Origin of the sequence: Oceanispirochaeta sp., assembly GCF_027859075.1 — a bacterium.
Taxonomy (GTDB): Bacteria; Spirochaetota; Spirochaetia; order DSM-2461; family DSM-2461; genus Oceanispirochaeta.
The window spans coordinates 1-57,671 of record NZ_JAQIBL010000191.1 but is presented as its reverse complement, the minus strand read 5'-3'; the positions used below and the strand labels follow the sequence as shown (position 1 = coordinate 57,671).

The window sequence follows — 57,671 nt, the reverse complement described above, 5'->3', positions numbered from 1 at the left end:
CAACATCCGTTTCGAAAGTGAAAAACATTCTCCAGAATGCCCTTGTTTGGCAATTGTTATCCTTTTAATAATTGAGTATTTTAGGAGGCATGCGAATCCTGTTTATTGGAGAGATTGTCAGTAAGGCCGGTGTCTTTACTGTCAAAAAACTACTTCCGAAACTAAAAGAAGAAAAGAACCTCGATTTTGTCGTTGCCAACGGGAACGGTGTGACCGGTGGTTTTGGAATGGGAATGAATCATTCTCTGTATCTGAAGAAACTGGGACTTGATGCCATTACTTCGGGAGAATGTGTCTTCTATAAAAAGGATATGGTGGGATTTATCCCAAAAGCATCCTTTTTGATCCGCCCTGCAAACTATCCACCCGGTAGTCCCGGAAGAGGATGGGGTATCTATAATGTGGGAGATCAGAAAATCGCCATCATTAGTCTTCTGGGTCAATCCGGATATCAGAGAGTACACCTGTCAAATCCATTTTCATATGTCACTGATCTGATCAGCCGAGTGAAAGAAACCACCCCCCATATCATTGTAAACTTCCATGCTACCACAACGGCAGAGAAGCAGACCCTTGCTTATATTGTAGACGGCCATGCCAGTGCCATGATTGGAACGGGAACGAAAGCCATAACTGCGGATGCTGGCCTAATGAAAAAGGGAACTGCCATGATTACAGATGCCGGCCGCTGTGGAAGCCTTCATTCTGTGGGAGGTCTGGAGAAGAATCTGGAGATTCAAAAATTCCTGACTCAGATACCAGAAAGGTCCCAGGATGCCTGGGATCAGCTGGAAATGCAGGGCGTTCTCCTTGATCTGGATGATCAGGGAAAAGCCCGGAGCATCGAAACCTTAAGAATACCCTGTACGGAGAAACCTGATGATACAACCAACAATCGTTGAAGAAAAATTGACGGATGATACAATCCTTGTCCGTTATCCCAATCCCAAGGCGGATAAATCAAAAGCATCCCGCTCCTTCTGGAAGGTCAAGGAACGCTGTTTTCCTGCCGAAAATCCAGAAGCATTTTCATTGTCCAAGGGTGATATGGTGGAAATCCTGATAGATCCCAAGTCTTCCATCATCGCGGCCTTTATGATCTTCATGGTTCCTCTTTTAGGATTTCTGGCTTTTTATGGAATCGCTTCTTTTTTGACAGCTGTGGAAGTTCTTCTGTTTTTCTCTGGAGTCCTGGGTCTGGCCGCTGGAGTGGGCCTGAATGTTCTGCTGCGCAAATTCAAAGGACCGGGAGAACTACCCGTCATAAAGAGGAAGATGTCATTAGAGGATATGAAGGAATTCATGGATTGTCATGACGCCTGTAAAGCCTGTAAAGGCTGCGGTTGAGCTTTTTAGCCTGCCGCCAGCCTGCTGATGGTCTGGGCCATGTCATCCAGGGATACGATTTTCCGGATGTAGTCATGTTCTACGGCGACCCTGGGCATTCCATAGACAATGCATGAGGAAGAATCCTGGGCAATCGTCATCCCGCCCTCTTTGAAGACCTTTCCGATTTCCCGTGCTCCATCCTTACCCATCCCTGTCATGATCACAGCAATGGATTTATTTCCATAAGCGCAGGCAACCGAATCAAAAAGGACCCCCGCAGAGGGCTTGTGTCCATTGACCAGCTCAGTATCGTGGAGGTGAATAATTGAGGCCAGGGACTTCTTTTCGATAGAGACATGAGCATCACCTGGAGCAATCAGTATCCTACCTGCCTTGACCAGGTCACCCTCAGCAGCTTCTTTGACTTCCAGTGGACAAATCCTGTTCAGACTGGCGGCAAACTCCTTGGTGAACCCGGCGGGCATATGCTGAACCACTACAATCGGTACAGAAAGTTCTGGATCTATTTCTGAAAAGACCTTCCTGAGGGCATTTGGTCCTCCAGTTGAGATGCCAATGACAATGACTTCCGGCTTTTCCGGCTCTTTCGAAGGTGTTATTTTTTCCCAGGCATCCTGTTTGATACTGATTCTACCAGGCAAACGAGATGATTCCTGCCGATTGGTTTCCATATCCATAGACAGAGACTGAACCTGCTTGTCCACAAGAGGAGGAACGCTGTTCCCCTGCTTTCTTCTATAATTGCTACCGAAGGCTTTAAGAACTGTTACGAGTTGATTTCCGATTTTTTCAAGCTCATCCGGAGTCGAACCGCTGGGTTTTGTTATAAAATCAGAGGCTCCCAGAGCCAGGGCTTCCATGGTGATTCGGGCGCCTTTTTTGGCGATGGATGACAGGATGATTACAGGGATGTTATGACCTAGGCTATGCATCTCCTTAAGAAACTCAATGCCGTTCATTTCGGGCATTTCCAGGTCCAGAACAATCACATCCGGGGTCAGCCGGGGAATCTTGTTCAATCCAAAACGACCATTCATGGCCGTACCAACGACCTGAAGATCGCTGTCTTTTTCGATCAGTTTGGATATTATATTTCTCATCAATGCCGAATCGTCTACAACCAGCACTGATATTTTGTTCTCTGACACAGAAGCCTCTCTTACTTAATCCTTAATTTTACCGTAGATACACGCCCAGTCTGTTTTAATAAATTTAAATTGAGTATCCATGCCGAAAAGTGACTCGGAATGACCAATAAACAAATAGGAGTGGGGGGCCATTGAATTCCAGAAGTTGTCAATAACATTTTTTTGTGCAGGTTCATCAAAGTAGATTAATACGTTCCTGCAGAAAACAATGTCCAGGTTCTTCAAACTGCTTCCGAATTTCAGGTTGTGATAATCAAATTTGATTAGTCCCCCAATTTCCGGCTTAACCCTATAGCTATTATCCTCTTCTGTGAAGTATTTATTCAGATATTTATCCGGGATTCCAGTAATCCGATTCTTTAAATAAACCCCTTCTTTTGCCTTCATCAATGATTTAAGACTGAGGTCAGAAGCTACAACTTCGATCTTGAAATCCGGAGGGAGGTGTTCTTTGAGGACCATTGCATTTGTATAGGGTTCTTCTCCAGTAGAACATCCGGCACTCCATATTGAGATTTTCTTTTCACCACTTTTTCTTTTGCGTTCTACCAGGTCAGGAATCACATAATTTATGAATGTATCATAATGGGCCTGATTCCTGAAAAAGCGAGTCAGATTGGTCGTGACTGAATCCAGAAAATCTTTCAACTCACTGTCACTTCCTGTCAAGGAATTATAGTACTCACTGATGCTCTCCAGTTTCAGAAGTTTCAGGCGTTCCTTCAATCGGCTTTCAAGAATGGTTCTGTTTGAATCAGAGAAATGGATTCCACTTTCATTATATATGAGATCTCTAATTCTCATGAAATCAGAGTCCTTCAGGAAGTCTGACATTTATTATCCGTCCTTTGGCTTAATATTGAGTCTAATTCCCAGTATTCAGTGCTGTCAATATATTATAAACTTTTGAACTTAATTCCAATCCCTTTGTTGATTGACAGGAGGGGCATATAAACCGATAATTTCCTGAAAGTGAAAAAGATACTCTTCTCGGTTTTAATTATTTTTCTTAATTTCTCATGTTCTCTGGATTATGATTCATCTTTCAGTGACAGCCTGGATGAGTCTATCCCAACATCCAGGCTCTATGGTGTGAAACGAGTTCAGGTTCAGGGCGGACAGCCAAAGGTCACTTTTCAAGCCGAAGAGGCAATTGTCTGGGAAAAAAGGGAAGAAACGGAGCTGATAAAGTTTGTCTTTAATGAGTTTGGAAGTGGCCGGGACGTGATCACGACGGGAGAAGCCGAATATCTGCTGATTTCTGATAACAATGATGCAAAGATCCAGGGCCATATCCAGGGATACTCCCTGAGGAATGAAGCCTCTGTCAAAGCCGAGAATCTGAGCTGGCTGGATGAAAAAAGAGAGCTCTCCAGTATGGAAGAATCCCGGGTCACGATCATGATGGATAACGGATCCCTTCTGGAAGGGGCTGGTTTTGTGGCAGACTTATATACAAATACAACAATTTTTTCATCTGGAATCGGTGGATCTCTTGAATCAGGAAGTAAGGATGAATAAAAAAAGGTTTCTATTTTTAATAATGCTTCTGTTCTCCCTTTTACCGATCACAGCAGAGCAGTACAGTTTTACCAGTGATTTTTTAAAATCGGTCATGGCCGAGGGGAAAGAAAACACCCTCCTTGAAGGGAATGTGTTGATACAGTCGGAGAAGAAGAAGATCAAGGCTGATCGTGTTGAGATTCTAGGTAAGGATTTTCAGTTTTTCATCTGTGAAGGAAACGTTGAAGTGGAGGACCTTGAAAAAAACTTTACTCTGACATCGGATGTGTTTCATTATGATAATGACAATAGAATCATCAGAATAACCGGTCCTTCCATGATGGAAGACAGAGAAAATAAGATGATTATTAAATGCAGCTATTTTGAAAATAGGGAAAAGGACGATCTGATTATTCTACAGGTCGGAGTGCGTATTCTCAAAGAAGATCTGGCTTGCAGGAGTGAATTTGCCGTGTATTACAGAGACCGGAATGTTCTTGAACTAACCGGTTTACCCGTCGTCTATAGAAAGGACGATGTTTTCAGAGCCTCCCGTATCACTGTAGATCTGGATACGGATGAAATCAGGATGGAAGGGGTAGTTCAGGGGTCACTGCTTTCCAAGAGCCAGGATGATAATGATGCAGAGAACAATCCGGCCGAAGTCGTCGAAGACTCCCAGGCTGACACGGAATTGGAAACACCTGAGGAGAGCCCATGAGTAAGGCAATGATTTCTGATACAAAGTCTCTTCAAGTCGAAAATGTTAAAAAATTGTATGGAAAAAAAGTCGCCGTTAAAACCATGAGTTTTACTATGCATCAGGGGGAAATCGTTGGCCTTTTAGGTCCCAACGGAGCCGGCAAAACCACTTGTTTTTATATCATTGCAGGATTTATCAGAGCCACAGCGGGACGCATTCTTCTGGATAATACTGACATCACCAACGAGCCGATGTACAAGCGTTCCCGCCTGGGCATTTCATACCTGCCTCAGGAGCCCTCAGTTTTTCGGAAGCTGACGGTGGAAGACAATATCTGGGCCATTCTCGAAACGCGGGATGATTTGAGTAAAGTAGAAAAGAAAGAAAAGATGGAGCACCTCATTGAGGACCTGGGAGTACAGAAGGTTCGGAGACAGAAAGCTTTTACTCTCTCGGGAGGGGAAAGAAGGCGGACGGAAATTGCCCGCTCTCTGGCGACGGATCCCCGTTTTCTGCTTCTGGATGAACCTTTTGCCGGAATTGATCCCATTGCTGTCTACGAGATTAAAAAAATCATAGAGCACCTTTCTGAACGAGGAATCGGCATTCTGATAACCGACCATAATGTACGGGATACCTTCACCATCACTCATCGCTCCTATATCACGAACCTGGGTGAGATCATTGTCAGTGGAAGCAAAGAAGAGCTTTTAGAAAGTGAGCTGGCACGAACCATATACCTGGGAAAAGATTTTTCAATGTAACTCTCAATGAACATATCCGGTTATTGATCTTGCTAAAACCGGGTTTAATGATACAATTCCTCTTGGTGATCAGTTAAAAAAACGGAGGCCCTTTTGCAGGTTCAAAGAACCGTCATATCACAGGAACAGCGACTTAAAATGAGTCCACAGATGTATCAGTCTATACAGCTGATGGCTCTTCCTATTCAGGATCTCAGGCAGAAAATTGCCGAAGAGGTGGAGAAAAATCCCGCCCTGGAAGAAGTCGATTCTTTAAAACCCGCCACCCTGGATGAAATGCCCTCTAAAAAAAGTGATGATTATGATCCTTTTGAGAATTCATCGGATCCGGGGTACCAGAGAGTCCCTAATACGGGAGAGGATACGAAACGTAAATTCCTTGAGGGAACTATATTCCGGAGTGAGTCGTTGCAGGATCATCTCTTGTGGCAGCTGCACATGACAGTTCTCTCGGAAGAAGAGAACCGTATTGGTGAGCTTCTTATCAGCAACCTCGATGGAAATGGCTTTCATATGGATTCCCCCGACACACTTGTGCGGGAAGGAGAGCGGTCCCTCCTTGAAAAGATGATTCACCTCATTCAGGACTTTGATCCTTTGGGGGTTTGTGCCGCCGATCATAGAGAGTCCCTACTGATTCAGGCTCACCTTAGGGAGGATATGCCCGAAGAAGTGGACACGGTTCTGACCGATTTAATGGAATTGCTGGAGAAAGAGAAATATAATGAAATTATAAGGCAGCTGAAAATCAGCAGAGAAAGATGGGATGAGATAATGGATTTCCTCAAGTCCCTGGACCCTTATCCCGGCAGCATCTACTCTCAAAGTTCTTATAACTATGTCATCCCGGATTTGATTGTCCGGAAGAAGGAAGGTGAGTTTGTAATCGTTCTTAACGACGAGGAAATTCCGGTTCTGCGTATCAATTCCTTCTTCGAAGACATTCAGGAGGGGGGGGGCGTCGAAGATAAGAGGGTCAAACAGTTTGTGAACGGAAGGGTCAGAGATGCCCGATGGTTTATTGGAAGTATAAATCAAAGGAATATGACTTTGCTTAAGACTGCAACAGCCATTCTTGAGTTTCAAAGGGACTTTTTCAGGAGAGGCCCTAAATATTTAAATCCCCTGACCCTAAAGGATGTTGCTGGTGAAATAGGTGTGCATGAAGCCACTGTTTCCAGGATTACGACCAATAAGTATGTTCAAACCGAATGGGGTATATACGAACTGAAACATTTTTTTACCAATTCTATTTCCGGGGCCGGATCTGGAGGTTCCCGATTCTCCAAGGAAGGAGTTAAAGAGGTTGTCCGTGAGATCATTGCAGAATCCACGGATGAAAAAAAGCTGTCTGATCAGAAGATTTCAGAGATTCTGAGTAAGAAAGGAATTAATATTGCAAGGAGGACGGTTGCCAAGTACAGAAAAGAACTTGCACTGGGCTCATCCTTCAAGCGGTAATAATTTATATTTTTTTTTGGTGCCGCAGTTCACTGTCGACACCATTTGATAGGAGGCTTCTATGACTGTAGAGCTAAAAGGTGTTCATTATGATGTTTCTGACAGCACCCGGGAATACGTGGAAAAAAAGCTGAAGCGGCTTAAACATGTGGAGGATCTGATCGTTGATTTCCACATTACATTATCCCGAGAACCCAAAGGCCTTTATATTGCTTCATCAGACGCCCATTTTCGGTGGGGTCAGAACAGCCATGTCAAGGTTGAAGATCGGGACTTGTTTAAAGCTATCGATATTATGTTTGATAAAATGGAGCATAAAACAACAAAAGAGAAAGAAAAAATCCAGGAACATATGGCCGAAAAACCTGAAATTTAAGGTTATGGCTTTTTGAATACGGGACCCTCTCAAACCAAGAGAGGGTCTTTTTGTTTGCCCAGCGAAGCCTTTTTTATCTTTCTGCTGGCATTCAAATGTTCCCAATTCGGAGTGAAATCCTGTCGCATTTAAAAAAGAGTAGAATTTTCACAAAAAAACAGATAAAATCAATGGTCCGGAGTCATTCCTGGAAAGTTGAGGAACCAGATGGAAAAAATTACAGTTCTGGATCTGATGGATCTGGATCTGCGCGACTATAATGCTCTGAAGCTGAAATGTCTTGCCGGACGGAAGGGTCTGGCCAAGACGATTGATCATATGGAATTAAACCGGCCGGGACTGGCCCTCACAGGGTTTTTTAAGACCTTTGCACCCCAGCGGGTACAGGTTTTCGGCTCGGCTGAACATGAGTATTTGAAGGAAATGGAAGAGACCGGTGATTTTTCATCGGTAGAAAAGCTTTTTTCCTTTCCTATTCCTTTTTGTGTTTTCTGCAGGGAAAAAACTCCGGCTGACTGGTTTTTGGTGCTGGCAGAAAAAGCGGGTGTTCCCGTTCTTCAGACACCTCTGCCCTCTAATGAGTTTTCTGTTAAAATTATCCGGACTCTGGGAGATATTCTGGCACCCCAGGAAAAACAGCATGGTGTTCTGGTTGAAGTGTTTGGAATGGGAGTTCTGATCAAAGGAGAAAGCGGTGTCGGGAAGAGTGAAACGGCGCTGGAACTATTAGAACGGGGCCACCGGTTGATTTCTGATGATTCTGTTTTGATGAAATGTTTCAATGGAAGCATCCTTATGGGGTTTAGTGATGACCGGATACTGGGGCATCATATGGAGATTCGGGGATTGGGAATCATCAATGTTTCCCAGATTTTCGGAGTAAGAGGAATAAGAGATAAGAAACAGGTTCAGATGGTGATCAATCTTGAAGAATGGGATTCTTCAAAAAATTATGATCGACTTGGTACGGTGGAAGTTACATCTGATATACTGGGAGTGAAGATATCCACTTTTAATATTCCCGTCAAACCAGGCAGGAACATTCCGGTGATTATTGAAGCGGCAGCCTTAAATGAGCGCTTGAAACATAAAGGGCATTATGCTGCTAAAGAATTTAATAAAAATCTGATACAGATGCTGGAAAGTGACAATGCCAGAAAGATGTATCAGGATAACTATTTGACTAAGCAGGATTAAAGAATGGTTCAGAAAGATACACTTGTAAAAAATAGAGCAGGGCTGCATGCCAGACCTGCGGCCCTGATTGTGCAGACAGCCTCTCAATTTGAATCCACGATCTTTATCGAGATGGGGTCTGAAAAAATAAATGCCAAGTCCATTATGGGAATCCTGACAATGGGTGCCGGATATGATACCAAGGTCGTACTTACCGCCGAAGGTCCGGATGAGCAAGGAGCACTTGATGCGTTGTTTGCCCTTTTTGAAAGCAGGTTTGAAGAGGAATGATCCAGGATACGGCATCAGAATCCTTCTAGTTCTGATCATATCAGCTTCTCCCTTATTCGGACTGAATACTCCTATAGCTTCATACAGCACAGGAGAAGATGGTTCTCTGGTTTTGTACTTTCATCCAGATCCTATCCCTGAGGCATTAATCCGGAGCAATATAAACAATGGGCATCAGTCGGAAATATTTGCCAGCTTCCGAATTCAGATGAGCGGCAGCCCTTACTCCATCGGAGGAGAGCATCTGGAAATACATATCAGAAAAACCGGTTTTAGAGACAAGATTACAGGGGACTATATATTGCTCCTCAATGGACGGGAATCCGCTGTGTACCGGGATTGGGACCTTTTTTTTAAGGCATTTTCCGGCATCCTGATTTACCCTTCGGGTATCCATATTCCCAAAGATTCAGATCCAATACTTAAAGTCCGGGAAAAAATAATATATAAAAAACTGGTCCCTCCCTTCAGCATCTTGTACCTCCTGCCCGGTAAATTCATCAGACAGGGTTCATGGGAGCCCGTATTCCAGGGGGATTTTTATTGAAATTCCAATCCATTAGAGAATTCCTCCAAAATAGCGTGATTACGGTCATCCTTCTCTACCTTCTGGTTATTGTCCTGATTCTCGTTTTTTCTTCCAACATTCTGGGAAGTATGGATCAGAACACCATCGGTGAGGATGGAATCTCCCTGGTGTTGTTGATGGCCATTCCTTTGATTCTGATCATTTCATTGGGGTACAGTTTCATTTATGTCTGGCGTAAAGTCCGATCGAAGCATTCCTCATACCGTTTCAGGCTGCGTCTTGTGCTGCTGATTTTTCTGATCATCTTCCTCATCTCCCTTCCTCAAACTGTTTTATCTCTGCGATTTGTAGACATGGTTTTTAACCAATGGTTCGGTCCGGAAGTGGGAATGGCCCTTGATAGCGGACTGGAAATCGCTTTGGAGTATTATTTTGATTTGAACCGTGAGTTGGAGGACATTGGGAACAGCCCCTATTTATCTCTTTCTGCCTCCCGGGTTTCCCAATCCCCGGAACGGGTTTGGAAGGAACTGAAGTCTCAGTTTCCGATGATTGAGGGAATCCAGATTCTTTCTCCTGAGGATTTATATGTGTTTGGTGATCCCCGATTGACCTATTCCCGGGAAGAGCTGGAACTGATCAAGCCCGGGCTTATACCCAAAAGGACGGTTCCCGACTTCAGCATTCTCGGGTATATGAAAGAATTAAAGAGCAGCGGAACTCCCTATAAGGTTGTTCTGTATAGAACCATCCCCCGGGAATTTGACGATCATGCCCGAAATCTCACACAGGGTATTGAAAAGTTCAAACAGTTTGAAGAGTATGATAGACTTTTCAGCGTCGGATTGATTCTCTTCTATGCTATTTTTCTGGTACCCATGCTTTTTCTGGGATTTGTAGTCGCCCTGGTCATAAGCCAGCGTATGATAAAACCCTTTCTGGGGCTGGAAGAAGCAACCAGACGAGTTGCCCAGGGGGACTATTCCTATCGACTCCTCAGCAGGGAGAATGATGATTTTTCTTTTCTCACCGATTCTTTCAATACCATGGTCAAAGAGCTGGAAGTCTCCCGCATGGAGACCCTGCAGACCGAAAAAGTATCAGCCTGGCAGGATATTGCCCAGAGGCTGGCTCATGAGATACGAAATCCTCTGACTCCTATCCGTTTGTATGCCCAGAGAGTTCTGACCCGCCTGGGTGATGATGAGATTCCTGAACAGGTTATTCGGAAAGGAATGAATAGAATCCTTGTGGAAGTGGATAATCTCAACAGTCTTCTCACAGAATTCAGGGAGTTTGCCCGGCAGAAATCGCCGGCCATGGAAGAGTTGAATTTAAAAAAATTCCTTCATTCCATCATTGAGGTCCTGGAGGAGTCCTCTCCGGGAGTCACCTTTCTGACAGAAGATCTCAGGGATGATCTTTACATACACGCTGATCCGGGTCAATTCCGGCAGGTTTTTCAGAATCTGTTCTCTAATGCACTGCAGGCTATGGGGGGTGAGGGTATCATAATCTTGAGAGCCGATCTTGTGAAGAAAGGTTATTCTGTTTACTCTAGGGTACAGGTATCTGATTCCGGACCCGGAATCCCTGAAGACTTGCTTGATCAGGTATTCAATCCCTATTTTACAACAAGAGATAAAGGAACAGGATTAGGCCTTTCAATTGTAGAAAGAATTATTCATGACCATAAAGGACGTATCTGGGTTGAGTCGTCCCCGGGAGAAGGGACAACCTTTTACCTGGACCTGCCTTATGAGGAGATGTATGGAAAGGATACTGATTATAGATGATGAACCTTCTGTCAGAGATGTTCTTAAGGATATTCTGAGCGACGAGGGTTATGAAGTCCTTGAGGCTCCAGATGGGATCGAAGGCCTTCGTATGATGAAGACTGAGCCGGTAGATCTTGTGTTTCTGGATATCTGGCTGCCCAGGATGGGCGGGATAGAAGTGCTTAAAATCCTCCGGGAAGAGTATCCTGTCGTCTCAGTTCTTATCATCTCGGGGCATGCCAATGTAGATCTGGCGGTTAAAGCCATAAAGATGGGAGCTTTTGATTTCCTGGAAAAACCTCTGGATCTGACCAGGGTGATTACCCTGAGTCGAAATGCTATTGAACTGGAAAAGCTTAAGAAGGAGAACCGTTCTCTGAAAACAGCGGGTGTCCTGGATGATCAGATGATCGGTGAAAGCGAAGGAATCAGGCAGATTCGTGAAATCATCAAACAGAGTGCCGATTCTGATGCCCGGGTCATGATCCTGGGAGATAATGGAACGGGGAAAGAGCTGGTAGCCCGGGCTCTTCATAATAGCAGCTCCCGCAGGTATGAACCATTTATTGAGGTCAATTGTGCCGCCATACCGGAAAACCTGATTGAGAGTGAACTCTTTGGACATGAAAAAGGGTCCTTTACAGGTGCCGCAAGACTCAAGAAGGGAAAGTTTGAGATGGCTGACGGAGGAACTCTTTTTCTGGATGAAGTCGCTGATATGTCTCTTGGCGCCCAAGCCAAGGTGCTTCGGGCTATTCAGGAGATGAAATTTGACCGGATTGGCGGTACGGAACAGGTTTCGGTAGATGTGCGAGTCATTTCTGCCACCAATAAAGATATTATGAGAGAAATTGAGGAGAATCACTTCCGGGAAGACCTTTATTTCAGGCTCAATGTTGTGCCTATTCATGTACCCTCTTTAAGTGAAAGGATTGAGGATCTGCCTCTGCTGGTAAATCATTTTATGAAGTTGTATACACCCTCCGGACAGGAACCCCGCAGCATCTCTGTTGAAGGCCTGGAAGGAATGGCCCGATTTCCCTGGTCGGGAAACATCCGGGAATTGAAAAATTTCATGGAAAGAATTAATATTATGTCCGATGGGAATGTGATTTCTCTTGAATTGGTGATGCAATTTCTGGGAGAACAGAAGATTGCCAGAAAATCACCCCTCCTTGAAAAATTCGGCACCAAGAAGTTGAATGAAGCCAGGGATGAATTTGAGCAGATTCTTTTACAGGACAGATTGGAAACAAACGGGTATAATATATCCAAAACTGCTCAGGATCTGGGAATCTATCCCAGTAATCTTCATAGCAAGATTAAAAAATATGGTCTGGAAATAATAAAATGAAAACTTTGACAAAACGACAGGGTGAGATTCTGGACTTTATACGGGGTTATATTCAGGATAATCAGTATCCTCCCTCTATCCGGGAAGTTGGAAGAAATTTCAGCATTTCCGTCAAAGGAGCTTATGATCATGTGAAAGCCCTGGAGAAAAAAGAAGTCATAGCCATCAGCCATAATAAGTCTAGAGCTATTACTCTGACTCCCGATATAGAAGAGAGTGAAGAAAGCAGGAAAATACCGATTCTCGGCAGTGTCGCCGCAGGTTTGCCCCTATTTGCAGAAGAAAATCATGACGGATCTGTCACCCTTCCTATAGACGTTTTAAAGCAGGGCAATCTGTTTGCCCTGAGAGTTCAGGGCGAAAGCATGACCGGTGCGGGAATCCTGGATGGAGATCTGGCGGTCTTTGTGCAGCAGCCCCTGGCGGATAATGGTGAAATCGTTGTAGCCATGGTCGATGACTCAGTCACTCTCAAACGCTTTTACAAAGAGAAAAACCGGGTCCGCCTCCAGGCTGAGAATCCGGCATACCCCTCGATTTTTACTCAGGATGTCAGAATCCTGGGAAAATTAATTACAATAATTAGGCAATATGGCTGAAAAACAACTTCATATGCTATTGGGTCCCGAAAAGGGGCAAAAAGATCAGTATCTGGATAATCTCAAAAAGGTCTTGAAAAAGAAGGGCGGTGAAGAGCCTGAGTCTCATCGTTTTTATCCATTTGATACAGATATAAGTCAGATCATTTCGATCCTCAGAAACGGATCTCTCTTTTCGTCTCACAAATTGGCGGTGATTTTAAGTTGTGAGGAGATTAAGAAGGCTGGTGACATCAAGATGCTGGGGCAGTTCTGCAAGAATATGCCCGAAGATGTAACCCTGGTATTTCTGAGCGACTCTGTCAGTGTTGATAAAAGGCTGGCCGCCCTGGTTCCCGGGTCGGAAAAGAAAATTTTCTGGGAAATGTTCGATAATCAGAAAATAGACTGGGTTCAGAAGTATTTTTCCGATCAGGGAATGAAGATAGAGGCTAGAGCCATCCATGTTCTCCTGGAGATGGTCGATAATAATACTGTCGATCTCAAGGAAGCCTGTCAAAAGTTGTCTTTTTACTTCAATATCGGCGATGTCATTCAGGATGAAGATATTGATAACTTCGTATATCACAGCAAGGAAGAGAATGTCTTCACCCTTTTTGAAAAGATACTACTCAAGGATCTCTCGGGAACCTTGGAGGTCTTTTCAAAAATAACACTTTCCGGTGATGCCGACCTTGTATACCTTCTTTCAGGGCTGATGAGGCAGATTCGCCGGGTCCTCAAGGTTAAGACTGCCCTTGCCGAAGGAGAAGCATTGCAGACTGCTTTTCAAATGTATGAAATCAGGGGTAAAAAGAATCAGAAAATCACCGGAGACGGTCTAAGAAAATTTGGATTAAAAGAATTGGAACAGGTTCAACGGGAGGGTGAGATTTTAGACCGGCGGATGAGAGAGTTGAAAAAGAGCATGCAGATTATTTCTTTCCAACTATTTCTGATCCGCTCTTTTAGAGGAATAAAATAAGCTTACGAAATGAAATTCCCACATTCCTTTAATCTAGAGATTAAAATATGAAGCGAATAATCAAACCTATAATCTTACTGGCCTATTATCTCATGGTGGGCTCTCTCGCCGCCCTCAGTGTGTTCTCCCGGGACTCTCTGGCTGCATTGATATCCAAGCTGGTATTGATTGTTCTCATTTCCTATCCTCTGAGTCGTTATTACTTCAGGAATTGGAACAAGGATCGTGAACGGCTTATCGAAAAAATTTATTTTGACAGAAGGACAGGTCTTCCCAACAGGGAAAAGCTTCGTCTCGAAGCGGTTCAGAACGATCTTGTCCTGTTCCTAATCAACATTGACTCCTTCAAGGAAGTCAATGATTTTTATGGCAACAGAGTTGGTGACGCAGTTATCCTTTCTTTGGCCAAACGACTGAAAAGCCTGGCTCGGTCATCCCATTCCCGTTTGTTTGAAGGCGTCGACCTCTACAAACTGGAAATTGATGAGTTTGCTTTTCTGTTCAACTATTCCCAGGACGAGGAGCGAATCCGCAGAACCGCCGATGTGATCATTGAAATGGTGAATGATTACCCTTTTCAGGTGAATGAAACTGAGATTACTATCACAATCTCTCTGGGAATTGCTTCAGTTCTGAGTAAAGATCTGATGGAAGACATGAACAACCGGACTCCTGGAATACTGGCACAGGCGGATATGGCCCTTAAAAAGGCCAAAGAGAGGAGAGTTTCCTTTCTGGTGTATCATCACTCAATGAACATTCCCCGGGAGTATGAAGAAAATATCCGCTGGACTCATGAGGTCAAGAAATCTATCCGTGATGATCGTGTTGTTCCCTACTTTCAGCCCATAATTAATAACCGGACAGGCCAGATTGAAAAATATGAGTGCCTTATGCGCATCATTGATATCGATGAGACAATAATCTACCCGGACAAATTTCTCAAAATATCCGTGAGGTCCCGCCAGTATCCTTCACTGTCCCGGATTATGCTGCGGAAGATCATACGGGAGATGAAAAACTCTGTATTGGAATATAGTTTTAATATTTCCGTCGAGGATATACAGAATAGGGATACCGTCTTGTTCATCAAGAGGATTCTGGATAATCACTGGAAGGAAGCACCCCGGCTCTGTTTTGAAATCCTGGAAAGTGAAAATATTGAGGGGGTTCCCGAAGTTCTCGAGTTTGTCCGCATGGTTAAAGATTACGGATGTTCCATCGCTTTAGATGATTTTGGTACGGGTTATTCAAATTTTAATTATATCATGGAGCTGGATGTGGATTATTTAAAGATTGATGCATCCATTATCCGGAACCTGGACCATGACTAGAATGCCTTGATTATAGCCGAGACCATTGTGGGTTTTGCCAAACGCACGGGAACCAGAACTATTGCAGAATATGTTCATTCCCTGGAAATTTACGATGTGGTCCGCTCTCTGGGAATTGACTATTCCCAGGGCTACTATCTGGGAGAACCGGGAGCGGGATCTATCGGCCGTGTTGTTCTGGGTTCAGTTGCTCTGACTGCCGACTGATTTTTTTTACCCAGGCCAATGAAGTAATACTCAAAAGACTCTTTCCGGACGGCCTTGGGTTTTAGTTTTTTTACCAGATCAAATTCGTTTTTCATCTTATCAAAAATCTCGGTTTCATCACCACCTTGAAATACCTTGACCGTAAAGTTCCCCCCCGGCTTCAGCCAGATCAGGGCAAAGTCCAGGATCTGCTCAACCAGGTTGTAGGAACGTCTTGTGTCCATCAGTCTGTTGCCTGTGGTTGAAGGGGCCGCATCGCTTATAATTACGTCAAAAGGTCCCAGCTCAGACAGACTACCCCGGACGTCCTGAGAAAATACATCTCCCAGGATGAAATGTAGTTCCCCATTTATCTTGAATTGTCCCAGAGGCTTAAGGTCTGCCGCTATGACAGCACCTTTTCCTTTGAGCAGGCGTAGACAGTATTGGGTCCAGCTTCCCGGAGATGCCCCCACATCGAGGATCCTGTCACCTGGTTTTATCAGACGGTTTTTGGTCTGAATTTCCTCCAGTTTGTACACCGAACGGGCCATATAGCCTTCTTTTTTGGCTTTTTGAGAATAGAAATCCGGGCGGCTCCTGTTGGACATGGCGGGTACTCCTTCTATAATGGTTACAACGAGGTGTGAACATGAACCAGTATAGTCAGAGATTGGAAAAAATTGAAGAGGAACTCTACCGGCTGATGCCTGAAAATGCATCCTCAGAATGGCTGCCCTCCATGACGGATTCTCTCTCCAGCCCTGTTCCTACCAGCATGATCGATCGTTTTCATGCTCCCGGACTTGAGTTGCTCAGGCGGGGCGGGAAGCGCTGGCGCCCTCTGGTGATGGTACTATGCTGTGAAGCAGCCGGTGGAAACGCGGAAGATGCCTATGCTCTGAGCCCTTTGGTCGAGATGGCTCATAACGGCAGTCTGATTGTTGATGACATTGAGGACAAATCGGTCGAACGCCGGGGCCAGCCTGCTGTACACCTCTTGTACGGCGATGATATGTCCATCAATACGGGGACTCTGATGATGTTCAATGCCACATCCCTTGTCCGGAAAACTGGAGGAGATGATACTCTGAAGTTTACGGTTCTGGATAGCTACTGCGAAAGCCTCAGAAGGCTGCATTTTGGACAGGGTCTTGATATACAATGGCACAATGACCATGAAATTGTACCGGATGTTCCCGTATATCTCCAAATGTGCCGTTTTAAGACCGGGGCTTTGGCCCGGTTTGCCGCGTTTGCCGGTTCTTTCATAGGGGGAGCCGAAAAAACACTCTGTGATCGAGCCGCCGAGAGTTGGGAAAAAGCTGGAGTGGGATTTCAGATTCTGGATGATGTTAAAAACCTGAGCACCGGGAATCCGGGGAAGGACCGGGGAGACGATATTGTAGAGGGAAAAAAGAGCCTTCCGGTTATTCTATTTCATCAGAGCCACAGGAATCAATACCGAGAGTTCGCCCCTCTGATGGAAGCCGCCGGAAAGAAAGGTATCCAAGAGGGATCTGATGAGGTGAATCAGGCTATTCGCATCCTGGAAAATGCCGGGGCGATCAAGAGAGCCGAAGATATCGCTCTTTCTATGCTCCGGGAATCTGCGGCAGAATTGAGAGAAATATTTCCGGAATCTTCAGCCCGGGAACTCCAGTGCGGGATAATCGAATCCTTTCGTTAAGAAAATGCTTTGATGTTCATTTTTTTCAGGGTATGATAAAAAACAATGGCAACAACAGGAAAATCCCTTTGGCAGAAGCTTTCAGCAGTCTCTTCGGAAAACCCTGAAGATAAGGCTTATGGCAAGAAACTGTTTAGAGAGTTCACTCAGCATGGATATATACAGATCTCTCCGGCTCAAAGGATCACAATTTCTGCAGCTGCGGTCATTGATTTTTACAGGCGTCTGTCCCTTATCAGATCATCATCCAGCCCCGTAGGACGCCGGAGGGATGATCGCTGGCTTCGAAATGGAGATTTCCAGATTCTGGATGTGAGGGACTATGGTTCTTTTTTCAGGCTTCTTATGGAGCTGCCCCGTTTGCGCACAGACAGTATTGTTTTTAATCCAGTCACCGAATGTGACAAATCCAGGCCCCTTCACCCCAAAAGCCATTCTCATATTGATAATCGGTATTCCGATCCCTTTCTGGACAGCTGCGGATTGAGTCTGGAGGATCAGTTTCGCCTCCTTCTCAGTGCCGCCCATCTCTGTGGAAAAAAGACGGGGTATTTTCTGTCCCCTCTGATTGATCCTGCTTCTGCCGTGATCTACCGGAAACCGGAGTTTTTCACATGGACATCCCTCTCGGGAAGGGAAGAAAAGAAAGAAGTTTTGATTCAGGGGATACAGAGGCTCGTACAGGCAGAATTTGAAAGAAGTGGCTGCTATGACTATTCCCGTTTGAAGACCCTGGCGGCAAAGAATGATTTAGCCGTAGTGGAGGAACCGGGCGGCTCTGTCTGTTTTGATTTTACGGAAGAGGGTGGTCTTGTCTATTTTTCCGGGATTTTTCCGGGTCTCCAGTCCCGGTTTCCTCTGGATTTTGTATATCTGGCTCTTCCCTCTGCCTTATCGGATGAGAAAATCCAGACTCTCTACAAGGTCCTGCGTGTGAAAGGCGCTTGTAAACGCTACACAGGATGGGTTCTCGAGTTGTCTGAGCAGCGGAACCCTCCGTCAGATCCGGTAGAGCCGGTGGTCCTGGTGAATCAGGGTAAGGATCGTTTTGAAATGGATGAAGAGTCCATTCATTCCTGGTTTCACGGACTTGGAAATCTACATGAGAAGAATAAAGGGCGTATATATCCGGTCACTCAGGGAGTCTTCCTTTCGAGAGATCATGGTTCTTCAAAGGATCTGCTCCGCAGCCTCTTCTTATCCCGGTTCAGTACGGTCTCCCTCTTCCGCCGTCCGCTGATACTGCAGGGAGATATGGCGGAAATTCAGAACCGTATGGAAGATATCTACCAACGGTATGAGGTTGTTCTGGATAAAGGGCATCTCCTACGGGTCGTGGCAGATGAGTCCTTTGCATGGTGGATCATCCGGGAGAAAGGACGGCTTTTAATTCCACTGATGGCTCTGGATAATCCTGAAGGGAAAAACCCGGGAACCATCAAAATAGATTACAGCCTCATTACCGGGAAAAACAGAATCCTCTCGGTTGTGGACTCTGATTTTTCCTCGGCTCAGGGAAGCCTTTTTCTTTCGGCGGATCATTCTCTGACAATCACCGATCTCAAGCCTGGCAGTTTCAGGCTGTTTTCTCTGCAGTGATGGATCATAATAATTTGATCTTTTCTTCAGGGAGCATTACTTTATAAGAATGCAAAATAAAGCCCGGGGAATCAGAAAACCCTTCCCCCATACATTTAGAAATTTTTCACTGATCCTGATAGGGATTAATGTGAGTGTCTTTTTTCTGACCGTCATGTTCCCCAATCTGAAGATGTACCTCGCACTGAATCCCGTTCTCTTTGTGAGAGATCATTTTTACTGGACCCCCCTGACCTATATGTTTACCCACAGCGGGATGAATCATATCCTTTTCAACATGCTGGGTCTCTTCTTTTTCGGACCCCAGGTGGAAGAGCGGATGGGATCCTGGGAATTTCTGACCTACTATCTGGGAACAGGACTGCTCTCAGGGCTGGCCTCCCTCGTCATCTACATTTTTACAGGAAGTACAAATGTCTTTCTGATGGGGGCGTCGGGGGCTATCTTTGCACTGCTTCTGGCATTTGCGGTGTTCTTTCCTCACTCCAAAATCTATCTCTTTGGAATCATTCCCATGCGGACCACCCTTATGGTCTCCCTTTATGCAGGTATCGAAGTGTTCTCCCTTTTTTTTGCAAGAGGCAATGTGGCTCATATGACACACCTGGCGGGACTCCTTTTCGGTTATCTGTATATTATGATTCGTCTGGGATTGGATCCAGTGAAGGTGTTCCGAGACTCCCGGAATAATCCCTGGCATTAGGATAGGAATTTGAAGGGACTGACTGCCGGTTTTATCCTGAGCTTTATCACTCTCTTTTCTTTGTCAGCGTCGGATCCCTACCTCTCCCTGACGCTGGATATCAATTATTCAGCTTTGGGATTCGCCACCATGATGAAGCCCTACGCAGAGGACAAGCTGGTGATCCCTCAGGGATATGATGAGATTCGAGAGGAGGCCATCCAACTCCTGCTGGAAGATGCCCGGTGGATTTTTTCCGGAATGATCTATGGATTTACATTCCGCTACGTTCCCGGGAACAGTGAAGAGACTTTTGATGAGGTTTTTGAACTGACCCCGGTAAGTCAAATTCATAAAGGCGATCCTGCTATGAAGGTCCAGCAGGTGCTGGATGATACCCAGTTCCTGATGGTTTTATTTCATTACTGGCCCGATGATTATCAGAACCGCAGGATCCGGATCAGCCAGGGCGGCGGGTTTCAGTCCTCTGCGGCGGTAGGCGGGGTTCCTATGATGTTGGAGGATGCCCGGACACTCTCCCTGAAGGAAGCGGTGAAACAGGCCCTCAGGTCGGATCTGAGGGCTGTGATTTTTAACAGGCCCCTGGAAGTCACGGGTTCAGTTTATCTTTCCGGTCCTCCTGTCATCAGTATCCGGGCCGGTGAATATACAAGCCGAGTCAAGATCCTTTACCGCCGGGAAGATCTGAAAACCTTCCCGGCAAACTATTGATCTTTATACCCGTGGCGGGATGGGACGAACCATGACGACCCCCGGAATACTTTTCAGGCTGGTGAGAAGTTTTTCACTTGGTGCCTTGTCAATGTCAATGATGTTGTAGGCAATCTCATCCTTGTGTTTATTCATCATCTCTTGAATATTGATCTTATTCTCTGCCAGAAGAGTGGAGATCTGTCCCACCATGTTGGGGATATTCTTATTGGCGATAAGCAGTCGGTGCCCCCCCTCATACTCCATGGTGCAGTTGGGATAGTTGACGGCGTTTGTTATATTTCCTGTCTCAAGGAAAATCCTCAATTGGTTGGCTGCCATGATGGCGCAGTTTTCTTCTGCTTCGGGTGACGAGGCTCCCAGATGGGGGATGGTGATGATCTGTGGATTGCCCAGGAGTTCACCATCAGGGAAGTCGGTGATATAGTAGCTGATTTTTCCATTTTCGATTGCCTTTTTGAGGCTTTCATTATTCACAAGGCCTCCCCGAGCAAAATTCAGAAGCCGGGATCCCTCTTTCATCTGAGAGAATTGCTGCTCATCAATGATGCTTCTGGTTTTATCGTTCAAGGGGATATGGAGGGTGATATAATCAGAGTTGGCAATCAGATGCTCCAGAGAACTGGACTTCTTGACCTCGGGTGACAGTCCCCAGGCAGCATTGATGGAGATAAAAGGATCAAATCCTGTGACCTCCATTCCCAGGGCCAGGGCCGCGTTGGCTACAAGAACTCCAATGGCTCCCAAACCGACGATTCCCAGTTTTTTGCCCTGGACTTCAGGTCCGGAAAAGCGAGATTTTTCTTTTTCTACCAGTCGGGATACATCGTCCTCGGGATTCAAACTTTGAACCCAGTTGATTCCGGCATTGATATTTCTGGATGAGAGGAAAAGACCAGTGAGGACGAGTTCTTTCACACTGTTGGCATTGGCTCCGGGAGTGTTGAAGACAACAATGCCCTTATCCGTACAATAGCTGACGGGTATGTTGTTGACACCCGCTCCGGCCCGGGCGATGGCTTTGACAGTGTGGGGAACCTCATCTTCTCCCACCTTGTAACTCCGTACGAGAATGGCATCGGGACGGGTCAACTCTGTGGCGGTTTCAAAGATTTCACGGGGCAGTTTCTCCAGGCCCTTGGCAGAAATCTTGTTCATAGTCTGAATTGCATACATCTTAACTTCCTTTCTTCCGGTAGTTCCGGTTTTTTACTTTTTTGACTCGTTAATACGGGAGATCATGCTCAAAAATCCCAGACTTAAGTCGGCTTGATAGTAATAAACATCCTTTGGTACAGTCAGGGGACAGCTTGTCAGATTGATAATTCCTCTGGCTCCCCCGGCAAGCATCCGCTGCAGGTTTTTGTCCGGCTGTGCCGTCTCGCTTGCAAGGATTCCTATCCGGATTTTCTCCTTCTGAAAGACCTCTTTTATTTCATAGCTGGGATAAAGGGATATCCTTGTTTCAGTTCTTTCCAGGCGGTTCTGGCTTCCATCAAAGGCGGCTGTTATCTGGAGTCCCTGAAAACTACCGGATTCTCTGATCAGGATAGAACCCCAGCTATCCAGCCCGGCAAGGCCTGCCTTCAGGACATTTAAATGAAGTTTTTCTTTCAGTCCTGACAACAGGGTGTTCGTTTTGTATCCCCGGCCTTCGGCCGGACAGCCCAGGAAGCTGAGGTCCTTTCGGATCAACTCTGCCGTTGTCCCAGTGAAATTGGCCAGCTCTCCCGAGGTCAGTGTTGTCTGTGACCATTCACTCTCCATTCTGGACAGAGTGATATAGAGCCTGATCATTCGAAAATGAGCCGCCTCAGAAAGCTTTTCTTTTAACATCCTGCTTTGATGATAGAAGAGCAGTTAAAAACCGGCAACCCCCATGTGTGAAATATATCACAGACCAAATAAAAATTTTTATCCTCATAATATTGGTCTTTTTATTCAATTTTATGACACTGGGGAGCGATAATATTGTTATAGGGCCAAATAAACGAATGAATACAATTGTAACGATCTGCAGCGACTCCATTATCAACCAGGGAATAGAGAGGGTGATTCAGAATGAGTTCCCTGGTGATTACAATCTCCGTTTCACCGATAATATTACGGATGCACTGGATATCCTGAATCTGGAACTTCCCGAACTGACCATTCTTCACCTTTCGGATAAGAATCTGGATCTGACTTTTCTCAAAGAAAAGATCATGGAAGACTCCTGGCTGCACAGTTCCGGAATCATTGGTATCTATGATCTTGGCCGACATCAGGAAGATACGCTCCTGGATCAGTTCAGGAGCCTGAATTTATTAACCCTCCTGGACTATTCCAGAATCCGTTCCCATTTTGCTAAGATCCTATCCATCGTGTATGCCAACAGGCAATTGATATATCAAAATGAATTGGCAGACAATGTGCTGGGTCGATTTTCTGGGGCCTTCAATATTTCCAATACGGATTATTCTGTTGTTTCTGTGTATACGGGGTTGCTTTCGATCAATATGGTCCGGTCCGGCCGCGTTTCAGATGAGGATCGGTTTAAACTTCAGATGGCACTGACAGAATTGGTTCTTAACGGAATCGAGCACGGCAATTGCGGCATCAGCCGGGATGAAAGAGACAAGCGCCTTGGTGAGGGGGGCAGTCTTTTTGAGCTCATTCAGGAAAAAACACTGGATCAGGATATCCGTCGGCGACGAGTCCTTCTGGAGTGGATACTGTCGGAATCGGAGTCGCGTTTTGTAATTCATGATGATGGAGAGGGCTTTGATGTGGCAGCATATAAGAACTCTCTCCAGAATGCCTCTTCTGATAACCTCAGAGGGCGGGGAATCCTCCTTTCCCGTGTTGTTTCAGACAGGATACTGTTTAACAAGAAGGGAAATCAGGTAACAATGATTATGTCTCACAGGCATCTCCATGAACGATTGACTCCGGCGGGGTTTTCGACGGAGGAGATGCTCATTGTTAAACCGGGAGATATTGTGGTTCGGGCAGGAGATCCGGGAGACTCTATCTTTTATATCTCAAGCGGTACATACAAAGTTGTTCATCATGGAAACATTGTCGGACGGATTACTCCGGAAGATGTCTTTTTAGGAGAAATGGCTTTTTTACTGAACAGAGACCGCAGTGCTTCGGTCATCGCAGAGACAATGGGAAAGTTAATTCGCATTCCCAGTAAATCATTTATTAAGATATTGAAACTCTATCCCCAATACGGTCTTTTTCTGAGTCGGCTTCTCGCGTCCCGGCTGAAGAGGACCAATGAATTTATCGTGACATCTCTGGGTGAGAAAGAAGATGAAGAACCGAAAGTTCTGACCATATAGGTTCCGAATCGTGTTAAAAAAACTGCCCCTTTTTCACAGAGGCAGTTTTTTAAATTTCTTTTTTGGGCATGACCACCTGAAGATGCAGATCCTGAAGCTGGTCAATGTCTACAAGAGCAGGGCTGTCGTCCATGGGAGACATCCCTGCGCTGTTTTTCGGGAAGGGAATGACTTCCTTGATGGAACTTTTGCCGGCCATAATCATCACCAGTCGATCCACACCTGCTGCAATTCCTCCGTGGGGAGGAGCACCATAACGAAAAGATTCCAGGAGGAAGCCGAAGCGTTCTTCCGCAATCTCTTTCGGGAATCCTACAATGTTGAAGATCCGTTGCTGCAGTTCGGGATCATGGACCCTGATAGAACCGCTGGCCAGTTCGTAACCGTTGAGGACCAGGTCGTAGAGGTCTCCCTTCACTGCGCCGGGGTCAGACTCCATTGTCTCAAGGTACTGGTGCTGGGGCATGGAAAACATATGGTGTGCCGGTTCCCATGCTTTTTCTTCTTCATTGTAATCAAAGAGAGGAAAGTCTATGATCCAGGCGAATTTAAACTGACTCTCATCGATGAGTTTCAGGTCTTTTCCAAGGCGTGAACGGACGGCTCCCAATGAGGTACATGCCGTTTTCCAATTGGCTCCCATGAGGAGGATCAGATCGCCCTCCTTTGCATTCAGTCCGGTTTTTATGTCATTTGCCTGAACTGTAAAAAATTTGGATATCCCCCCGTCCAGTCCGTCTGGTGTCACCTTCATCCAGGCCAGACCCTTGGCTCCATAGGTCTTTGCAGTCTCCTCCAGGGCGCTTATTTTTTTTCTGGAGAAATCTGCTGCGGCACCCGGGACGACCATGGCTTTAACGGTTCCTCCCGATTTAAGGACCCCCTTAAAGACTTCGAATTCACTGGCAGGAACAAAGGGGGCAAAGTCATGGAAAGCCAGTGGGAATCTGAGATCCGGCTTATCCGATCCGTACAGGTTCATGGCGTCATCATAGGTCAGTCGTTCAAAGCTCGCAGGGAGGTCTACCCCCAGTGATTCCTTGAATACATGTCCCATCATCCCCTCAGTCACTGCAAATATATCATCTTTGGAAACAAAGCTCATCTCTATGTCTATCTGTGTAAATTCAAGCTGTCTGTCCCCTCTCGCATCTTCATCACGGTAGCAGCGGGCCACCTGAAAGTACTTGTCGAAACCTGAGACCATAAGCAGCTGTTTGTAGAGCTGAGGAGACTGAGGAAGTGCAAAAAACTTTCCAGCATGTAATCGGGAGGGCACAAGGAAATCTCTGGCTCCTTCGGGTGTGGACTTGATGAGAGTGGGAGTTTCAATTTCCAGAAAATCATCTTTCTGCAGGAACTCTCTGATGGCCCAGGTCACCTTGTTCCGCAGGATGATTCTGTTCTGCATACCCTTGGACCTGAGGTCAAGGTATCGATATTTCAGACGGGCTGTTTCATTAGAGTCTGTCTCCTCCTCGATCATGAAGGGGAGGGTGTGGCAGGTATTCAAAATTTCTATTTTTTTGACAGAGATTTCAATTTCACCGGTTAACATGTCCGGGTTGACCATCGAGGCGGGTCTTTTTCTGACCTGACCTTCCATGGCAATGCAGTATTCAAATTTGAGACTCCCTGCCAGAGTTGCCAGTTCTACGGGAGCATCTTCATCCACAACGATCTGAGTTTCACCATAGCGGTCTCTCATATTGATAAAGTGGATGCCGCCGTGATCACGGTTTCTGTGAACCCATCCGTTGAGGAGAACGGTTTTTCCGTCATCAGATGCTCTGAGACTGCCGCATGTAGCGGTTCTTTTCATATTTTCCATGTTCAAGAATGTAGCATTTCAAACCAGTGGAAATCAATGAGGCAGTATGGAAAAAGCCCTGAAAACCTTTAAGAATCAGGGGGCATGTCAGATCTGGAAATCCCAGGTGGGGAAATGATTCCTTTTTTCTGGTAAGACCGGAGCTTTTTTCTTGAAGTACACTCTGTTTTTGATCCCCATTCTATCGGGAAGGTAGGAACGTTTTGTCTTCCTCAGCCCCTCCATTCCCATATCCTGTTCCAGGTTGATCTCTTTGAAACCCCTGCAGAAATGTTCTGCATAACGGTTGAACATGAATTGATAGATTCCCTTGTATTTTATATCACCCTTGGCGAAGTGAATGGTAAAAACATCGGGACTGACGGCTTCGCCGATCATAAAACCTGAGGGCTCGCAGTCGGCATAAAATACAGCGCCTTTCAGGTTGAACTGAGTTCGCTTTTCAAGGGCTTCACGGCACTGATAGTAATCGGAATCCCCCATCTCCTGAGTCGATGCTTCCTGCCATCCGTCCAGAAGAGCCAGAGGTCCGCTTGTGTTGTCATCCGAAAGTTCTTCCACATGGGGAAGATAGAGGGTTTCATACTGCTTGAGGAGGTTCCTTTTCTTGTGAAGTTTTCTTCCAGGATAGTGCTGCATCTTCTCGACTGTATAGAGGTAGTCCGAATCCTGCTCTCTGTAGTCATTATAAAAATCCTGCTTTTCAAGAGTCCCGAGCCATTCGTCCGGGACGGGGAAGATCATGTCATAATCCTCTTCTCTCCCTATCCGGATCAGTTCCCTGGCGTACTCTTCAGACTCAGACAGATCCTGCAAGGGCATCAGATAGCGCTGTTTGTCATAGCTTATTCCAGAAAGGAAGTAAAAATTTCCTTCCTGTAAAACTTCATATTGGTGTGTGTTTCTGAAAAAATAAAGATTGGCAAAGCAATATTCCGACAGAGGAGTCTGTATCTTTTGAAGAAAAGGTACTAATAATGTTCTGTGACTGTAATCTAATTTTTCCCGCTGCATTCTTCCTCCGGAAATAACTTTGACGTTCTAGACTCTGAATATAATCAACCCATAGCCTCGGGACAAGTGAAAAACCAGCAATCCCTAGGAAATTAGTAGCATATAAAGGCGATTTCTATTTTCAATTTGTTTAAAATTAATTATATTTATGAAACAGGAGTATGAAATGGAACGAATCTACCTCGACAGCAATGCGACAACAGTCGTAGATCCTCTGGTTAAACAGGCCATGGAGCCCTTTTTCTGTCAGATGTATGGAAATCCCAACTCACTTCACCGTTTCGGAACAGAAACCCATCCTTATATGAGTATAGCCCTGGATCGCATGTATACTGCCATCGGGGCAGACGATGAAGATGATATTATTATAAATGGATGTGCCACAGAGGGGAACAATACAGTTCTCAAGGGTGTTTTTATGGATTCTCTGGTCAAAGGAGAACCCTGTCATATCATTACCAGCCAGATTGAACATCCCAGTGTTCTGAAAACCTGCCAGTATCTGGAAGAGGCTCATGGCGTGGAGGTCACATACCTCCCCGTCGATAAAGCGGGTCTGGTGACTTTGGAGACCCTGAAGGCTCATCTGATTCCCGGGAAAACCACTCTGGTTTCCATCATGTGGGCGAACAATGAGACCGGTCTGATCAATCCGATAAAAGAACTGGCAGAGTATACAAAAGAGCAGGGTGTTCTTTTTCATACAGATGCCGTCCAGGCCCTGGGGAAAATTCCGGTCAGTCTGAAAGAGGTTCCTGCAGACTATTTGACATTCAGCGCTCATAAGTTCCATGGACCCATCGGTGCAGGAGGCTTATATATCAGGAACTCTGTCTCCATCACTCCCCTTCTTCATGGTGGTGAACAGATGGGACATAAAAGGGCGGGTACAGTGAATGTTCCCTTCATGGTAGGTATGGGGCTGGCCATGGAACTTGCCACTGAGCATCTGGATTTTCTGAACAAGGAAGTGGGGAGACTGCGAGACAAGCTGGAAGATGCCATTCTGAATCTGCCGGACACCATGGTTATCGGTGACCGGAAGAACAGGACTCACAATACAATTTTGGCCAGCTTCAGAGGGATCGAGGGTGAAGCCTTCCTCTGGGACCTGAACAAAAATGGTATTGCCGCCTCGACGGGAAGTGCCTGTTCATCGGAAGACCTTGAAGCGGATGCAACGTTTCAAGCCATGGATCTGGATAATAACCTGTCCCATACCGGGGTTAGGTTCAGCCTGTCCCGATTCACTACAGAAGAAGAAATTGATAAGAGTATTGATGTAATAAATAAGACGGTACAGAGGCTCCGTGCCATTTCCAGTACCTATATGGGAGAACAATAATTATGGCAAAGAATGATCTGCTCGGAGGCTCTCTCTGGGATAATTATTCAAATAAAGTTGCGGATAGAATGGATCATCCGACCTACCTCGGCCTCATCACTGAGGCAGAAGCCGAAGCCTTGAATGCGCGCCTCGTCATCGCTGACTGGGGTGCCGAGTCCTGTGGTGATGCAGTCCGTCTGTATTGGGCCGTGGATAAGGTGAGCGATAGAATAGTCAAAGCCTCATTTAAGAGCTTCGGCTGTGGTACGGCTATTGCATCAAGCGATATGATGGTTGAGCTCTGCATCGGTAAAACTGTGGATGAGGTCCTGGAAATTACCAACCTTGATGTGGAAAAGTCACTTCGGGATGACCCGGATACTCCCGCCGTTCCCCCTCAGAAAATGCACTGCTCAGTTATGGCCTACGATGTGATCAAGCAGGCTGCTGCCATCTATAAGGGGGTTGAAAAAGGAATCCTTGATGATGATGAAATGGTCTGTGAATGTGCCCGTGTTACCTTGAAAACCATTCAGGAAGTCATTCGAATCAACGATTTGACCACGGTGGAAGAGATTACCGACTATACCAAAGCAGGGGCGTTCTGTAAGTCCTGTATCAGACCTGGGGGACACGAACAGAAAAAGTATTATCTGGTGGATATACTGAAAGAAACCAGGGCCCAGATGGATCGGGAAGTAGAACAGAAAAAGGAACTCCCTTTCTCCTCCAGGTCTTCTTTCCAGAAAATGCGGATGATAGAAAATCACTTTGATGCAGAAATCAGGCCTCTTTTACACAAAGATGGCGGAGATGTCGTGATCCTGGACATAAAAGATCAGGGGGAATCGACCCTTGTTTCTATTAGCTATAAGGGGGCCTGTATGGGTTGCGGGAGCGCCTTGACGGGAACCCTTAGCTTCATTGAACAGGGCTTAAAAGATCATGTTGATGAATCTATCCGTGTCTCTGTTGAATAACGAAGGAATCCCTCCGGTTATTCTGGTTTTTTATATTTAATCTCTTGAATTTTGTTGTGATTGACCCGGGTGACCTTCAATTCGCCCTCGGTCAGTCTCACGGTGGCACCCAGTCTGGGGATCACTCCCAGTTTTTCCGTCATATAACCGCTGATGGTCAGTGTCTTGATGTCGTGTTCAAGATCCAGGCCCAGGTAGTCATGAAGGTCGTAGAATGAGGTGTCACCCTGAATGATCCACTCATTGTTTTCACAACTCAAAATTTTGTCATTTTCCATTTCTTCGTATTCATCATAGAGTTCACCGAATATTTCTTCGATGATGTCTTCCTTGGTTACGATTCCGGTGAGACCGCCGTATTCATCAAGAACGATGGCCATATTCATCTTTTCATTTTTAAACTGATGAAACAGGTCATGAACCATACGGGTCTCGGGTACAAAAAAGGGCTCATTCATCAACTCTTTCAATTTAATCCTGGTTCCGCCCGAACTCAATGCCTTCATGATATCCTTGGTCAGTATGACTCCGATTATGTGTTCCGGGTTGTCTTGATAGACGGGAACTCTGGAAAAATCTTTCTCTATAATCGTCTGCAGAACATCTTCCAGGTAGACTTCTTTATCCAGGCAGAAGACCTCGGATCTTCGGGTTGTGATCCCTTTGACCGGCGTATCATTGATACGGAATACATTCTTGACCATTTGTTTTTCATAGCTCTCAACAATGCCCATATTCTCCCCTAAGGTGACCATCTGCAGGAGATTGTCCAGGGTAAAAGTTTTTTTGACCTGTCCTGCAAACATTCCGGTGATCAATGAGCTGATTCCCGAGATCACCCATATTACCGGACGGAATATATAAGACATGACATGAATAGGATAGGCCATATGGATACAGATTGATTCATTTTTTGCCAAAGCAATCTGTTTGGGAGTTACTTCTCCGAAGATCAAAATAAAGAGGGTAAGCACTCCTGTCATATATCCGACAAAATTATTCCCGAGGATCTTTATGGTCAAAGAAGTGGAAAGAGCGGTTGCTCCGATGTTGGCCAGGTTGTTGCCAATGAGGAGGGTAGTTAGAAGTACGTCCGGCCTTTGTGTTAATTTTGCGACTCGACGGCTTCTATGGCTGTAGCTTTTTTTAAGTGTCTGGATTTGAAACATCGATAGTGATGTGAAGGCTGTTTCCGTTGAGGAAAAAAGGGCTGATACAGTAAAAAGGAAGATTAAAAATATTATTTCGGAAATCATAAGGGTTTAAATCCGGACTCAGAATAAATCTGGAAGTATTTTTGCTGATAGGTACATAAAAAAGGGTCTGGGTCATCCATGAGGAAATTATTCATTAAATCAGAGGATTATGCAAGAACTCAAAAAAAAATGGAAGTGTATCATTCTCATTTCTAAGGACTAAAAATGGGGAAGATCCTCCACCTGATGAATCTCAGGTGAAGCTTAGGGAAAACAATTGCCCTTAACTGTTGTCCTTTACTGAAGGTAGATTCCCTTCCCCGCAGGAATGAAGTGATTCACACCTAATAATAGACCATAAAGGTGGGATTTTCTTGAAAAACTTAAAAAATTGTACCCTGGGGGCTAAAAAAGGTTAAAGAGATGAATCTGTTTATTGCCGACTGATATTAAAATTATTATTTTAAAGGAAGAGAACCCAATTCTATATATATCCGGATTCTCCTGATTATTAGTGGCAAGGAGACATATGCGTGTCAAAAAGAAAATTTAAAACAGAAGTGAATCAACTTCTAGACCTTCTGATTCACTCCCTTTATTCTCACAGTGAAATCTTCCTCAGGGAATTGATTTCGAACTCTTCCGATGCTCTGGACAGACTGAAATATTTGACCCTGACAGATGGGTCATTGAAAAATTTGGAATGGGACCCTCGGATTGATATTGTCATTGATAAAGATGACAAGAAGACTCTGACCATCAAAGATAATGGTATTGGAATGAGTGATGAGGATCTGGCGGATTCTCTGGGAACTATCGCCCGGTCAGGAACCAAAAACTTCCTCAGTAACTTATCCGGTGACGCCCGAAAAGATTCCAATTTAATCGGTCAGTTCGGTGTTGGATTCTACTCCATTTTCATGGTGGCCGACAAAGTGGATGTCATCACGAGAAAAGCTGGAGAAGAAGCTGGCTGGAAATGGAGCAGTGACGGACGGGAAGGGTATTCCCTGGATCCTGCGGAACGGGAGGAAGGACAGGGTACCTCTGTCATCCTTCATCTTAACGACACCGGAAAAGAATATGCCAACCGCTATGATCTGGAACAGATTATTAAAAAATACTCCAATCATATTGCCTTTCCCATTTTTCTCCACTATGAATCCAGCAAGTATGAGGGTGAGGGAGATGACAGGAAAGAGATCAAAGAGGATAAGGTCGAACAGATCAATTCCGCTTCGGCTCTATGGAAACGATCTGCCAAAGAAATTAAGGATGATGAGTATAATGAGTTTTATAAGTCCATTTCCAATGATATGGAAGATCCTCTTCATCGAATCCACACCCGGGCAGAAGGAACACTGGAGTATAACACACTGTTTTTTATCCCCAAAAAAGCTCCCTTCGACATGTATCAGGCCGATTATAAACCTGGTGTGAAACTCTATGTCCGTCGTGTGTTCATCACCGATGATGACAAAGAACTTCTTCCCACCTATCTGCGTTTTATCCGGGGGATCATCGATTCCGAGGATCTGCCCCTGAATGTTAGCCGGGAAATCCTGCAGAAAAACAAGATCCTCTCCAGCATCAAGAATGCCTCTGTCAAAAAGATTCTGGGAGAGCTGAAAAAGCTTTCAGAGAAAGAAGAGGAATACAACGGGTTTATCGAGCAGTACAACCGCCCTCTGAAAGAGGGTGTGTATTCGGATTATGCAAATAAAGAAGACCTCATGGAGCTTATCCGGTTCAAGTCTACCTCCGTTGAAGGTTGGACCAGCCTCGCCTCTTATACCGACCGTATGACAGATGATCAGAAATCCATTTACTTCATCACCGGAGACAATGAATCCACCCTGAGAACTTCACCCCTCCTGGAAGCCTACAGAAAGAAGGGCATTGAAGTCTTGATCATGAACGATGACATTGATGAAATTGTGGCTCCCATGATGGGGACATACAAAGAAAAAGAAATGAAGGCTGTCAACAAGAGCGGCAGTACAGATGATTTGAAAACTGATGAGGACAAGGAAAAAGAAAAAACCATCAAGCCTCTTCTGGAGAAGATCAAGGAGATTCTGGGAGACGAAGTCAAAGATGTTATTTCCTCCAGCCGCCTCCATGAATCCCCCAGCTGTATCGTGGCTGATGAGAATGATCCTACCGCCCAGATGCAGCAGATGCTCAAAGCCATGGGTCAGACCGAGATGCCCGAGATCAAGCCTATTCTGGAAGTGAATCCTGATCATGCCATTGTGAAGCAGCTTCAGGGGTCATCGGACAAGGCTCTTCTGGAAGATGTGAGCTTCCTGCTTTTGGGACAGGCTATTCTGGCGGAAGGGGCTCCTCTGAAAGATCCCCATACCTTTGCTCAGAGACTGAACCGGGTCATGGAAAAAGCCCTTTAATTTTCCTTTCCGGTTTTTATAAAAGCTGTTTCCGCTGGAAGCAGCTTTTTTTTTTGACTAATTTTGTTTCATGGGAAATACTTGTATCATACACGGGCCTATAGGAGACTCCTTTGAAAATTCTGGTTGGACACAGCAATATGGACCTGGACTGTTTAGGGTCTCTGGTTTTAGGCAGGTATTTGTATCCCGATGCGGTTTGTGTGAAAAGCAGGCTGATTCATCCCGTTGCCAAATCTCTTTATAACCTTTATAAAGGGCATCTTGATTTTCTCCCATCGAAAGACCTGAGGGAGATGACTGTTGATGAAATGATTGTTTTTGATACCCGCAGCAGCGGCAGGCTCAAGGAATATCTTGAGTATATGCCGGAATTCCGGGGGAAGATGGTGGTCTATGATCATCATAGCAACGACAGTTGCGATCTTGTCAATGCAACCCTGGTTTCGGCTGCATATGGTTCGAATACCACGATTCTCTCTCTTATCCTGATGGAGAAAGGGGTGACTCTGAACCCCATCGATGCAACCATTGCCCTGACAGGGATTTTTGCCGATACAGGAAACTTCACTCATGAAAATGTCAGTCTTGAGGATTTTCAGGCGTCCTCCTGGTTGATGAAACAGGGGGCCAGTATGAAACTGGTCAGTCAGTTCCTCAAACCCATGAAGCAGGATTACCAGATCTCACTCTTCCATCAGGTATTGAATCGCCTCGTCTATAAAAAAATACATGGTCATACAATCATTCTCAGCTATTTTGAGATGAAAGAGCAGGTGAGCGGTCTGGCTTCCGTTGTTGAAAAAGTATTTGAAGTAGAAAATGCGGATGCCCTTTTTATCATGTTCGGCTTGGAAAAAGCCAACAAAACACTGATTATTGCCCGCAGCCAGAAAGAAACGATTGATGTGAGCAGCATCCTGGCTCCCTGGGGCGGGGGAGGGCATACAAGAGCCGCGTCGGCCCAACTCAAAGGGAAATTCGGAGAGGAAGTCTATGAGTCCTTTCTGACGGCGTTGACTCATTCTCTTGTGCCGGCTGTTACGGCCCTTGATTTGATGACCGATCTTGTCGACACCATCCGGGATTCCTGGTCTGTACTGGATGCATCCCTGTTTTTAGAAAAAATAGGTCACACAGGAGCCCCTGTTTTAAATGACAGTGACGAACTGGTCGGTTTTATGACTCTCAGAGACATCAGTAAGGCTCGCAAGTCACAGCAGATGAAAGGTCCTGTGAGAAGTTATATGACCCGCAAGGTTCACAGCTGCAGCAGTGATGCCAGTGTCAAGGATCTAGAATCATTTTTCCTAAAATGGAATATCGGCCATGTTCCTGTGGCTGACGATAGAAAACTGATGGGAATCGTAACACGGACAGATTATTTGAATTATCTGGAAACAAGATAGATCAGTTAACCCGACCCGGGTCATCACATTTCCAACTCTTCAAGTATCCGGCAGGCTGTGTTTATATCTTCCAAGGATGCAGACAGGCTGGTCACCAGACGGATCTCTTCTTCCGCCGTGTTGATAACCCTGACTCCTTTTTCGGCTAATAGGGACTCTATTTTTTTTGCATCCTTACCCGGAGTTTTCACAAAGACGATGTTGGTTTCGACCCGTCTGATATCCACTTCTGCCCAGGAGCATTTTTCAAGACTCTCTGCCAGCATGCGGGCATGAAAATGGTCTTCTTTCAGACGCTCCCGGTTATGTTCCAGGGCATAAAGTCCTGCCGCCGCCAGAACCCCGGCTTGTCTCATTCCTCCCCCCAGAATTTTTCTCCAGCGTCTGGATTCATGAATGATCTCTTTGGGTCCTACAATCATAGACCCCACAGGGGCTCCCAATCCCTTGGACAGGCAGAGGTTCGCTGTGGTGCAATAACTGAAAATATCAGAAAGGGAGAGACCAGTTGCCGCTGAAGCATTGAAACAGCGGGCACCGTCCATATGGATGGGAAGGTTTTTGTACCGGGCAAGGGTGGATATTTCCTCCAGCTGTTCTTTCTGCCAGCAGGTTCCTCCTTCGAAGTTATGGGTGTTTTCAATGGCGATCAGGCTGGTGTGAGCTATGTCGTAATCAGTCTCCTTGATCCTGCTTTTTACCGCGGCAGATCTCAGAATTCCCCGTTCTCCCGGTGCGGCAATGGGAAGAGTTCCCGCCACGGCGGCGACCCCCCCGATCTCATGCTGAAGGATATGGGCATTTTCATGGAGGATGACTTCCTTGCCCCGTCCTCCCAGAATGATCAGAGGGATAAGATTTCCCATGGTTCCCGAACTGACAAAAAGAGCCGCTTCTGCCTGGCATAGTTCCGCCATACGGGCTTCCAGGGCGTTGACGCTGGGATCTTCTCCGTATACATCATCCCCCAGCTCGGCATCGTACATCGCCTGACGCATGGCCCGGTTGGGTTGTGTAAAAGTATCGCTTCTTAATTCAATCATTTCGCTTCCTCTTTCAGTTGTTTCAGTTGTTCAAAAAATCCGGGATAGGTGATATTCACAGATTCTGCCGTATCAATGACAGTGTCTCCCAGGGCTCCAAGGGAGGCCAGAGCCAGGGCCATAACCACACGGTGGTCTCCGTGTCCATGAAGGCTGGCTCCTTTCAGTGCCGATCCTCTGATGATGATGCCATCGGGTGTTTCTTCGATGTCCGCACCCATTTTCTTCAGTTCAGCTGTCATCACAGCAATCCTGTCTGTTTCTTTCATTCTGGCCTGGGGAACATTGACGATCCTGGTTTCTCCCTCTGCATAGCATGCCGTCACCGCCATGGCAGGAAGTGCATCAGGAGTGTCATTTAAATCCAGAACAGCGGCACTCAGGTTTCCAGGTGAAATCCGAATCCCCTCCTCCCGATGTTCAATGACACAGCCCATGGTTTCCAGATAGGAAAGAACAGCCTTGTCTCCCTGGCTGTCATTCATGTCCAGGCCTTCCAGGGTCAGGGGGGAGCCGCTGATGGCGGCGGCACAGAAAAAGAAGGTGGCCGAAGAAAAGTCGGCCGCAATGGGGGCATCAAAAGGGGAGTAGGACTGACCCCCCCGGATACGGAATTCCTTCATGCCCTCCTGGTTCCAGAGGATTCCCCGTTCTTTCATCCATTTCAGTGTCATTTCTGCATAGGGCTGTTCCATCAGAAGGGGTACCCTGATGACAGCCTCATCCTCGTTAGACGGCAAAAGGGGTGCTGCCAGAAGCAGGGCCGAGAGGTACTGGCTGGTGGGGCAGCTGATGGATGTTTCTCCGCCGGTCAGTGGACCCTGAACCGAGTAGGGGGCACAACCCCGGGGTGAAGAGGTCACAGTGGCTCCCAGGTCTTTCAGAGCATTCAGGAGGTTCTCTGCCGAACGGCTTCTGATCTGCTCGTCCCCGTCAAAAGAGACTTTTGAACCCAGGGTGGCGGCAATCGCTGTCAGAAGATAGAGGGATGTCCCCGAATTTCCCACATTGATTTGTACTTCTCCCCTCTGATTCCGCGGGATGGGGCTGAGGATCTCCCAGCCGTCATCCCTGTCCTCGATGCGGGCGCCCAGGGTTCGGCAGGCTTCCAGACAGGAAAGGCTGTCTTCTGAATACAGAGGAGACCTGATGCGGCTGGAACCCTCTGCCAGTGAGGCGATAAGGAGGGCTCTTATGCTGTGGGATTTGGATGCAGGAACCCGGATTGTCCCCTTGAGAGGGACAGGGTTCTCAGTCGATTTTGATTTGCCTGTTAATGTGACTGTGCTCATGGTTTAAGAGAATATCAGATCAGGACGGAATCTGTCCAAGGGTCCTGGGGCTGCTGAGGGTTTTGGTAGAGCAAAGAGGCGTAAAAAATCAGGGTTTCCATAGAAAACGGCTGAGAAGAACCTTCCCTGTGTTTGAAAAATCGACTCCTTCTGACTCCAGCATTGCTCTCTGGAGTTCTCCGGCATCACCGGACAGCGCGATACCTCCCGTTGCGTTAACGACTCTATGCCAGGGCAGATTCTGTTTTCTGCTGGAGCTGTGAAGGAGGCGGGAAACCTGCCTGGCCCCCCGGGGAGCCCCGGCCATAGCCGCGATCCGTCCGTAAGTGGAGATCTTTCCCTGGGGTATCTGGGTGATCAGGGAAATAACTCGGAGAGAAAAATCAGTCATCCTTGCTGTTCCTGCATGCCGGGCATCCCAGAACATGGATGTGCATTTTTCGTCCGGGCCGTTCAAAAACCCGGGCTATGGCAAAATGACCCTCTTTAAACAGGGTCTTGCAGGAGGGGCAGCGGCGCTCCCTGTGGGGTTCTCTGTACCCGGCTGGATGCTTGGAATAGCACCAGGGACAACCGTATATATTCATGAGCTTGTCTTCTCCCCTGTTGTAGATGACAGAGTGGACCCTCTCTCCTCTGTTAAGACCCTGTTCGCAGAGGGGACAGGGATGCCTGTCATCTGTTTCATCATAAAAACTATAGGAGTCAGACTGGGGACTCTCCTCTGTATTTTTAGACCGCAGGCTCGAAATGATGAGGGCCAGCAAGATTGTGAAGAGAAGAATAATAATCAGAATTTCAGGAAACACCTGGGAACCGCCTTGTCAATCTGGTCACAAGCCATGCTTTCATATATCCTACATCTTATGGCAATACTGTATATGGTGGCAACTCCTGTGGGTAATCTGCAGGATATGACCTTCCGGGGTGTGGAAATTTTAAAAGGAGTCGATATTATCGCCTGTGAAGACACCAGGCAGAGTGCTAAACTCCTCAATCATTACGGCATTCAAAAACATCTGATCAGCTGTCGGGCCCGGAATGAAAAACAGAGTGCGCCGGGTATTGTCAAACTTCTGGATGAGGGCAAAAATATTGCCTATGTTTCTGATGCGGGAACTCCTGTTCTCAGTGATCCAGGCAGACTGCTGGTCAGACAGTGCCGGGATGCCGGGCACGACATTATACCTATTCCGGGAGCTTCCGCCTTTTCAACCCTGGTCTCGGTCTGCGGGTTTCATGGAAAATCATTCCATTTTGAGGGTTTTCTTTCTCCAAAATCGGGGAAACGGAAGAAAAGGCTTCAAGAGCTGCTGGAGAGAGAGGAGTCATTTATGATTTATGAGTCTCCCTATCGGGTTATTAAGGTCCTTTCGGAAATCGGTGAGATGAAACCAGAGCGGGAAATTCTGCTGGGCCGTGAAATGACAAAAAAATTTGAAGAATATATAGAGGGAACTGCCGATAAGTTGATTATTCACCTAGAAACAGGAAATCATTCAAAAGGTGAGTTTGCTTTACTTGTTTCGGCAGAGAAAAAAGGTTAATATTATGGTAGGCGTGTCGATATTTATTAATGGAGAGCAAAGGAGCTGACATGACAATAGATAGAATAGGTCCGGTTGATCCACTATCCCGTCCTAACAAGACAGAGAAAGCGGTCCGGTCTGAAATAAAAGAAAAATCTGATTCCATCGATGTCTCCATCGAAGCCAAGAAGAGTGCCGAGCTCCTCCAGGCTATGGAAAGCGTGAAAGCTGCTCCCGATGTCAGAGAAGATCGTATTGCCGAGGTTAAGGCCCGCCTGCAGGATCCGAATTATATAAACGACACGGTGGTTAACTCCGTAGCAGACAAGCTGATGGATCTATTTGGAATTTAAAAGATTTTCAGTGTATATTACAGGCAGTGCTTCGGCTCTGCCTTTTTTTTTGATTCGCAAATGAAATGAGGGCAGCGACCGCTTGCGGGCATTGCCGAATAAGTGCCGCGAAAGCATGGTTTCATACCCTGAGGCTTGCCCTGGGGTATAATACCATTCATTTTCTTTTTCAGGCCCTTAGGCCCTTAGCAAAAACTCACTGAGGCTGTGCACAGCCTCAGGAACAAATTGGAGTTAAAATGGCTGAAATTTTCTTAAAGGTGCCCTCCCGTATTCTCCAGGGGGTCAATGAAACCAACCGTCTGGGTATTGAAATCAGTAAATTGGGGAAACGAGTCCTCCTTATTTCCGAGACAATTCTGAAAGAACCCACAAGAAAGCTCCAGAAACTTTTGGAAAGCCACGGAATCGGAACCATTGTTTATGATGAAGAACCCTTGAAGGGAACCAGTTTTACCATAGAAAGCTGCCAGAATCTTGCCCGGGGAAGCCATGTCGAATCGATTCTGGGTTTTGGAGGCGGCCGCACTCTGTCTATTGCCCGGGCAGTAGCCTCTTCTGTTCCTGAGGTTTTGCACCCCGACATCCTGATGGAACGGGGCAGTGGTGGCGGAATTTCACTACCCTGTGTAGAGCTGATCAGTGATTTCTGGTCTCCCCTGCTTCTCCAGCCCCGGTTTAGCATGACCGACAGCCGCACCGGTGTCTCCAGAATCATAGAATATCATCCTAATTCCCTGTGTTTACAGGTTTGTGATCCCGTACAGTCACTTGCTTTACCCGAACGGTACAGGACGCCGCTTTTTTTTGAACTTCTGTTGAATACTCTTGTTTGTGCGGTTATTCCTTCCCGTTCCTTCTTATCCGAGGTCCACAGTCTCTCTGCTTTCCGCCGGATCTGGCACCGAAGGAAGTCTCTGATAGGCTTCTGGGATCTTAACTGTGCTACAGATCTTATGGAAGCAGGTTTTCTGACGGCCATGGCCCATCAGGAAACCGGTTCATTCTGGACGGGGATTCTGATCGAATCAGTAAGCGGTCACTTTCGGGTATCCCGGCCCATCACGGCTATGATTCTGATGCCTTATATCATGGATTACATTTGCGGTATCGCCACCAGCGAGATTCAACACTTTCTGGGACAGCTGACTGATCTTGAAGACGTACCCCCGACTCCAGAAGCATTGAGGGAGTCTCTGAGGGAGCTTATTGGATGGTATTCCATGCCCTCTCAGCTTCGCAACACAGGGATTCTTCAGGATTCACTGGCCCTAGCTGCAGAAACTGCTGGTCAAATGCTGACCCTCACCGGCCGGGGCGGAATCACTGTGGATCAGATGTTCAGCATTTTGAAAAGCAGCTGGTAATGATCACTGTCAGAAAATTATTCTCACTGAAAGACGGAACCAGGGAGAGGAAGATTATAAAAATCCTGGGGGAGTGGGAACGGGAGCTTTCAGAAGGAGTTTTACCGGATTCCCTGTATCTGAAAGAATTTTTTAGGGCATTGACTCAGGAACAGACCCTCTCGTCCTATGGTGATCTAGGGACTGATCTGTCAGTAGGGTCAGAAGATCCTCTTTTTCTGAGAAGAAAGATAAACCATATCAGACATGAATTGATCAAGGCTCTCGGGGTCTCTCCGGCAGAATGGGATCTCATCCATAGACCCGATCTTTCCGGGGCAGAGCGGAAAATCTTTCCCTGTAAAATATATCTTGATGAAATCAGGTCTCCCTTCAATGTGGGTTCTATTTTCAGAACAGCCGAATGCTTTGGCGTTTCAGAAATCCTTTTATCCGCCGGTACCGCGGACCCGGGACATCTGAGGGCGAGTAGGACATCCATGGGCTGCACCGAAAGAATTCCCTGGAGGCGTGTGGAAATTGAAGAGCTCAGAAATTTGAATGAGCCTGTATTTGCCATGGAGCTGGGGGGAGTGGAACTTGATCAGTTCATTTTTCCAGAACAGGGGCTACTTATTCTGGGTTCTGAAGAGCTGGGAGTCTCCCCGGAATGTCTTGCTCTTGCAGAGAAATCCAGGGGAGTTGTGACTATTCCTTTGTACGGAAACAAGACGTCTCTTAACGTATCTGTATCCTTTGGAATCATTATGAATGACTGGAGTGGAGAATTTCTGCTTGCCTAGCGGTGCAGGGCATTTTCAATGGCGCTCTGGTTAAAACCGACAATGACTCTTCCGTTTACATCAATCACAGGAACTCCCATCTGACCGGATTTTTTAACCATCTCCTCTGCTTTTGAGGAATTAACGGCCACATTGTAATCGGTAAAGGCTATCTTATTTTTTTTAAAGTATTCTTTAGCCAGGGTACAGTAACTACAGCTGGGTGTTGAATAAACAATAACAGACATTTTGTGCTCCTTGAATATATGAAATATTGTATATTCAATATATTCTATGGCTAGGAGGAAGTCAATAGGGATGTTTTTGATTTTTTAAATCAGATCATCAGCTCAGATTTGAAGGCCTGGGCGAGAATCTCTCTGGTACGATCCAGCTGTACTTCAGAAGTGATCCGGAAGAACTTGAGAACATCCTTGTCCAATTGGTCAAAGACGATTGTCTCCTTTTCCAGATCGCAGAGAGCATTGGCCAGATAGACACAATTGACCACTTTTCTATATTCAGGTTTAGAAAGGTGGGGTTCGTGATGGTAGCGAATGGCCTGAACCAGTGAATCTGAAAAATTCCACTTCTCGGCAATTTTAGCGCCAATCTGGGCATGATTGAATCCTCCAGCCAAATTTTCAAATAGACCGGCGGAGAGTTCTTTTTCCGATGCAAAACTCTGTATTTTCTCGAGCAGTTCCGGATGGATGCTGGAGAATACGATCTTACCCATATCGTGAAGGATTCCTCCCACATAGGCATCATCGACAAAATCTTTGGTAAGTTTGATGTTTCGCGCCAGACTGAAGGAGTAGAAAGCCGTCCTGTGAGCATGGTCCCAGAGTTCTTTTTTCTGGGGCAGATTCAGGATCTTTTCAGATCCGTAGGAGTACAGAAGGTTCTTCAAACCCCTGAGGCCCACCATCTTCACGGCATCGGCGATGTTATCCACTCGGTTAGGCAGCATGAATTTGGCCGAGTTTACGACCCTTAAAAGGTCTGCAGTCAAAGACGGGTCGGTACTGATCCGTCTGGCAATTTCATTGATATCAGAATCGGGATCGTTGATAAGCTGCTGTATGACAGTTATGTTCTCAGGAAACTGGGGTAGCGCTTCAATTTCGGAAACAATCCGGTTTGTCATCATATCCATTTCATCCAGCTTGATCTGGGCGATGGGTATAGTCAGGGATGCAATGGTTTCTCCTCGATTTCCGTCAATTTCAAATGACTCTTCATCGAGGCCCATTTTTTTCAGCATCAGGATCAGTATTACAATCCCCAGTCCGGCTCCTTCTGAATCATCCAAAACTTCAGAAAAGGCCTCTTCCATGCTGTCAAAGGCCCGTGAGCGGGCTATGCGGTCATAAATCCTCATCTGTTCCTTCCGGGTGATCTGTACGTTGTTCTTGATGGATATCCGGAAGTTGGAACTGAATGAATGGAAGGAAATCTTAATAAAAAGGCCTTTCTGTTTCTGAAGTTCCAGATAGTGATCAATCCGGTCCATTGTTTCAGATTTGAAATTTTTCATCCCTTCCTGGTAGTCATCCTGACTGTCCAGGAAGAGTCCTTTTTCTTCAAAATAAATTCTTTTAGTGTTAGCTTTCTTGGCGTTGACCGCCAGTTCCTTCAGGCAGTAGGCTAATCTATCCACCAGGGCATCCTGCCCCAGTTCGCGTAGGAACACACCCAGTATATCTTCCAGATATACTTCTGTTTCATGGTTCAATTTATAGGTCGTCACAGTCACGGGTACAGATTTCTGTATGGCGACTTTTATCTTTTCTGAAATGTTGGTAGGAGGCATGGCCAGTCCTTATAGAAGTACTTTATTTTATAGTAAATGATTAACCCATTTTTGAGTATATATCAACCATAAAATTATAGCTCTGAGACTGCACTTGTCAAGTTCACTTTTCGATAGGGATGATTTTCTTCTAGTATTTAAATATAATCTCCCTGCTAAAAATTCGCATTGACGGTTTTTTTCGAATATAATAGGACAATGAATATTCTTGAATTTGACACATGGTGCCGTTCATTCCTGGAAATTGAATCAATGGAAAGAGTTGATATTTCACTCAATGGGCTTCAGATCGGTGATCAATCAGCAGAGATTGAAAAGATTGTTTTTGCGGTAGACGCCTGTCTTGAGACCCTGCAGAAGGCCGCAGATCTGAAAGGATCTCTTCTCTTTGTACATCATGGATTGTTTTGGGGGCGACCTGTGGCCATCAGCGGCTCCCATTATAAGAGAGTCAAAATAGCTCTGGATCACAACCTGGCTCTTTATGCCGTTCACCTGCCCCTGGATATGCATCCTGTTTACGGCAACAATGCCTGTCTGGCAGAGATCCTCGGTCTGGTGGATCAGGAAGGATTCTCTGATTACAAAGGCTTTAAAATTGGAATAAAGGGGCGCCTTGAATCCCCTTTGAGACGGGATGATGTTGTACCAGCCCTATTCGGAGGATGGGAAAGCAATCCCCGCATGCTCCCCTTCGGACCGGCCGAAATACGTACCGTGGGTATGATCTCTGGGGGCGGTACTCACGAAGTGAGTACCGCCATCCAGGAGGGGCTGGACCTGTACATAACCGGTGATGCCTCCCATAACATCTATCATCAGTGCCTGGAAGCAGGCATTAATGTTCTCTTCGGCGGCCATTATATGACCGAGATCCGGGGAGTACAGGCGGTTCAGGAAAAGGTCTCAAAAGAGCTGGGAATCCCTGTCGAATTCATTGATGTTCCCACAGGACTTTGATATGGTAGCTTTTATGGATCTTGAAAAGCATACAAAAAACTGGAAACCTTTTCTCCTAACCCTGGTTTTGATTCTGGCTGATCAGCTGAGCAAATACCTGGTGGTTTCACAGATTCCACTCAGAACCATCGCTTACTCTGTGGGGAATGATTTTTTCCGACTGATCCATGTCAGGAATACCGGAGTTGCCTTCAGCATGGGAGATAATCTTCCCCTGCAGTTGAGACATGCTCTGTTTATTTTATTGCCCCTGTTTGTTCTGATTTTTCTGGCTGTACATATTGTCCGGTCCCGGGAAGAAACGGTTTTTCAGAAATTCTGTCTGGCCGGGATACTCGGGGGGGGATTCGGAAACCTGATCGACAGGATCTTTCGTACGGAAGGTGTCGTTGACTTTCTGGATGTACGTTTTTATGGACTCTTCGGCCTGGAACGCTGGCCTACTTTTAATATTGCCGATGCCTCTGTGGTTGTCTGCGGAATCCTCCTGTTTATATCATTCTGGGGGAAGGAGAATGATAAAAAGGGATGACGCAAAGCGTCGGGACCTTTTTTATCATCTAGCGGCAGGTTTTTTCATAAGAAAAAACCGAGAGCTTAACAAGGAGAAAAAAACTGATGAATAAAAAATTAAATACAGTTCTGTTTATGCTGGGCGGTACAATCGTGAATATCATTCTGATGCTGGGACTATTTCTTCTGTTCCTGTATCTCGGGAACCTGGTTCTAACTCCTGAGACAGACAGCAATATGAAAATGCTGATTTTTCTGCTGATCATCGGAATTTCTGTGGTGGGCTCTTTTTTCCTTTACTCAAAGATCGTTAAGATGATCAATAAGAAGTGGAATCTTGAAAATTATATGCATCCCCTGTTTTCACGAAAACGCTGATCCCCTGATCTCCGGTTTTCAGAATTATCAATAACCGTCTGAGGCGGCCCGGTTTACATCTTTTTTATAAAGTTCGTTATAAACAAAGCCTCTTTTTCTCAAATTATCTTTTAATGCCTGGGGAAAGGGCATGTCCCGCCAAAAAATACCCCGGACTTCTTTGTCCAATTTCTGAACACCCTCTCCTTCCTTTGTGATCCAGAGAATATAGTCTTCAATGAATTTCAATCGTACATCGCCCCGGAGTTTTCTGTCGGAGAAATACTGATAGTAGTGTCCGGTAAGACCTTCTTCCATCCAGTAATGCTGGGCTTTTTCCTTGGCAACCTGCCATCTGAGGTCGGCAATAGCAAAGAGAACTGCCGTTTTCAGGTCCTTGGGGAAGAGAGGTATGGCTATCCTGCCACGACTGGTTGCCCTATTGTAGCGCTCAAAGGGTTCCCAGCAGATGCCGTAGTCTCCGTAGCAGGGAATCAGTATTATGTGGGGTGTGATCCTATTGGTCTTTTGTCTGAAGGTCCTGCGGAACAATCCGTTATCCAGGGATTCAATATCAAAGAGGATCCGGATGACATTCTCTCTTGTGGCAACCGCCTGAATCCGGGGTTTAAAAAACTGACTCATAAGGATGGGGAAGTGATTTCCCTGGCGTCCGACACAGAGTTTTGCCATCTGCCTGATACTACCGGCTTCTTTCTGGAGCTCTGAGGGATCTATATCTGAAATCGTCCCGCTCTCACGGGCCTTTTTTTCCAGCTTTCTGTAGTCCTGGTCTGCACTGTTCAGCTGGTTGTAATGGAGTGTCATATCTTTATGGAGTGAAGAGAGCTCTCTTATTGTATTCATCGCCTCGGTCAAAGCCTGGCTCTGACTCACGGCATAAAGGCTCTCAAGTTGGGTGAAAATGGAATTTTTGGTATGTCTGCTCAGGTCGTTGACCCGGCTTTTCAATTGCTCCTCCAGGGAGCGTCGTTTGTTTTGAAGATTCATCAGGGTGCTGAGGTGGGCTTCCCTGCTTCCTTTTGATTTATCCAACTGCATCTTGATTTTCTGATCTCCCGACCGCTTGGTGGGTTTCAGATCATCTGTGGCCAGGGGTGAAACCATGCCGGAAGCTACTTTTTCCAGCCATTCATCCACATAATAAATGGGCTCCCCTGTATCATTCTCCTGAATGATGCTGCCCAGCATTACTCTTTGATCGGCGGAAATGATGTTCGGCAGGAGCAGGCCGTAGCGGAGAAGCATTCTCTTCGGTTCTATCTGGAGTTTCCTCACCTTGGAAGAAATAATGCCGTAGAGTTCCCAGTACTGACTGATCAGTCTTGTTCTGAATTTAATTTTATCCTGAGTATCGACGGCTTTCAGGAATTGGGACATGTTCTCATGTATTTCCTGAGCCAGGTCTCCTGCACCATTAAGGATGGATTTGTAGTAGTTGGCGTTGGAAAACAGGGGATTGGTTTCCTGACTGTCCTTTTCCGGCAAAAAGAAAGTCTCTCTACTGATATCATCATGAGACTCTTCGGCCTGTTCTGTTTCATTCAGGCCGCCTTCATTGAAGAGGTTTTTATAATCGGGCGCTTCGAGTGTTGAAGATTCATCAAGACCGAGGAGGGAAGCTATTTCCGGATCAATGTCGCCAGAAAAAATGTCATTATCTGCCATATTCTTTTCCTGTTGATAAAAAAAAAGCTGAAGTCAACTGGTCTCCAGTAATCTTCAGCTCTCAAATGGAGGTGGTGGGAATCGAACCCATGACCTCGTGAATGCCATTCACGCGCTCTAGCCAACTGAGCTACACCCCCGTAAAGGTAACGCCATATTAATGGCATAACTGAAAGCTGTCAATATAATCTATGAAATTAAATTTATTGTATTCTATCCGTTCCGTCAATATAATAATGGTAATGGAAAAACCCTCCCCCCACAGTTCAATCTCGGATATATCCCGGGAAATTCCCGAACTTCTCTATCAGGGAATGAGAAAAGTTATAAAAGGGCAGGATGAACTGCTGCGGTTTTTCTGCGCCGGAATTATCGCCGGTGGGCATATTCTGCTGGAGGGATTGCCCGGCACAGGTAAAACAACCCTGGCCCAGACCCTTTCCGCTCTTATCAGCTCTTCTGATTTTTCCAGAATTCAGTTTACTCCGGATCTTCTCCCTTATGATATTACGGGTGTGGATGTCTGGAACAGGGACACCTCTGATTTTGAATTCCGCCCGGGCCCTGTCTTTACTCATATCCTACTGGCTGATGAAATAAATCGGACCACACCCAAGGTTCAGGCCGCATTGCTGGAAGTCATGGCGGAACAGCAGGTGTCTCTGGGAAAAAAGACCTATCCTCTCCGGGATTTTTTTCTTGTTTTGGCAACCCAGAATCCATTGGATCATGAGGGAACTTATCCCCTGCCGGAAGCTCAGAAAGATAGATTCATGCTCCGTTTGACACCGGGATACCCGGATCAGGACTCTGAACTGGCTATTCTCAAGGCTGATCCATCCCATACGGTTCTGCCTGTTTTGAAGGGTGTATGCACGGTTCAGGAATTCCTGGACTGCCGCAGTTCTGTGGACTCTGTTTTTTGTGAAGAGAGTCTGATGAAGGCCGTAGTGAAGATAACCGCAGCCACAAGATGCCATAAGGATTTGAAATCAGGGGTCTCTCCCAGAGGCGGTTTGATGCTTATGGCGGCATGCCGGGGACTGGCCTGGCTCTCAGGCCGGGACTATATCAGCGATCAGGATATTCGGGATATGGCTGTTCCCGTTTTGACCCACCGGGCAAATCCTGTTTCATCTGAAATCAACTGTTCCGAAATCATCCGGGATATCTGCTGGAAAGAGTGTGATGGAATCCTCTAATCGACTCTTTTCTGGATTTTTAAAACTCCACCAGCTGCGTACTCATCCCGGGGGACTCGCTTTTTTTTTGCCTCCTGGGGATTTCTGATCTGGTCATTTCTGGCGGGCCAATCCATACCTTTCGCTACGGCCCTGTCATTTATAATCCTCTATCTTTTTCAATTTTTTTCCTTTGTCCTCTGGCTGGGAATCAATATAAAACAATTGACTTGTCCGGCCCTTCCCGGCCGTTTTTCTGATACACAGGATGTCTTCTCTACCTTGACAGGGCTCCCCCGGATTCGGAATCTAATAACATTTCTAGTCATGGATCTTTCCTGGGACCCTTTCAGGAGGGTCCATATCAGAATTCCCTGTGAGAAAGGCCCTTATGCTCTGCCCCGGGGAACCTATCGTGTCACGGGATTCCGTCTGATTCTGACTGACTGGGCCGGTTTTTTTGCATACTCCATAGGGGGGACGGCTCCTGTGCAAGTCACGGTTTATCCTTCTCCTCAAGCCCGGATCAGCGGTATGCCGACTTCCAGTATTCAGGCCCCGGAGCGGCAGTCTCTTCTCTCTTTCCTGAAAAACCAGGACTTTTTTGAAGTCAGGCCTTACTATCCCGGAGACGATCCCCGGAGAATCCACTGGAAAATGCTGGCTCGCCATGAGGAACTGTTTATCCGGGAGGGGAGCAGTCTCTCTCCTTCCCGAAAGTCTGCTCTTCTTATAGTGGATGCGCCTCCTCCGGTTCATTTCCGAAGACTTCAGCGGGTTAAGTCCTTTGTCGAAGTCGATCAGATCCTGAGGGTACTGGCGGGGCTTCTTGATTCCCTCAGCGAAGAAGGTCTGCAGGTTTCCGGGCTTTTCCCCGGGGATACCGGGGTGGCTGACCTGGGAAAACTTTCCCTGAGGGATCGGCAGAATCTTCTGGCGTCCCTTCCACCAGAGCCTCTGGAAAGAGGCTCCTGGACAAACCGGGGTTCTGTTGGAATCCTCTACTATTTTTCAACTGGGACTCCCTCTTCAGATTCTCTGGCTCTTATGGAGAGGGAATACCCTCAGGCGGTTCGCATTCTCATCCTTCCATCATCCCAATTCCGTGGCGATACAAGGGAGGGCTGGCTTTTTGTTAAGGCTTAATCCTCCGTTATTGCACCGCCTCCAGCAATATCTCCTCTTTTCCATCCTCTGGATGAATTTTTCAGGGGCTCTCTCCTTTAGCGGTGGAATAATTCTTTTTCTTATCCTGGGTCTTATCATTTCTCTGACCACGAGAGGAATCCTGACTCTGTTTCCGTCGAGGCATCCCGGGATGACTGGATTTTTAGTGGCCCTCTTGTTTCTGCTGCTGTTTCCCCTGATCCGACTTTTGGCTCCTCTGGCGGTCCTTTTGCCTCTCCCTCATGACCTTTTCCTGCTGCAGTTTTACAATTATCTGCTTCCGATTCTGCCCTGTATACTTCTGGCTCGAGTTTTGACCATCCTGGCCCGGCGAGGGCGGCTCAGTCATTACCTGGTGGTGTTCAGTTATATTCTGATACTCTCCCTGCTCATGAGCCGGTCGGGATGGCGGCTACTTCTGCCTCTGGATAAGTTGATGACCGGCTATGGGGTTCTATTCCTATTTCTCATTTTTCAGATCCTTCTGGTCATGACCGCCGGAGAGAAGGGCCGATTCATCACTGTTTTCCCCACTCTGGTTCTTTTGCTTCTCATTCCTCTTTTATCCCTCATGCTCCTGAACCGCAACTACAGGAATGAGTCCCTGAAAGAGGGAGGCGGATTGCTGGAGTCTTCTCTCTTCCGGTTTGATTTTTCGGATTTTCTCAGTCTTGAAAGCTCAATTTCTATGAAAGATGATCTTGTCTTCATGATGAAAAAAGAGGGCCTTGGTGATGATTTTATGATCCGCCGGTTCGTCCTCTCTGACTATTCGGTTGAAAAAGGATTCTTCCGGGTTCCCGGTGGGACTCTCGAGGTCCCCGGGCGTCTTCAGCCGGAATACCTTGTTGGAGAACAGCCCGAGACCTGGGATTCCCCTGATTTTCTCCTGACAGAAAGGATGGTTCAGGAGTACTTTCTGGTGAACTTCGATTCTTCCGCCTTTCTTGGTCTGAACAGCCCGGTCTCAATGACGCCCTATCAGAGTTGGGAACAGTCCTCTTTTTCCAGAATGTACAAGGTGGAATCCATGGTTTCTCAATCCTGGGGCTGGGATCTTCTTGAAGCAAAGACTCTGGAAGGATCTTCTGGTCAGGAGAAGGAATTTCTGGAATATTATACAAATTATGGGGCACAGGGCGATATCAAGGAGTTTGCGGAGAGGCTTGTTGAGGGAAAAGAGGACTATTATGATCGAGTCATCGCCATTGAAGAATACCTTCAGCTTAACTTTTTTTACTCTCTCCATCCTGGAGAATCGGTAGAAGGAGATCAGTTGCGGTATTTTCTCTTTGAAACCCGGAAAGGGTATTGCTCCTATTTTGCCTTTTCCATGGCTCTTTTGTGCCGCAGCGTAGGTATTCCTGCCCGGGTGGCTCTGGGGTTCTGGGTCGACGGTTCAAGCGGGGTCTTAAACTATTACCCCGTAAAAGCTAATCAGGCTCATGCCTGGGTGGAGGTTTATTTTCCCGAGTATGGCTGGATTGAATTTGATCCGACCTCTCAGATCCCGGCTCCCGGGGAGGAGTTTCAATTTGTTCCTTTTTCAACACAGGAGATGGAACCCTACCTGAAAGAGATTCTGGATAACCGGGATCATTTGAAGGCCGTGGAAGCATCCGAGACGAACCTGGAAGAACGGCGGAAACGGTTTTGGTGGAACCAGAAGGGTTCCCGGCCTGTTTTATTCGGGATAAAATTATTGTGTCTCCTCTCTGTTTTTCTGCTGCTGTTGCGTATTTTCAACAGGATTCGAACACTCCTTATCCCTCTGGATTCCCGGAAGAAGGCATCCTTCTTCTTTCATCTGCATATGATTCTTGCCGAATCCCAGCTGAGGAGACGAAAAAGAGGAGAATCATTTCAAGACTTTGCTTCTTCCTTCGAGGCCGGATCCAATCCTGGGCTGAAAGAATTCATCGGGTTATATGAAAAGATCCGCTTTGGGAGGTCCTCCCTGGAGGATCTGAAGACTCTCTCCCATCTGGGAGCTGGATTCAGAAAATCCCTTTCTGTCCGGGCGGGGGGACTCAGGAAAATCCGCTACTTCCTGGTTCTCTTTCTCAAGGGAGCTTCCCGTGAAAAATAAGATCATTCTTGCTTTCTTTTGTCTGGCAGGGTTCATCAGCCTTTCTGCCCAGGACGATCCCGGGGATCTTCTTCTTCAAATCCAGGAAGCGGTAGACGCCGATTTTTTTGACAAGGCTCTCGATCTTCTGGACCAGGGACTTCGGGAGTACCCTGGGGATTTCCGGTTTCCCATGGCCCGAGGGGATCTTTATAAGAGCCGGGAACTCTACTCCCTGGCTATGAATTCCTTCGGGGATGCCGAGAGTCTCAATCCTGGTGACAGTATCCTTCGGGAGAACGTTGCCTCAACCCTGGGGTACCTGGATAGAAATTTTGAGGCCCTTGAGTATCTGGAAGACCTTTATGAGGAAGGAAATGAGGCTTTACTGGATGATATGGGATGGATGTATTACAAGACTCATCAGCCGGAAAAGGGCATTGTTCTTATAGAAGCGGCTCTGGAAAAAGAATTTGACCGGAACCTTTCCCTCACCCTCGGAACCCTGTATTCAGAAATGAATGAACCCGAATCCTGCAGGCTCTACTATCTGGAAGCCATCCATGATGCCCTGGAAGAACAGGACTCCTATTTTGCCTCGGTAGGATATTACAACCTGTCCCTGGCGGAAAAATCATTCTATGACTATGATGCCGCCGCAGAGTATGCCTCCTTGTCCCTGGAGTTGATGAACCGTTCGGGAGGGCATCTTGCCCTGGGAGATCTGAACATGCTGAGGCAAAATTATTCCCGGGCGGAAGAGGAATTCCTGGAGGCCATAGAATTGGATGAAACGCCCCTGTCCCGGAGCAATCTGGTCGCCCTGTATTTGAATCGGGGATTCTTATCTTTGGCATTGCAGCAGTTGAAGAAGATTGCTGAAAGTAAGGATGAATCCTGGCTGTACTACTACGGCTTGAACCGGCAGCAGTTCACCCTCGATCTTTACCAGCAGTATCATCAGTTGTACCGGGGGCTTTTCTTCCAGACCAGCCTGCTCCGGGAGTGGGGAGTCAAGAAAAAGGTCTCCCGATTCCTGGAGAGGGTTTCATATCTTATTAAATCGAAGTATTACAAAATAAAATACCGGACCATGGCCTTTAAAGAAGGTCAGTCTCAATTAAAGGGAGGCAGTGTTCTCCGGGGTAACCTGACTCTGGCGGCTGCGACCGAAGGCTTCTCTTCCCTTTCAGAAAAGTACTACAACAAAGCCTATTCTCTGGAAGTGTTTCCCGAAGCGGCTCCCTGGTATAATTTGGAGCTGGGCCGTGAACAGGGGGACAGGACGCGTTTGAATCAGGCTGCCCTACAGTTTGACCAGGTCTGGGAAGCAGAGCCCCGTGAAGAAGCTCTCAGAGAAATGGCCCTCCTGCTGAAACGGCGCGATTCGCAACAGAAGGATCTCCTCCTTCTCGAAGTATATTCCCGGAATCCGGGAGGATTGCTTCAGTATGGACTCAGGCTTCCCCTGTCTCTCCGTCTGAGCGGAACAAAAGTAGGACCCGCTCAGACTAGGAAGATCCGCCGATTATTAAAGGGCAGCGGTTTCCTTCTCCGCTCAGAAGCGTCAGGAAACTTTCAAGAGGCTCTGATCCTGAGAATCAATATGGCTGAGGTCTTCAGCTATTCCCTCACAAACGCTGAGGGGGCTGTCATCACCTCGGGGGCCGTCTCCGAAGACCCGAAATCCGCCGGAGTCCTGGAAGACTGGGCCCGGTCATTTCGAATGCAGGTTTTTTTCCCCTAAAAAGATCCAGGTCAGGCAGTCCTGAACAATGACCTTATAGGTTCTGCCCTTTTGATCCAGATCATACTCGAAAGAGAGGCGGCATTCATGACAGCTGCCTCCCAGACTGTGTTTCTTGAAACAGTTCCGGCTGATGAACAGAGGCGGTTTGAATCCTTTTCCTACTTTACTGAAGAAGTCGGGAATTTCGGATTTTTCGGCCTCGATCCATCCGTAAGAGCCGTCTGTCTCAAGACCCATCAGCTCTTCCATCAGGAGCTGAGCCTGGCTGTTGGCCAGAAGCATCCCTGTATCTCCGTACCATCGGAGGGCCTTGTTCTGCTTTTTCCAATCCCGATACATCTGGATGTGCCCCCAGTTATTGATGCCGATCAGGCTTCCTTTCTTGTCGATTAACCGCATCAGTTCTTCTTTGAAGGCCCCTTCTTCCCCGGGGAATATCAATGGACTCAGGGGCAGACAGGGACGATCATCAACTTTTATCACCCGGGCTGTCCGGATTTTGCCCGGTGTCAGCACCGGCAGAGCCTGTGATTCCGGATTCAGGTCTTTTCGGGGGGGAAGTCTTGTTTTTCCTATACTGATCTTTCCAGCGTCTTCGATGAGCTCCTTCTGCAGCTCCATGAGTCTCCGCTGATCCTGAAGCTGGCGAGCTTCTTCCAGGGTTCTATAGGCTTCCTGACGGACTTTCTTCAGCACCGAAGGTGGAATGAAGCGACTGTCCAGATCGATACCAAGCCCCTCAATGGACAGTGTTGAGAGTATAAAACTGTAATCGGCGGATTTTAAAAACTCATTCCTGATTTTCTCTTCCGGCCCCCTGGAACCAGTAGATTCCTCGGAAGAGAGAGGGAAGTCTCTGCTGTACCCGAAGGCGGGTACCTCCAGGGTTATTCTGTCTGGTGAGAGGCGGAGCTCCGCTGACAGGGGTCTTTTAAATAAAGGCAGACTCTGCTCATTCAGGCTTTTTGTGTGATTATCATGAGATTGGATTTTGAAGAGTTCCGTACCCTTTGGGGGGGCCATGAAGGGGATCGGGATACTCACTTTTCCTGGTTCCAGTTTTGTATTGCCCTTCATATCCAGTGAAAAGGACTGAGCCTCACCCCTGGGTGTTACAAACATCAGGCCATCTCTTTTATACAGGGTGTGACTGGTTTCAATGATAAGAGAGTTTCCCTTGCCACCCAGAGTCTTTCCCAGTAGAAGGCCTCTGTGTCCCGGGAACTCCCTGTCGACCATGGATTGTCCTTTCGCCGATTTCAGATGCCCGATCCCGGAGTTTCGGGAAAAAGCTACCTTCAGGTTCTCTTCCAGGGTCTTAATTTCTTCGGGAGCCTGCTTCTCCAGGATCGCCCTGTAATAGCTTGATACCGCGGCGGCATAGGCAGGAGACTTCATCCTTCCTTCTATCTTAAGGGAGGTGATGCCTATCTCTTCAAGATCAAGAACCCGGGAGCCCGCCCATAAATCTGTGGATGAGAGGAAGTAGCCTCTGTCCATCTCTCTGTCAAACCAGGTCCGGCAGATCTGACCGCACTCTCCCCTGTTGGCAGAACGGCCTAAGAGCATGCCTGAAGCCAGACACATCCCCGAAAAGCTGTAGCATTGAGCCCCATGGATAAAGACTTCATACTCCATATCCGGCAGGGCTTTCCTGAAGACAGCCATTTCTTTCATTGTCATTTCCCGCGGGAGGACCACCCTGGAAAAGCCTATCTCCTTCAGAATCTGAAGGCCCGAATGATTGTGAACCGCCATCTGTGTCGATCCATGAAGGGTTAATCCTGGGAAATCCTTTTTTATGATACGGGCAAGCCCCGGATCCTGCAGGATAATACTGTCCACCTGAAGTTCTTCCAATTTCTGCAGATATCCCAGCATTCGGGGCAGTTCATCCTCTTTTAATATGGTGTTGAGGGTGATATAGATTTTTCTGGAGTTCCGAAACGTCCATTCTCTGAGGCGGCTGATTTGATCCAGGCTGAAGTTTTTGGCTCCCTTTCGGGCTGAAAACTCCTGAAGACCGCAGTAGACGGCATCGGCTCCGTTTTCCAGAGCAGCCATAGCGGCGTCCAGATTTCCCCCCGGTGCGAGGAGTTCAATTTTATTCATGGTGAAATCTATCACTCAGAAGGTCTCCATGTATAGTTTCATTCCGGTGTATTCTGATAGTATCCAGATATGAGGATCTTGAGCAGCCCTTTGTTGTCATTACCCGACACCTGTCCTTATCTCAAGGATGAAGTGTACAGGCAGGAGTATTTTGCCGGAACAGAGCTCGACAGCTGGCAGTTTCAGTATCTTCTGGATCATCGGTGGAGACGTTTCGGTACAGTCTTTTTCAGGCCGGTCTGTCCCTCCTGCCGGAAGTGCAGATCCATCAGGGTTTTCGCTCCATTCTTCACCCCCACAAAAAGTCAGAAGCGTGTCCTAAAAAGAAACAAGGAGACCCGGGTTGTGTTTGGTCCCTTGAAATTCCGGGAAGAGCTCTACAGTATTTATGAGAAACATAGCCGCCAGAAATTCGCTCAGGAAAGCAGTCAAGACGAGTTCCTCAGGAATTTTTTCAATCCTGGAGTCCCTTCTTTTCAATCCGAATATTTTATAGATGGAGTTCTGGCAGGTTTCGGCATCCTGGATATTGCGGGTCAGGGGCTCAGCTCCGTATATTTCTGTTATGATCCGAAATACTCAGATTACAGTCTGGGAAGTTTCAGTGTTATGGAAGAAATCAGGGAAACCGCAGCCCGGGGATTGGAGTACTACTACCTGGGCTATTACATAGAAGAGACTCCACGGATGGCCTATAAGGGGCGGTTTCATCCCTATGAACTCCTGGTGGAGGGAGCTTGGATTCCTTCCCTCTTATCAGAAGAATCCGTAGGAACTACCCAGAAAATAGACATAAAACAGGAGTAGAAGAATTCCTTCAAAGCGGAACACTTTTTTATCCTGCACAATGAAATATGCCATGATGGTTGCACCGATAAAAATGGGTAAAGTCTGAATGCGATAGCTCTCTGGAATTTTCAGGGGACCGAAGAGAGTACTGATACCTATGACGGCAAAAGTATTAAAAATATTGGAGCCGATCACGTTACCAACGGCAATGTCTCCCTTTCCTTTCCGGGCGGCCTGTATGGAGACCATGACCTCCGGAAGGGATGTGCCAAATGCGACTGCCGTGACGGCAATGATTTCTGTCCCGATCCTCAGGATCTCTGAAATGGCAACTACCGATTTGACGGTTAAGCTTGCTCCCACCGTGATCAGAACCGGGGAGATTACCAGGATGATCCAATTCATGGAGGATGGTTTTTTAATTTCTACTGCATACTCGTCCTTGATCTGCTCTGAAATCTGACCCTGTGTGATGGACCGGTACAGATAAAGCCCTAACGCCGCCAGGCAGATCAACGCCTCGGGAATAGTGTAATTTAAATCATAAGTCATCAGTGAAATGAGAAGAGCTGATCCCGCCAGGAAGGGGAGGTCTGTCTGGAAAATATCATGCTTAATTGTATAGGAACCGGCAAAAAGAGCACTCACACCTAAAACCAGAAAAATGTTGGTAATATTGGAACCGATGGCATTGGCTATGACAATTTCCGATTGATCCTGAAGGACAGAAACGATGCTGGATGCCAGTTCAGGCAGGGATGTTCCGAATCCGATGATGACAACACCGATGATAAAGGCAGGCAGACGGAAGTACACCCCGATTTTTTCGGCGGATGTTACAAACCAGTCAGAACTGAGACTGAGAATCAGTAATCCTCCGGCTAGAGCCAGAAACCAAAAAAGAAGTATCATGAAACCACCTGTTAAATCTTATGGGATCAATATTACTCTCTGTGCCGGATTTGGGGAAGTTCTCTTAGAGGCATTTAAAAAATCTTCCTGAAAGGTCTTGATTATAAAGAGATATCGGTTATTATATTTCAATAATTGCGAAAGTAGCTCAGTGGTAGAGCTCGACCTTGCCAAGGTCGATGTCGCGGGTTCAAGTCCCGTCTTTCGCTTAAATTAATACACAGGTAATTTGATTCGGGGCTTGAACCACCCTTTGGCCTATTCGATAGAATTACCAGAGCAAATGGCTTTGCTCTGGTATGATTATTATAGTCACGACGCGAATGCTTGGAGCGTAAATTGACAGGATGTCAATTTAGTGACGAAGGCGGCTCGAAGACTGAAGGCAGGATGCCTGAAGGTTGAGAGAAGTCCCGTCTTTCGCTTAAATATACTGCATCCGAAAGGATGCAGTAATTATTTATAAGAATCTCATACAGAGAATGGTTTTCCAGACTAGTTCAAATCCTTCCCCGGTCTAATCCTCTTATAACTGTTTTAATGGTCATGACATTTTCCCGAGATGTGAATAAAAAAGGTTAGAATGAATCTGAATTCACAATTTGGGGGTAGGTTTTACCCTCCAGTTGAGGATTTGAGTTATACTGATTCATCGTCATCAATGAGTTATGATTGAATGTCTGATTCCATGAAAAGGACATGTTTGTGAGTAATCAAAATCCCGAACAAATAGCAAGAGATAAAATTGACCAAATGTTGATAGATGCCCGGTGGATTGTTCAATCTATAAGTCAGGTTCATTTGCCTGCAAATAAGAGGCTGATTACGAGCCGTTTAGTGTACTCCTGGAACGAATAAAGAAGGAGAAATCCTATGGAAAATAAGGTAGAGATATATAAATCTGTTCACGGTACAGAGATTCGGGTTCAGTTGGAAAACGATACTGTTTGGCTTGATGCCCATACTATAGCTACTCTTTTTGGTGTCAACAGACCTGCCATTGTAAAGCATATCGGGAATATTTATAAGGCGAAGGAATTAGAACAGACTTCAAGCTGTTCCATTTTGGAACAGCTTGCTTCTGATGGCAAAAAGAGGAAAATGAATTTCTATAATCTTGATATGATACTGTCAGTAGGTTATAGAGTGAACTCATCTCAAGCCACAAAGTTCCGCCAGTGGGCCACGGCCCGGTTAAAGGATTATCTGGTTCAGGGATATGCCATCAATGAAAAGCGTTTAGAACAAAAGAATCTGGAAATTGAAACTCTCAAAACCGGCATCCGGATCATTAACCGGGCCATGGAACGGGAAATGGATGCCGACAGCAACGCCATGTTGAAAATGTTTTCCAAAGGCCTGGAACTGCTGGACGATTACGACCATGAAAAGTTGGACATCCGAGGAAACTGTAAAAAGAATCATAATCAGCATATTGAATAGGAATAATACATGACAGGCTCATGGGTGATATCTAAAAAGCTGATCTCCTTGTAGACTTTGCTGCTCTGAAAAGAACATCAATACTCCTGAAATTTCCGGGCGATTTCAATTCTGCTGTGACAGTCTGTCTTGGCATAAATGCTGAGAACATGGTTTTTTGCGGTTCCCTGGGAAATAAAAAGCTTTTTGGCAATCTCTTTTGTCTTCAGGCCTTTGAGCAGCAGGTAGAGGACTTCTTCTTCTCTGCCGGAAAGACCATAGTGATGTATAAACTCATTTTCTATCTCCTTCCCGGCATCAATGCGTGTCTTTTCTTCATTTTCATCCAGTTCTCTCAGACGGAATTCAAGTTCACCCAGACGTATGATATCGTTGTTCCGCAACTGTTTTTCTTCGATGATCCTGACACCGTTCACAAAGGTCCCATTGCGGCTTCCCAGGTCTTTCAGGTATACACCCTCCCCGAAAAGTCTAATGAGACTATGCTTTCTGGAAACTGAGGGCGCCTGCAGAATCAGGCTGCATTCCGTACTGCGCCCTATGAGAATTTCATTTTTATCTACCGGGATAATCCAGTGGGAGTTCCCTTTCATCAGTCCTTCCATGGACCACTTTGTATTCTGCATCTTCCAATATATATACTGCAGATTTCATTTTTTTTCATCACTAAACATGCCAAATGGTCTATACCGGCAATCGAAATAGAGGGTTATCTTAAGTTCATCCCCCAGGAAGGAAGTGAATCTTATGAATACTGTTGTTCAGACTATACCGGATCTTGTTTTGGATCATCTAAAAGAGGCGGCCACTCAATTCGGCCTGGAAAAAAGCCCGGAAGCGTCACAGGCCCTTGAGA

The 57,671-nt window shown here is 46.4% G+C and carries 54 protein-coding genes, 2 tRNA genes and 1 pseudogene; 38 read left to right on the top strand and 19 right to left on the bottom strand.

All coding sequences use genetic code 11. From position 1 onward, the window contains the following. Positions 1-89 precede the first annotated feature (89 nt). Together PF479_RS10730 and PF479_RS10725 are read left to right on the top strand one after the other, a co-directional pair. Positions 90-902 carry a TIGR00282 family metallophosphoesterase gene (locus PF479_RS10730; protein ID WP_298006125.1) on the top strand — a complete coding sequence of 271 codons (813 nt, stop codon included), beginning with the start codon at positions 90-92 and terminating at the stop codon, positions 900-902. Continuing rightward, positions 880-1,347 (top strand): SoxR reducing system RseC family protein, encoded by a 468-nt coding sequence (locus PF479_RS10725; protein WP_298006123.1) that lies wholly within the window; start codon positions 880-882, stop codon positions 1,345-1,347. Before PF479_RS10730 ends, PF479_RS10725 begins: the two co-directional genes overlap by 23 nt. Before the next feature lie 5 nt (positions 1,348-1,352). Here PF479_RS10725 and PF479_RS10720 read toward each other — a convergent pair whose 3' ends face one another. Together PF479_RS10720 and PF479_RS10715 are read right to left on the bottom strand one after the other, a co-directional pair. Further along, positions 1,353-2,498, bottom strand: a complete 1,146-nt coding sequence (locus tag PF479_RS10720; protein WP_298006120.1) for a chemotaxis response regulator protein-glutamate methylesterase — start codon at positions 2,496-2,498, stop codon at positions 1,353-1,355. Positions 2,499-2,513: 15 nt separating this feature from the next. After that, on the bottom strand, positions 2,514-3,332 hold the full coding sequence (locus PF479_RS10715; protein ID WP_298006117.1) for a protein-glutamate O-methyltransferase CheR: 819 nt from the start codon (positions 3,330-3,332) through the stop codon (positions 2,514-2,516). Between the two features lie 138 nt (positions 3,333-3,470). Between PF479_RS10715 and PF479_RS10710 the strand changes: the two genes are divergently transcribed. From PF479_RS10710 to PF479_RS10650, 13 genes and pseudogenes are all read left to right on the top strand, one after another. Continuing rightward, the gene (locus tag PF479_RS10710; protein ID WP_298006114.1) at positions 3,471-4,019 is read left to right on the top strand and encodes a hypothetical protein; all 549 of its coding nucleotides are present in this window, start codon (positions 3,471-3,473) and stop codon (positions 4,017-4,019) included. Then, complete coding sequence (locus tag PF479_RS10705) at positions 4,012-4,722, top strand: LptA/OstA family protein (protein ID WP_298006111.1); 711 nt, start codon at positions 4,012-4,014, stop codon at positions 4,720-4,722. Before PF479_RS10710 ends, PF479_RS10705 begins: the two co-directional genes overlap by 8 nt. Beyond that, positions 4,719-5,468, top strand: coding sequence for an LPS export ABC transporter ATP-binding protein (lptB, locus tag PF479_RS10700; protein ID WP_298006109.1), 750 nt, complete (start codon positions 4,719-4,721; stop codon positions 5,466-5,468). Before PF479_RS10705 ends, lptB begins: the two co-directional genes overlap by 4 nt. 93 nt (positions 5,469-5,561) lie before the next feature. Further along, positions 5,562-6,929 (top strand): RNA polymerase factor sigma-54, encoded by a 1,368-nt coding sequence (gene rpoN / locus PF479_RS10695; RefSeq protein ID WP_298006105.1) that lies wholly within the window; start codon positions 5,562-5,564, stop codon positions 6,927-6,929. Positions 6,930-6,990: 61 nt separating this feature from the next. Further along, positions 6,991-7,305, top strand: a complete 315-nt coding sequence (gene raiA / locus PF479_RS10690) for a ribosome-associated translation inhibitor RaiA (RefSeq protein ID WP_298006102.1) — start codon at positions 6,991-6,993, stop codon at positions 7,303-7,305. A 207-nt stretch (positions 7,306-7,512) separates the two neighbouring features. After that, positions 7,513-8,502: an HPr(Ser) kinase/phosphatase gene (gene hprK, locus PF479_RS10685; RefSeq protein WP_298006099.1), complete on the top strand. Its 990-nt coding sequence runs from the start codon at positions 7,513-7,515 to the stop codon at positions 8,500-8,502. Between the two features lie 3 nt (positions 8,503-8,505). Continuing rightward, the gene (locus PF479_RS10680; RefSeq protein WP_298006096.1) at positions 8,506-8,772 is read left to right on the top strand and encodes an HPr family phosphocarrier protein; all 267 of its coding nucleotides are present in this window, start codon (positions 8,506-8,508) and stop codon (positions 8,770-8,772) included. After that, positions 8,729-9,319 (top strand): hypothetical protein, encoded by a 591-nt coding sequence (locus tag PF479_RS10675; protein ID WP_298006093.1) that lies wholly within the window; start codon positions 8,729-8,731, stop codon positions 9,317-9,319. The genes PF479_RS10680 and PF479_RS10675 overlap by 44 nt, the downstream gene beginning before the upstream one ends. Beyond that, entirely contained in the window at positions 9,316-11,097 is a 1,782-nt protein-coding gene (locus PF479_RS10670) for an ATP-binding protein (RefSeq protein WP_298006091.1), read from the top strand. Before PF479_RS10675 ends, PF479_RS10670 begins: the two co-directional genes overlap by 4 nt. Beyond that, entirely contained in the window at positions 11,072-12,433 is a 1,362-nt protein-coding gene (locus PF479_RS10665) for a sigma-54 dependent transcriptional regulator (RefSeq protein WP_298006088.1), read from the top strand. The genes PF479_RS10670 and PF479_RS10665 overlap by 26 nt, the downstream gene beginning before the upstream one ends. After that, the gene (lexA, locus tag PF479_RS10660) at positions 12,430-13,032 is read left to right on the top strand and encodes a transcriptional repressor LexA (protein WP_298006085.1); all 603 of its coding nucleotides are present in this window, start codon (positions 12,430-12,432) and stop codon (positions 13,030-13,032) included. Before PF479_RS10665 ends, lexA begins: the two co-directional genes overlap by 4 nt. After that, positions 13,025-13,996, top strand: coding sequence for a DNA polymerase III subunit delta (gene holA / locus PF479_RS10655; protein ID WP_298006082.1), 972 nt, complete (start codon positions 13,025-13,027; stop codon positions 13,994-13,996). Before lexA ends, holA begins: the two co-directional genes overlap by 8 nt. 47 nt (positions 13,997-14,043) lie before the next feature. Continuing rightward, positions 14,044-15,537 (top strand): annotated as a pseudogene (locus PF479_RS10650) (EAL domain-containing protein). Here the strand turns inward: PF479_RS10650 and PF479_RS10645 are convergent. Next, positions 15,465-16,127, bottom strand: a complete 663-nt coding sequence (locus PF479_RS10645; RefSeq protein WP_298006079.1) for an RlmE family RNA methyltransferase — start codon at positions 16,125-16,127, stop codon at positions 15,465-15,467. The pseudogene PF479_RS10650 and the gene PF479_RS10645 sit on opposite strands and share 73 nt — an antisense overlap. 41 nt (positions 16,128-16,168) lie before the next feature. Between PF479_RS10645 and PF479_RS10640 the strand changes: the two genes are divergently transcribed. Genes PF479_RS10640 through PF479_RS10625 form a run of 4 tightly spaced genes read left to right on the top strand, consistent with a single transcriptional unit; the run spans position 16,169 to position 20,219 of the window. After that, positions 16,169-17,206, top strand: a complete 1,038-nt coding sequence (locus PF479_RS10640; RefSeq protein WP_298006076.1) for a polyprenyl synthetase family protein — start codon at positions 16,169-16,171, stop codon at positions 17,204-17,206. A 45-nt stretch (positions 17,207-17,251) separates the two neighbouring features. Next, positions 17,252-18,805 (top strand): hypothetical protein, encoded by a 1,554-nt coding sequence (locus PF479_RS10635; protein ID WP_298006073.1) that lies wholly within the window; start codon positions 17,252-17,254, stop codon positions 18,803-18,805. A gap of 49 nt (positions 18,806-18,854) precedes the next feature. Beyond that, complete coding sequence (locus PF479_RS10630) at positions 18,855-19,508, top strand: rhomboid family intramembrane serine protease (protein WP_298006071.1); 654 nt, start codon at positions 18,855-18,857, stop codon at positions 19,506-19,508. 9 nt (positions 19,509-19,517) lie between these two features. Next, positions 19,518-20,219 (top strand): hypothetical protein, encoded by a 702-nt coding sequence (locus PF479_RS10625; RefSeq protein ID WP_298006068.1) that lies wholly within the window; start codon positions 19,518-19,520, stop codon positions 20,217-20,219. A 3-nt stretch (positions 20,220-20,222) separates the two neighbouring features. Here PF479_RS10625 and PF479_RS10620 read toward each other — a convergent pair whose 3' ends face one another. Continuing rightward, a complete protein-coding gene (locus PF479_RS10620) occupies positions 20,223-21,395 on the bottom strand; it encodes a phosphoglycerate dehydrogenase (RefSeq protein WP_298006065.1) in 1,173 nt (390 codons plus the stop codon). A 33-nt stretch (positions 21,396-21,428) separates the two neighbouring features. Next, positions 21,429-22,055, bottom strand: coding sequence for a winged-helix domain-containing protein (locus PF479_RS10615; RefSeq protein ID WP_298006062.1), 627 nt, complete (start codon positions 22,053-22,055; stop codon positions 21,429-21,431). Between the two features lie 158 nt (positions 22,056-22,213). Between PF479_RS10615 and PF479_RS10610 the strand changes: the two genes are divergently transcribed. Then, the gene (locus PF479_RS10610; protein ID WP_298006059.1) at positions 22,214-23,548 is read left to right on the top strand and encodes a cyclic nucleotide-binding domain-containing protein; all 1,335 of its coding nucleotides are present in this window, start codon (positions 22,214-22,216) and stop codon (positions 23,546-23,548) included. Positions 23,549-23,597: 49 nt separating this feature from the next. On the opposite strand, the gene aspS is transcribed toward PF479_RS10610, so the two are convergent. Further along, on the bottom strand, positions 23,598-25,370 hold the full coding sequence (gene aspS, locus PF479_RS10605; protein WP_298006057.1) for an aspartate--tRNA ligase: 1,773 nt from the start codon (positions 25,368-25,370) through the stop codon (positions 23,598-23,600). Positions 25,371-25,466: 96 nt separating this feature from the next. Then, positions 25,467-26,393 (bottom strand): phosphatidylglycerol lysyltransferase domain-containing protein, encoded by a 927-nt coding sequence (locus PF479_RS10600; protein WP_298006054.1) that lies wholly within the window; start codon positions 26,391-26,393, stop codon positions 25,467-25,469. A gap of 166 nt (positions 26,394-26,559) precedes the next feature. On the opposite strand from PF479_RS10600, the gene PF479_RS10595 reads away from it, so the two are divergent. Together PF479_RS10595 and PF479_RS10590 are read left to right on the top strand one after the other, a co-directional pair. Continuing rightward, on the top strand, positions 26,560-27,738 hold the full coding sequence (locus tag PF479_RS10595) for a NifS family cysteine desulfurase (RefSeq protein ID WP_298006051.1): 1,179 nt from the start codon (positions 26,560-26,562) through the stop codon (positions 27,736-27,738). A 2-nt stretch (positions 27,739-27,740) separates the two neighbouring features. Then, positions 27,741-28,700, top strand: coding sequence for an iron-sulfur cluster assembly scaffold protein (locus tag PF479_RS10590; RefSeq protein ID WP_298006048.1), 960 nt, complete (start codon positions 27,741-27,743; stop codon positions 28,698-28,700). Positions 28,701-28,717: 17 nt separating this feature from the next. Here PF479_RS10590 and PF479_RS10585 read toward each other — a convergent pair whose 3' ends face one another. Then, positions 28,718-29,956, bottom strand: coding sequence for a hemolysin family protein (locus tag PF479_RS10585; RefSeq protein WP_298006045.1), 1,239 nt, complete (start codon positions 29,954-29,956; stop codon positions 28,718-28,720). 473 nt (positions 29,957-30,429) lie between these two features. Here PF479_RS10585 and htpG point away from each other — a divergent pair, with 473 nt between their 5' ends. Both htpG and PF479_RS10575 read left to right on the top strand, forming a co-directional pair. Continuing rightward, complete coding sequence (htpG, locus tag PF479_RS10580) at positions 30,430-32,304, top strand: molecular chaperone HtpG (RefSeq protein ID WP_298006042.1); 1,875 nt, start codon at positions 30,430-30,432, stop codon at positions 32,302-32,304. Between the two features lie 113 nt (positions 32,305-32,417). Continuing rightward, the gene (locus tag PF479_RS10575) at positions 32,418-33,713 is read left to right on the top strand and encodes a CBS domain-containing protein (protein ID WP_298006039.1); all 1,296 of its coding nucleotides are present in this window, start codon (positions 32,418-32,420) and stop codon (positions 33,711-33,713) included. 23 nt (positions 33,714-33,736) lie between these two features. Here PF479_RS10575 and ltaE read toward each other — a convergent pair whose 3' ends face one another. The 4 genes from ltaE to PF479_RS10555 form a co-directional block, all read right to left on the bottom strand. After that, positions 33,737-34,756 carry a low-specificity L-threonine aldolase gene (gene ltaE / locus PF479_RS10570; protein WP_298006036.1) on the bottom strand — a complete coding sequence of 340 codons (1,020 nt, stop codon included), beginning with the start codon at positions 34,754-34,756 and terminating at the stop codon, positions 33,737-33,739. Continuing rightward, entirely contained in the window at positions 34,753-36,048 is a 1,296-nt protein-coding gene (aroA, locus tag PF479_RS10565; protein WP_298006035.1) for a 3-phosphoshikimate 1-carboxyvinyltransferase, read from the bottom strand. The genes ltaE and aroA overlap by 4 nt, the downstream gene beginning before the upstream one ends. 88 nt (positions 36,049-36,136) lie before the next feature. Then, positions 36,137-36,439: an MGMT family protein gene (locus tag PF479_RS10560; protein ID WP_298006032.1), complete on the bottom strand. Its 303-nt coding sequence runs from the start codon at positions 36,437-36,439 to the stop codon at positions 36,137-36,139. Then, entirely contained in the window at positions 36,432-36,857 is a 426-nt protein-coding gene (locus tag PF479_RS10555) for a hypothetical protein (RefSeq protein ID WP_298006030.1), read from the bottom strand. The genes PF479_RS10560 and PF479_RS10555 overlap by 8 nt, the downstream gene beginning before the upstream one ends. A gap of 57 nt (positions 36,858-36,914) precedes the next feature. Here PF479_RS10555 and rsmI point away from each other — a divergent pair, with 57 nt between their 5' ends. The 4 genes from rsmI to PF479_RS10535 all read left to right on the top strand — a co-directional run bounded on the left by rsmI (position 36,915) and on the right by PF479_RS10535 (position 40,079). Continuing rightward, entirely contained in the window at positions 36,915-37,595 is a 681-nt protein-coding gene (rsmI, locus tag PF479_RS10550) for a 16S rRNA (cytidine(1402)-2'-O)-methyltransferase (protein WP_298006027.1), read from the top strand. Positions 37,596-37,645: 50 nt separating this feature from the next. Then, entirely contained in the window at positions 37,646-37,930 is a 285-nt protein-coding gene (locus PF479_RS10545; protein WP_298006024.1) for a flagellar biosynthesis anti-sigma factor FlgM, read from the top strand. Positions 37,931-38,169: 239 nt separating this feature from the next. Then, entirely contained in the window at positions 38,170-39,297 is a 1,128-nt protein-coding gene (locus PF479_RS10540; protein WP_298006022.1) for an iron-containing alcohol dehydrogenase, read from the top strand. After that, on the top strand, positions 39,297-40,079 hold the full coding sequence (locus tag PF479_RS10535) for a TrmH family RNA methyltransferase (protein WP_298006019.1): 783 nt from the start codon (positions 39,297-39,299) through the stop codon (positions 40,077-40,079). The genes PF479_RS10540 and PF479_RS10535 overlap by 1 nt, the downstream gene beginning before the upstream one ends. Here the strand turns inward: PF479_RS10535 and PF479_RS10530 are convergent. After that, positions 40,076-40,306, bottom strand: a complete 231-nt coding sequence (locus PF479_RS10530; protein ID WP_298006015.1) for a glutaredoxin domain-containing protein — start codon at positions 40,304-40,306, stop codon at positions 40,076-40,078. The two genes, PF479_RS10535 and PF479_RS10530, sit on opposite strands and share 4 nt — an antisense overlap. Before the next feature lie 89 nt (positions 40,307-40,395). Continuing rightward, positions 40,396-41,874 (bottom strand): HDOD domain-containing protein, encoded by a 1,479-nt coding sequence (locus tag PF479_RS10525; protein WP_298006013.1) that lies wholly within the window; start codon positions 41,872-41,874, stop codon positions 40,396-40,398. A gap of 198 nt (positions 41,875-42,072) precedes the next feature. On the opposite strand from PF479_RS10525, the gene PF479_RS10520 reads away from it, so the two are divergent. From PF479_RS10520 to PF479_RS10510, 3 genes are all read left to right on the top strand, one after another. After that, positions 42,073-42,834: a Nif3-like dinuclear metal center hexameric protein gene (locus tag PF479_RS10520; RefSeq protein WP_298006010.1), complete on the top strand. Its 762-nt coding sequence runs from the start codon at positions 42,073-42,075 to the stop codon at positions 42,832-42,834. 1 nt (position 42,835) lies between these two features. Next, the gene (gene lspA, locus PF479_RS10515) at positions 42,836-43,366 is read left to right on the top strand and encodes a signal peptidase II (RefSeq protein ID WP_298006007.1); all 531 of its coding nucleotides are present in this window, start codon (positions 42,836-42,838) and stop codon (positions 43,364-43,366) included. Between the two features lie 86 nt (positions 43,367-43,452). Continuing rightward, positions 43,453-43,725, top strand: coding sequence for a leader peptide processing enzyme (locus PF479_RS10510; protein WP_298006004.1), 273 nt, complete (start codon positions 43,453-43,455; stop codon positions 43,723-43,725). A gap of 27 nt (positions 43,726-43,752) precedes the next feature. On the opposite strand, the gene PF479_RS10505 is transcribed toward PF479_RS10510, so the two are convergent. Both PF479_RS10505 and PF479_RS10500 read right to left on the bottom strand, forming a co-directional pair. Continuing rightward, complete coding sequence (locus PF479_RS10505) at positions 43,753-45,393, bottom strand: hypothetical protein (protein WP_298006001.1); 1,641 nt, start codon at positions 45,391-45,393, stop codon at positions 43,753-43,755. 66 nt (positions 45,394-45,459) lie between these two features. Then, a tRNA-Ala gene (locus PF479_RS10500) sits at positions 45,460-45,533 on the bottom strand. A 51-nt stretch (positions 45,534-45,584) separates the two neighbouring features. Here PF479_RS10500 and PF479_RS10495 point away from each other — a divergent pair. The 4 genes from PF479_RS10495 (at position 45,585) to PF479_RS10480 (ending at position 51,556) form a co-directional block, all read left to right on the top strand. Then, positions 45,585-46,595 carry an AAA family ATPase gene (locus PF479_RS10495; protein ID WP_298005998.1) on the top strand — a complete coding sequence of 337 codons (1,011 nt, stop codon included), beginning with the start codon at positions 45,585-45,587 and terminating at the stop codon, positions 46,593-46,595. Positions 46,596-46,799: 204 nt separating this feature from the next. After that, positions 46,800-47,720, top strand: a complete 921-nt coding sequence (locus tag PF479_RS10490) for a DUF58 domain-containing protein (RefSeq protein WP_298005995.1) — start codon at positions 46,800-46,802, stop codon at positions 47,718-47,720. Beyond that, positions 47,707-49,830: a transglutaminase family protein gene (locus tag PF479_RS10485; RefSeq protein WP_298005992.1), complete on the top strand. Its 2,124-nt coding sequence runs from the start codon at positions 47,707-47,709 to the stop codon at positions 49,828-49,830. The genes PF479_RS10490 and PF479_RS10485 overlap by 14 nt, the downstream gene beginning before the upstream one ends. Next, the gene (locus PF479_RS10480; protein ID WP_298005990.1) at positions 49,820-51,556 is read left to right on the top strand and encodes a hypothetical protein; all 1,737 of its coding nucleotides are present in this window, start codon (positions 49,820-49,822) and stop codon (positions 51,554-51,556) included. The genes PF479_RS10485 and PF479_RS10480 overlap by 11 nt, the downstream gene beginning before the upstream one ends. On the opposite strand, the gene PF479_RS10475 is transcribed toward PF479_RS10480, so the two are convergent. Next, the gene (locus tag PF479_RS10475) at positions 51,527-53,686 is read right to left on the bottom strand and encodes a U32 family peptidase (RefSeq protein WP_298005987.1); all 2,160 of its coding nucleotides are present in this window, start codon (positions 53,684-53,686) and stop codon (positions 51,527-51,529) included. The genes PF479_RS10480 and PF479_RS10475 overlap by 30 nt on opposite strands. A 78-nt stretch (positions 53,687-53,764) precedes the next feature. Here PF479_RS10475 and PF479_RS10470 point away from each other — a divergent pair, with 78 nt between their 5' ends. Continuing rightward, positions 53,765-54,478: an arginyltransferase gene (locus PF479_RS10470; RefSeq protein WP_298005984.1), complete on the top strand. Its 714-nt coding sequence runs from the start codon at positions 53,765-53,767 to the stop codon at positions 54,476-54,478. Here PF479_RS10470 and PF479_RS10465 read toward each other — a convergent pair. Beyond that, positions 54,428-55,372 carry a calcium/sodium antiporter gene (locus PF479_RS10465; protein WP_298005981.1) on the bottom strand — a complete coding sequence of 315 codons (945 nt, stop codon included), beginning with the start codon at positions 55,370-55,372 and terminating at the stop codon, positions 54,428-54,430. The genes PF479_RS10470 and PF479_RS10465 overlap by 51 nt on opposite strands. Positions 55,373-55,509: 137 nt before the next feature. Between PF479_RS10465 and PF479_RS10460 the strand changes: the two genes are divergently transcribed. Both PF479_RS10460 and PF479_RS10455 read left to right on the top strand, forming a co-directional pair. Continuing rightward, positions 55,510-55,581: transfer RNA gene (locus PF479_RS10460), tRNA-Gly, on the top strand. 664 nt (positions 55,582-56,245) lie between these two features. Next, entirely contained in the window at positions 56,246-56,815 is a 570-nt protein-coding gene (locus PF479_RS10455) for a RhuM family protein (protein WP_298005978.1), read from the top strand. 77 nt (positions 56,816-56,892) lie between these two features. On the opposite strand, the gene PF479_RS10450 is transcribed toward PF479_RS10455, so the two are convergent. Continuing rightward, positions 56,893-57,441 carry an FHA domain-containing protein gene (locus tag PF479_RS10450; RefSeq protein ID WP_298005975.1) on the bottom strand — a complete coding sequence of 183 codons (549 nt, stop codon included), beginning with the start codon at positions 57,439-57,441 and terminating at the stop codon, positions 56,893-56,895. Positions 57,442-57,671: the final 230 nt, after the last annotated feature.

Bases quoted from the DNA above. Each gene is read 5' to 3' on its own strand.
- PF479_RS10730 (WP_298006125.1), top strand. From the start codon at position 90: ATGCGAATCCTGTTTATTGGAGAGATTGTCAGTAAGGCCGGTGTCTTT.
- PF479_RS10725 (WP_298006123.1), top strand. From the start codon at position 880: ATGATACAACCAACAATCGTTGAAGAAAAATTGACGGATGATACAATC.
- PF479_RS10715 (WP_298006117.1), bottom strand. From the start codon at position 3,332: ATGTCAGACTTCCTGAAGGACTCTGATTTCATGAGAATTAGAGATCTC.
- PF479_RS10705 (WP_298006111.1), top strand. From the start codon at position 4,012: ATGAATAAAAAAAGGTTTCTATTTTTAATAATGCTTCTGTTCTCCCTT.
- lptB (WP_298006109.1), top strand. From the start codon at position 4,719: ATGAGTAAGGCAATGATTTCTGATACAAAGTCTCTTCAAGTCGAAAAT.
- raiA (WP_298006102.1), top strand. From the start codon at position 6,991: ATGACTGTAGAGCTAAAAGGTGTTCATTATGATGTTTCTGACAGCACC.
- hprK (WP_298006099.1), top strand. From the start codon at position 7,513: ATGGAAAAAATTACAGTTCTGGATCTGATGGATCTGGATCTGCGCGAC.
- PF479_RS10680 (WP_298006096.1), top strand. From the start codon at position 8,506: ATGGTTCAGAAAGATACACTTGTAAAAAATAGAGCAGGGCTGCATGCC.
- PF479_RS10675 (WP_298006093.1), top strand. From the start codon at position 8,729: ATGCGTTGTTTGCCCTTTTTGAAAGCAGGTTTGAAGAGGAATGATCCA.
- PF479_RS10665 (WP_298006088.1), top strand. From the start codon at position 11,072: ATGGAAAGGATACTGATTATAGATGATGAACCTTCTGTCAGAGATGTT.
- lexA (WP_298006085.1), top strand. From the start codon at position 12,430: ATGAAAACTTTGACAAAACGACAGGGTGAGATTCTGGACTTTATACGG.
- holA (WP_298006082.1), top strand. From the start codon at position 13,025: ATGGCTGAAAAACAACTTCATATGCTATTGGGTCCCGAAAAGGGGCAA.
- PF479_RS10645 (WP_298006079.1), bottom strand. From the start codon at position 16,127: ATGTCCAACAGGAGCCGCCCGGATTTCTATTCTCAAAAAGCCAAAAAA.
- PF479_RS10640 (WP_298006076.1), top strand. From the start codon at position 16,169: ATGAACCAGTATAGTCAGAGATTGGAAAAAATTGAAGAGGAACTCTAC.
- PF479_RS10635 (WP_298006073.1), top strand. From the start codon at position 17,252: ATGGCAACAACAGGAAAATCCCTTTGGCAGAAGCTTTCAGCAGTCTCT.
- PF479_RS10630 (WP_298006071.1), top strand. From the start codon at position 18,855: ATGCAAAATAAAGCCCGGGGAATCAGAAAACCCTTCCCCCATACATTT.
- PF479_RS10620 (WP_298006065.1), bottom strand. From the start codon at position 21,395: ATGTATGCAATTCAGACTATGAACAAGATTTCTGCCAAGGGCCTGGAG.
- PF479_RS10615 (WP_298006062.1), bottom strand. From the start codon at position 22,055: ATGTTAAAAGAAAAGCTTTCTGAGGCGGCTCATTTTCGAATGATCAGG.
- PF479_RS10610 (WP_298006059.1), top strand. From the start codon at position 22,214: ATGAATACAATTGTAACGATCTGCAGCGACTCCATTATCAACCAGGGA.
- aspS (WP_298006057.1), bottom strand. From the start codon at position 25,370: ATGAAAAGAACCGCTACATGCGGCAGTCTCAGAGCATCTGATGACGGA.
- PF479_RS10600 (WP_298006054.1), bottom strand. From the start codon at position 26,393: ATGCAGCGGGAAAAATTAGATTACAGTCACAGAACATTATTAGTACCT.
- PF479_RS10595 (WP_298006051.1), top strand. From the start codon at position 26,560: ATGGAACGAATCTACCTCGACAGCAATGCGACAACAGTCGTAGATCCT.
- PF479_RS10590 (WP_298006048.1), top strand. From the start codon at position 27,741: ATGGCAAAGAATGATCTGCTCGGAGGCTCTCTCTGGGATAATTATTCA.
- PF479_RS10585 (WP_298006045.1), bottom strand. From the start codon at position 29,956: ATGATTTCCGAAATAATATTTTTAATCTTCCTTTTTACTGTATCAGCC.
- ltaE (WP_298006036.1), bottom strand. From the start codon at position 34,756: ATGATTGAATTAAGAAGCGATACTTTTACACAACCCAACCGGGCCATG.
- aroA (WP_298006035.1), bottom strand. From the start codon at position 36,048: ATGAGCACAGTCACATTAACAGGCAAATCAAAATCGACTGAGAACCCT.
- PF479_RS10560 (WP_298006032.1), bottom strand. From the start codon at position 36,439: ATGACTGATTTTTCTCTCCGAGTTATTTCCCTGATCACCCAGATACCC.
- rsmI (WP_298006027.1), top strand. From the start codon at position 36,915: ATGGCAATACTGTATATGGTGGCAACTCCTGTGGGTAATCTGCAGGAT.
- PF479_RS10545 (WP_298006024.1), top strand. From the start codon at position 37,646: ATGACAATAGATAGAATAGGTCCGGTTGATCCACTATCCCGTCCTAAC.
- PF479_RS10540 (WP_298006022.1), top strand. From the start codon at position 38,170: ATGGCTGAAATTTTCTTAAAGGTGCCCTCCCGTATTCTCCAGGGGGTC.
- PF479_RS10535 (WP_298006019.1), top strand. From the start codon at position 39,297: ATGATCACTGTCAGAAAATTATTCTCACTGAAAGACGGAACCAGGGAG.
- PF479_RS10530 (WP_298006015.1), bottom strand. From the start codon at position 40,306: ATGTCTGTTATTGTTTATTCAACACCCAGCTGTAGTTACTGTACCCTG.
- PF479_RS10525 (WP_298006013.1), bottom strand. From the start codon at position 41,874: ATGCCTCCTACCAACATTTCAGAAAAGATAAAAGTCGCCATACAGAAA.
- PF479_RS10520 (WP_298006010.1), top strand. From the start codon at position 42,073: ATGAATATTCTTGAATTTGACACATGGTGCCGTTCATTCCTGGAAATT.
- lspA (WP_298006007.1), top strand. From the start codon at position 42,836: ATGGTAGCTTTTATGGATCTTGAAAAGCATACAAAAAACTGGAAACCT.
- PF479_RS10510 (WP_298006004.1), top strand. From the start codon at position 43,453: ATGAATAAAAAATTAAATACAGTTCTGTTTATGCTGGGCGGTACAATC.
- PF479_RS10505 (WP_298006001.1), bottom strand. From the start codon at position 45,393: ATGGCAGATAATGACATTTTTTCTGGCGACATTGATCCGGAAATAGCT.
- PF479_RS10495 (WP_298005998.1), top strand. From the start codon at position 45,585: ATGAAATTAAATTTATTGTATTCTATCCGTTCCGTCAATATAATAATG.
- PF479_RS10465 (WP_298005981.1), bottom strand. From the start codon at position 55,372: ATGATACTTCTTTTTTGGTTTCTGGCTCTAGCCGGAGGATTACTGATT.
- PF479_RS10455 (WP_298005978.1), top strand. From the start codon at position 56,246: ATGGAAAATAAGGTAGAGATATATAAATCTGTTCACGGTACAGAGATT.
- PF479_RS10450 (WP_298005975.1), bottom strand. From the start codon at position 57,441: ATGCAGAATACAAAGTGGTCCATGGAAGGACTGATGAAAGGGAACTCC.